Annotated in this window: 57 protein-coding genes, 1 tRNA gene and 1 other annotated feature (2 of these 59 cut by a window edge); of the genes, 22 read left to right on the forward strand and 36 right to left on the reverse strand. The window is 31.9% G+C overall.

Annotation, left to right across the window (positions count from 1 at the left end; translation table 11 throughout):
* The 7 genes from MY490_RS16640 to MY490_RS16670 all read right to left on the reverse strand — a co-directional run.
* On the reverse strand, nt 1-3,433 hold the 5' portion of the coding sequence (locus tag MY490_RS16640) for a S8 family serine peptidase (RefSeq protein WP_282439806.1). The gene continues 113 nt to the left of window position 1, outside the view; only the first 3,433 of its 3,546 coding nucleotides appear in the window; it begins with the start codon at nt 3,431-3,433; its stop codon lies beyond the left edge, outside the window.
* A 1,147-nt stretch (nt 3,434-4,580) separates the two neighbouring features.
* A tRNA-Val gene (locus MY490_RS16645) sits at nt 4,581-4,653 on the reverse strand.
* Nucleotides 4,654-4,787: 134 nt separating this feature from the next.
* Complete coding sequence (locus tag MY490_RS16650) at nt 4,788-4,982, reverse strand: hypothetical protein (RefSeq protein ID WP_248266678.1); 195 nt, start codon at nt 4,980-4,982, stop codon at nt 4,788-4,790.
* Between the two features lie 276 nt (nt 4,983-5,258).
* The gene (locus MY490_RS16655; protein WP_248266679.1) at nt 5,259-6,473 is read right to left on the reverse strand and encodes a DUF6944 family repetitive protein; all 1,215 of its coding nucleotides are present in this window, start codon (nt 6,471-6,473) and stop codon (nt 5,259-5,261) included.
* Between the two features lie 99 nt (nt 6,474-6,572).
* On the reverse strand, nt 6,573-7,229 hold the full coding sequence (locus MY490_RS16660; RefSeq protein WP_248266680.1) for a potassium channel family protein: 657 nt from the start codon (nt 7,227-7,229) through the stop codon (nt 6,573-6,575).
* 14 nt (nt 7,230-7,243) lie between these two features.
* Nucleotides 7,244-8,554 carry a TrkH family potassium uptake protein gene (locus MY490_RS16665; RefSeq protein ID WP_248266681.1) on the reverse strand — a complete coding sequence of 437 codons (1,311 nt, stop codon included), beginning with the start codon at nt 8,552-8,554 and terminating at the stop codon, nt 7,244-7,246.
* Nucleotides 8,555-8,714: 160 nt separating this feature from the next.
* Nucleotides 8,715-9,629, reverse strand: coding sequence for a DMT family transporter (locus MY490_RS16670; RefSeq protein WP_248266682.1), 915 nt, complete (start codon nt 9,627-9,629; stop codon nt 8,715-8,717).
* 117 nt (nt 9,630-9,746) lie between these two features.
* Between MY490_RS16670 and MY490_RS16675 the strand changes: the two genes are divergently transcribed.
* The 5 genes from MY490_RS16675 to MY490_RS16695 all read left to right on the forward strand — a co-directional run bounded on the left by MY490_RS16675 (nt 9,747) and on the right by MY490_RS16695 (nt 14,297).
* A complete protein-coding gene (locus tag MY490_RS16675) occupies nt 9,747-10,475 on the forward strand; it encodes an alpha/beta hydrolase (protein ID WP_248266683.1) in 729 nt (242 codons plus the stop codon).
* Nucleotides 10,476-10,588: 113 nt separating this feature from the next.
* Nucleotides 10,589-11,104, forward strand: coding sequence for a YjcG family protein (locus MY490_RS16680; protein ID WP_248266684.1), 516 nt, complete (start codon nt 10,589-10,591; stop codon nt 11,102-11,104).
* A complete protein-coding gene (locus MY490_RS16685) occupies nt 11,101-11,532 on the forward strand; it encodes a GNAT family N-acetyltransferase (RefSeq protein ID WP_248266685.1) in 432 nt (143 codons plus the stop codon). The genes MY490_RS16680 and MY490_RS16685 overlap by 4 nt, the downstream gene beginning before the upstream one ends.
* A gap of 190 nt (nt 11,533-11,722) precedes the next feature.
* Nucleotides 11,723-14,017: an ATP-dependent helicase gene (locus MY490_RS16690; protein WP_248266686.1), complete on the forward strand. Its 2,295-nt coding sequence runs from the start codon at nt 11,723-11,725 to the stop codon at nt 14,015-14,017.
* Between the two features lie 142 nt (nt 14,018-14,159).
* Nucleotides 14,160-14,297, forward strand: coding sequence for a hypothetical protein (locus MY490_RS16695; RefSeq protein WP_248266687.1), 138 nt, complete (start codon nt 14,160-14,162; stop codon nt 14,295-14,297).
* 54 nt (nt 14,298-14,351) lie between these two features.
* On the opposite strand, the gene MY490_RS16700 is transcribed toward MY490_RS16695, so the two are convergent.
* Entirely contained in the window at nt 14,352-14,702 is a 351-nt protein-coding gene (locus tag MY490_RS16700) for a DUF1360 domain-containing protein (RefSeq protein WP_248266688.1), read from the reverse strand.
* 288 nt (nt 14,703-14,990) lie between these two features.
* Between MY490_RS16700 and MY490_RS16705 the strand changes: the two genes are divergently transcribed.
* Nucleotides 14,991-15,527, forward strand: coding sequence for a CotY/CotZ family spore coat protein (locus MY490_RS16705; RefSeq protein ID WP_248266689.1), 537 nt, complete (start codon nt 14,991-14,993; stop codon nt 15,525-15,527).
* A 61-nt stretch (nt 15,528-15,588) separates the two neighbouring features.
* On the opposite strand, the gene MY490_RS16710 is transcribed toward MY490_RS16705, so the two are convergent.
* On the reverse strand, nt 15,589-16,131 hold the full coding sequence (locus tag MY490_RS16710) for a CotO family spore coat protein (RefSeq protein ID WP_248266690.1): 543 nt from the start codon (nt 16,129-16,131) through the stop codon (nt 15,589-15,591).
* Nucleotides 16,132-16,373: 242 nt separating this feature from the next.
* Between MY490_RS16710 and MY490_RS16715 the strand changes: the two genes are divergently transcribed.
* A complete protein-coding gene (locus MY490_RS16715) occupies nt 16,374-16,847 on the forward strand; it encodes a spore coat protein (RefSeq protein ID WP_248266691.1) in 474 nt (157 codons plus the stop codon).
* Between the two features lie 377 nt (nt 16,848-17,224).
* Nucleotides 17,225-17,890 (forward strand): DUF2642 domain-containing protein, encoded by a 666-nt coding sequence (locus MY490_RS16720; RefSeq protein ID WP_248266692.1) that lies wholly within the window; start codon nt 17,225-17,227, stop codon nt 17,888-17,890.
* 389 nt (nt 17,891-18,279) lie between these two features.
* Here MY490_RS16720 and fabI read toward each other — a convergent pair whose 3' ends face one another.
* Nucleotides 18,280-19,050, reverse strand: a complete 771-nt coding sequence (gene fabI, locus MY490_RS16725) for an enoyl-ACP reductase FabI (RefSeq protein WP_098844207.1) — start codon at nt 19,048-19,050, stop codon at nt 18,280-18,282.
* Between the two features lie 251 nt (nt 19,051-19,301).
* Between fabI and MY490_RS16730 the strand changes: the two genes are divergently transcribed.
* Both MY490_RS16730 and prpE read left to right on the forward strand, forming a co-directional pair.
* A complete protein-coding gene (locus MY490_RS16730; RefSeq protein WP_248266693.1) occupies nt 19,302-20,465 on the forward strand; it encodes an FtsW/RodA/SpoVE family cell cycle protein in 1,164 nt (387 codons plus the stop codon).
* Nucleotides 20,466-20,629: 164 nt separating this feature from the next.
* The gene (prpE, locus tag MY490_RS16735) at nt 20,630-21,388 is read left to right on the forward strand and encodes a bis(5'-nucleosyl)-tetraphosphatase PrpE (protein WP_248266694.1); all 759 of its coding nucleotides are present in this window, start codon (nt 20,630-20,632) and stop codon (nt 21,386-21,388) included.
* A 191-nt stretch (nt 21,389-21,579) separates the two neighbouring features.
* Here prpE and MY490_RS16740 read toward each other — a convergent pair whose 3' ends face one another.
* The 4 genes from MY490_RS16740 to MY490_RS16755 are packed head-to-tail and all read right to left on the reverse strand — an operon-like array spanning nt 21,580 to nt 24,307.
* Nucleotides 21,580-22,467 carry an RluA family pseudouridine synthase gene (locus MY490_RS16740; RefSeq protein WP_248266695.1) on the reverse strand — a complete coding sequence of 296 codons (888 nt, stop codon included), beginning with the start codon at nt 22,465-22,467 and terminating at the stop codon, nt 21,580-21,582.
* Between the two features lie 13 nt (nt 22,468-22,480).
* Nucleotides 22,481-23,272 (reverse strand): NAD kinase, encoded by a 792-nt coding sequence (locus tag MY490_RS16745; protein ID WP_069032994.1) that lies wholly within the window; start codon nt 23,270-23,272, stop codon nt 22,481-22,483.
* A 15-nt stretch (nt 23,273-23,287) separates the two neighbouring features.
* A complete protein-coding gene (locus tag MY490_RS16750) occupies nt 23,288-23,911 on the reverse strand; it encodes a GTP diphosphokinase (protein ID WP_248266696.1) in 624 nt (207 codons plus the stop codon).
* A 15-nt stretch (nt 23,912-23,926) separates the two neighbouring features.
* On the reverse strand, nt 23,927-24,307 hold the full coding sequence (locus MY490_RS16755; protein ID WP_248266697.1) for a UPF0738 family protein: 381 nt from the start codon (nt 24,305-24,307) through the stop codon (nt 23,927-23,929).
* A 135-nt stretch (nt 24,308-24,442) separates the two neighbouring features.
* Here MY490_RS16755 and MY490_RS16760 point away from each other — a divergent pair, with 135 nt between their 5' ends.
* The gene (locus tag MY490_RS16760) at nt 24,443-25,033 is read left to right on the forward strand and encodes a CYTH domain-containing protein (protein WP_248266698.1); all 591 of its coding nucleotides are present in this window, start codon (nt 24,443-24,445) and stop codon (nt 25,031-25,033) included.
* A gap of 575 nt (nt 25,034-25,608) precedes the next feature.
* Nucleotides 25,609-26,481, forward strand: coding sequence for a DsbA family protein (locus MY490_RS16765; RefSeq protein ID WP_248266699.1), 873 nt, complete (start codon nt 25,609-25,611; stop codon nt 26,479-26,481).
* A 275-nt stretch (nt 26,482-26,756) separates the two neighbouring features.
* On the opposite strand, the gene pepF is transcribed toward MY490_RS16765, so the two are convergent.
* From pepF to mecA, 4 genes are all read right to left on the reverse strand, one after another.
* Nucleotides 26,757-28,577 carry an oligoendopeptidase F gene (gene pepF / locus MY490_RS16770; protein WP_248266700.1) on the reverse strand — a complete coding sequence of 607 codons (1,821 nt, stop codon included), beginning with the start codon at nt 28,575-28,577 and terminating at the stop codon, nt 26,757-26,759.
* A 53-nt stretch (nt 28,578-28,630) separates the two neighbouring features.
* A complete protein-coding gene (locus tag MY490_RS16775; protein WP_248266701.1) occupies nt 28,631-29,836 on the reverse strand; it encodes a competence protein CoiA in 1,206 nt (401 codons plus the stop codon).
* Nucleotides 29,837-30,011: 175 nt separating this feature from the next.
* Nucleotides 30,012-31,559, reverse strand: a complete 1,548-nt coding sequence (gene cls / locus MY490_RS16780) for a cardiolipin synthase (protein ID WP_248266702.1) — start codon at nt 31,557-31,559, stop codon at nt 30,012-30,014.
* Between the two features lie 50 nt (nt 31,560-31,609).
* Nucleotides 31,610-32,281, reverse strand: coding sequence for an adaptor protein MecA (gene mecA, locus MY490_RS16785; protein ID WP_248266703.1), 672 nt, complete (start codon nt 32,279-32,281; stop codon nt 31,610-31,612).
* 320 nt (nt 32,282-32,601) lie between these two features.
* On the opposite strand from mecA, the gene MY490_RS16790 reads away from it, so the two are divergent.
* Nucleotides 32,602-33,273 (forward strand): TerC family protein, encoded by a 672-nt coding sequence (locus MY490_RS16790; RefSeq protein WP_348983800.1) that lies wholly within the window; start codon nt 32,602-32,604, stop codon nt 33,271-33,273.
* 136 nt (nt 33,274-33,409) lie between these two features.
* On the opposite strand, the gene spxA is transcribed toward MY490_RS16790, so the two are convergent.
* The gene (gene spxA, locus MY490_RS16795; protein ID WP_056473638.1) at nt 33,410-33,808 is read right to left on the reverse strand and encodes a transcriptional regulator SpxA; all 399 of its coding nucleotides are present in this window, start codon (nt 33,806-33,808) and stop codon (nt 33,410-33,412) included.
* A 463-nt stretch (nt 33,809-34,271) separates the two neighbouring features.
* Between spxA and MY490_RS16800 the strand changes: the two genes are divergently transcribed.
* Complete coding sequence (locus MY490_RS16800) at nt 34,272-34,475, forward strand: hypothetical protein (protein ID WP_069032985.1); 204 nt, start codon at nt 34,272-34,274, stop codon at nt 34,473-34,475.
* Nucleotides 34,476-35,005: 530 nt separating this feature from the next.
* Here the strand turns inward: MY490_RS16800 and MY490_RS16805 are convergent.
* Genes MY490_RS16805 through opp3b form a run of 4 tightly spaced genes read right to left on the reverse strand, consistent with a single transcriptional unit; the run spans nt 35,006 to nt 38,953 of the window.
* A complete protein-coding gene (locus MY490_RS16805; RefSeq protein WP_248266704.1) occupies nt 35,006-35,941 on the reverse strand; it encodes an ABC transporter ATP-binding protein in 936 nt (311 codons plus the stop codon).
* Complete coding sequence (locus MY490_RS16810) at nt 35,931-36,980, reverse strand: ABC transporter ATP-binding protein (RefSeq protein ID WP_248266705.1); 1,050 nt, start codon at nt 36,978-36,980, stop codon at nt 35,931-35,933. Before MY490_RS16810 ends, MY490_RS16805 begins: the two co-directional genes overlap by 11 nt.
* A gap of 20 nt (nt 36,981-37,000) precedes the next feature.
* Nucleotides 37,001-38,023 (reverse strand): oligopeptide ABC transporter permease, encoded by a 1,023-nt coding sequence (opp3C, locus tag MY490_RS16815; RefSeq protein WP_248266706.1) that lies wholly within the window; start codon nt 38,021-38,023, stop codon nt 37,001-37,003.
* Between the two features lie 3 nt (nt 38,024-38,026).
* Nucleotides 38,027-38,953, reverse strand: coding sequence for an oligopeptide ABC transporter permease (opp3b, locus tag MY490_RS16820; RefSeq protein WP_248266707.1), 927 nt, complete (start codon nt 38,951-38,953; stop codon nt 38,027-38,029).
* Nucleotides 38,954-39,778: 825 nt separating this feature from the next.
* On the opposite strand from opp3b, the gene MY490_RS16825 reads away from it, so the two are divergent.
* Both MY490_RS16825 and trpS read left to right on the forward strand, forming a co-directional pair.
* Nucleotides 39,779-40,153 carry a DUF3899 domain-containing protein gene (locus MY490_RS16825; protein WP_248266708.1) on the forward strand — a complete coding sequence of 125 codons (375 nt, stop codon included), beginning with the start codon at nt 39,779-39,781 and terminating at the stop codon, nt 40,151-40,153.
* Between the two features lie 58 nt (nt 40,154-40,211).
* Nucleotides 40,212-40,440 (forward strand) — a binding site (T-box leader).
* 60 nt (nt 40,441-40,500) lie between these two features.
* Nucleotides 40,501-41,499 (forward strand): tryptophan--tRNA ligase, encoded by a 999-nt coding sequence (gene trpS / locus MY490_RS16830; protein ID WP_248266709.1) that lies wholly within the window; start codon nt 40,501-40,503, stop codon nt 41,497-41,499.
* A 181-nt stretch (nt 41,500-41,680) separates the two neighbouring features.
* Here trpS and MY490_RS16835 read toward each other — a convergent pair whose 3' ends face one another.
* The 6 genes from MY490_RS16835 to MY490_RS16860 form a co-directional block, all read right to left on the reverse strand.
* Nucleotides 41,681-42,433, reverse strand: coding sequence for a YjbA family protein (locus MY490_RS16835; RefSeq protein ID WP_248266710.1), 753 nt, complete (start codon nt 42,431-42,433; stop codon nt 41,681-41,683).
* 213 nt (nt 42,434-42,646) lie between these two features.
* Entirely contained in the window at nt 42,647-43,426 is a 780-nt protein-coding gene (locus MY490_RS16840; RefSeq protein WP_248266711.1) for a DUF2268 domain-containing putative Zn-dependent protease, read from the reverse strand.
* 142 nt (nt 43,427-43,568) lie between these two features.
* Nucleotides 43,569-44,807: a beta-ketoacyl-ACP synthase II gene (fabF, locus tag MY490_RS16845; RefSeq protein ID WP_248266712.1), complete on the reverse strand. Its 1,239-nt coding sequence runs from the start codon at nt 44,805-44,807 to the stop codon at nt 43,569-43,571.
* Nucleotides 44,808-44,832: 25 nt separating this feature from the next.
* A complete protein-coding gene (locus MY490_RS16850; RefSeq protein ID WP_248266713.1) occupies nt 44,833-45,768 on the reverse strand; it encodes a beta-ketoacyl-ACP synthase III in 936 nt (311 codons plus the stop codon).
* A gap of 542 nt (nt 45,769-46,310) precedes the next feature.
* Entirely contained in the window at nt 46,311-47,117 is an 807-nt protein-coding gene (locus tag MY490_RS16855; protein WP_248266714.1) for a hypothetical protein, read from the reverse strand.
* 47 nt (nt 47,118-47,164) lie between these two features.
* Nucleotides 47,165-47,890 carry an alpha/beta hydrolase gene (locus tag MY490_RS16860; protein WP_248266715.1) on the reverse strand — a complete coding sequence of 242 codons (726 nt, stop codon included), beginning with the start codon at nt 47,888-47,890 and terminating at the stop codon, nt 47,165-47,167.
* A 162-nt stretch (nt 47,891-48,052) separates the two neighbouring features.
* On the opposite strand from MY490_RS16860, the gene MY490_RS16865 reads away from it, so the two are divergent.
* Nucleotides 48,053-48,241 carry a YjzD family protein gene (locus tag MY490_RS16865; RefSeq protein ID WP_069032973.1) on the forward strand — a complete coding sequence of 63 codons (189 nt, stop codon included), beginning with the start codon at nt 48,053-48,055 and terminating at the stop codon, nt 48,239-48,241.
* Nucleotides 48,242-48,470: 229 nt separating this feature from the next.
* On the opposite strand, the gene MY490_RS16870 is transcribed toward MY490_RS16865, so the two are convergent.
* Nucleotides 48,471-48,653 carry a YjzC family protein gene (locus MY490_RS16870; RefSeq protein WP_056473610.1) on the reverse strand — a complete coding sequence of 61 codons (183 nt, stop codon included), beginning with the start codon at nt 48,651-48,653 and terminating at the stop codon, nt 48,471-48,473.
* A gap of 152 nt (nt 48,654-48,805) precedes the next feature.
* On the opposite strand from MY490_RS16870, the gene MY490_RS16875 reads away from it, so the two are divergent.
* Together MY490_RS16875 and MY490_RS16880 are read left to right on the forward strand one after the other, a co-directional pair.
* The gene (locus MY490_RS16875) at nt 48,806-49,621 is read left to right on the forward strand and encodes a Cof-type HAD-IIB family hydrolase (protein WP_248266716.1); all 816 of its coding nucleotides are present in this window, start codon (nt 48,806-48,808) and stop codon (nt 49,619-49,621) included.
* Nucleotides 49,622-49,802: 181 nt separating this feature from the next.
* Nucleotides 49,803-49,946, forward strand: coding sequence for a hypothetical protein (locus MY490_RS16880; RefSeq protein ID WP_248266717.1), 144 nt, complete (start codon nt 49,803-49,805; stop codon nt 49,944-49,946).
* Between the two features lie 93 nt (nt 49,947-50,039).
* Here MY490_RS16880 and MY490_RS16885 read toward each other — a convergent pair whose 3' ends face one another.
* Nucleotides 50,040-50,558 (reverse strand): BsuPI-related putative proteinase inhibitor, encoded by a 519-nt coding sequence (locus MY490_RS16885; protein WP_248266718.1) that lies wholly within the window; start codon nt 50,556-50,558, stop codon nt 50,040-50,042.
* A gap of 244 nt (nt 50,559-50,802) precedes the next feature.
* Between MY490_RS16885 and MY490_RS16890 the strand changes: the two genes are divergently transcribed.
* A complete protein-coding gene (locus MY490_RS16890; protein WP_432707018.1) occupies nt 50,803-51,396 on the forward strand; it encodes a DUF421 domain-containing protein in 594 nt (197 codons plus the stop codon).
* Between the two features lie 42 nt (nt 51,397-51,438).
* Here MY490_RS16890 and MY490_RS16895 read toward each other — a convergent pair whose 3' ends face one another.
* Nucleotides 51,439-52,248 (reverse strand): YitT family protein, encoded by an 810-nt coding sequence (locus MY490_RS16895; RefSeq protein ID WP_248269409.1) that lies wholly within the window; start codon nt 52,246-52,248, stop codon nt 51,439-51,441.
* 205 nt (nt 52,249-52,453) lie between these two features.
* Here MY490_RS16895 and MY490_RS16900 point away from each other — a divergent pair, with 205 nt between their 5' ends.
* Complete coding sequence (locus MY490_RS16900; RefSeq protein ID WP_084006800.1) at nt 52,454-52,582, forward strand: DUF3941 domain-containing protein; 129 nt, start codon at nt 52,454-52,456, stop codon at nt 52,580-52,582.
* Nucleotides 52,583-52,794: 212 nt separating this feature from the next.
* Here MY490_RS16900 and MY490_RS16905 read toward each other — a convergent pair whose 3' ends face one another.
* Both MY490_RS16905 and MY490_RS16910 read right to left on the reverse strand, forming a co-directional pair.
* A complete protein-coding gene (locus MY490_RS16905; RefSeq protein ID WP_084006806.1) occupies nt 52,795-53,589 on the reverse strand; it encodes a YitT family protein in 795 nt (264 codons plus the stop codon).
* A 270-nt stretch (nt 53,590-53,859) separates the two neighbouring features.
* Nucleotides 53,860-54,735: a CvfB family protein gene (locus MY490_RS16910; protein WP_248266719.1), complete on the reverse strand. Its 876-nt coding sequence runs from the start codon at nt 54,733-54,735 to the stop codon at nt 53,860-53,862.
* Nucleotides 54,736-54,858: 123 nt separating this feature from the next.
* On the opposite strand from MY490_RS16910, the gene MY490_RS16915 reads away from it, so the two are divergent.
* Nucleotides 54,859-55,350: a YajQ family cyclic di-GMP-binding protein gene (locus MY490_RS16915; RefSeq protein ID WP_248266720.1), complete on the forward strand. Its 492-nt coding sequence runs from the start codon at nt 54,859-54,861 to the stop codon at nt 55,348-55,350.
* A 133-nt stretch (nt 55,351-55,483) separates the two neighbouring features.
* Here MY490_RS16915 and MY490_RS16920 read toward each other — a convergent pair whose 3' ends face one another.
* Nucleotides 55,484-56,527: a LacI family DNA-binding transcriptional regulator gene (locus tag MY490_RS16920; protein ID WP_248266721.1), complete on the reverse strand. Its 1,044-nt coding sequence runs from the start codon at nt 56,525-56,527 to the stop codon at nt 55,484-55,486.
* Between the two features lie 215 nt (nt 56,528-56,742).
* On the reverse strand, nt 56,743-57,671 hold the 3' portion of the coding sequence (locus tag MY490_RS16925; protein ID WP_248266722.1) for an alpha-amylase family glycosyl hydrolase. It continues 574 nt past the right edge of the window; the window shows 929 of its 1,503 coding nt (coding positions 575-1,503); the start codon falls outside the window, past its right edge — the gene reads right to left on this strand; the stop codon is at nt 56,743-56,745.

Here is a 57,671-nt window from a genome sequence, read left to right on the forward strand (position 1 = left end):
ATTTCATACGCAAAGTATGCTCATTTAATACTTCTTTTGTTTCAATTATGTTACCATTTGCATCTTTAACATAAATTTTCCAATCTACACGATTGTTTGCATAACCCGTTATTTGAGCAGGATTATTTTCGTTTACATTTGTTCCAGAAACGTAAAACCAACTAAGAACCATATTGTAATCAATATAGGATTGGTCACCCCAAACAGTATAGCTTTGATTGTATGCATAATCATAGGCCATTACTACGATTCCCTTTGGTTCAATTGGTACAATAAGCGATGTTTCTCCTTCGTTCGTTTCATAATACTCACCATTTACAAATACAATGGCACCGTTGTACCCACTACCACCAGCACTGTCAGCAGCATTAAATGATACTTCATATTTTCCATTTTTTGGTTTCACTTGAATATTTGAAACTTTTACAGCCTTTGAATCGACCTTTACGGGCAGTTTTACATATTGTGGTTTCGCAGTATTATAATCCAATGTTGATTTGATTACATAATTATAAGTACCATCAGAAACAAACTCACCCTTCTCATTTGTCTCGTTCCATGTATAATTAGGTACAGAAAAATAATCAAGCATATAGTAGAAATCACCATTAGCCATGTTATTTTTTGTGAATTTATATGGTGAACCATCCGGTGTAAATTCACTTAAGTTTCCTAACCATTTAACTTTTTTACCATTTTGATCTTCAATATACATTTCAGTTTCTTTTAAATTTCGTAGAACTTGAAACGACGGGTAAACACCTGGTGCGAACGTGTTTGGTGAAATCGTCATATGACCTAAATTAAAGCTATTTGTCATGCGATCATATCCTAATGGAGCCTCAGATACTTCATTCCAAAGTACAGTATATCCTACAAATACACCATCATTCCACGGAGCAGGATCAATATTTTTTGGTTTCGTCCAATCACCTAAATAGCCCATATATGGCATTGATAAAGGTACTGCCTTGTCTTTATTCGCACCAGTTGGTATAAGACGAACAAACCCTTCGATAAATTCATCTTTCTTTAAAGTTCTTGGAAGTCGTATCTCAATATTTAAGTTTTTTTCATGTCCTTGTTTAATCTTTAATCCAATTCCTTGTGAACCAGTTATTTTTTCACCGTTCACATAGACAGAAGCACCCTCTACTCGTTTACTTTGTAACGTTAAATATTCATTCGAATAATCCTTTTTCCCATCATTGTCGTAGTCGAATTCTTTCGTTTCTGTTCCATCTGTTAAAACGTCTACATACACAGAGTACTCTAAATCATCTTTTAGATTAAGGTTTTTAAATGCTTCCACATTTAAGTTAAAAATCGCTCGATCATTTGTAATTTCTTTTAACGCTACAGCTCCAGCTTGCTCAAGTGGTGCCCCTTTTCGTGTAATAATAGCCGGGGTTGTAATTGCATTTTGAATTTGCATTAAACCAGAACCTTGGATTCGTGGAGAATAAGGTAAAGTATTATTCGTACTAGGATCCATTATAATAGTTGAAGTATTCATTAAAGCAATTTTTGACTTTAATACAGTTTCCTCTGAATGACTTAGTCCTTTATTATATAATGACTGTAATAATAGTGCTGCTCCTCCTGCTACATGAGGTGTTGCCATTGATGTACCACTATAAACATCATATTGATTTCCCGGTACAGTTGAATAAATATTTCCGCCAGGAGCAGAAATTTCAGGTTTAAAATCTAAAGTATAAGGTGCACCATAAGACGAGAATGATGACATTTTATTTTTGTTTTCATTATCGACATATACTCCACTTGAAAGTTGCATACTTATATTTTGCCCTTTAGTTAATTTAGAGATTAAAGCATCACCTACAGCTTTAGAAGTCGTAACAGAAGTTAAGAAATACGGTGAAAAGTCTATATCAGGAAAGTCGGGCAAATCTGAAGGTGGCACTTGGATCAGTGCAATTGCCCCCCTTTTTGCTGCCTCTTGTTGAAATGTAACATTCCCTCTATAACCTGTTGAAGGAATTGGTTTCGTTACCACAATTTTACCTTCTACATTTTTCCCTGAGTAATCAGCAGCTCTTCCTTCACCAACGTAAACAAAGTCATAATTTTTCCCTTTTTCTAAAACATCAGTAAGTTTCTTACCAGCTTGATTTTTATATGGAAAACTTTCATCAGTAGTTGATTTCATAGAATCCATATGCATTTTTGAATTTTCAAAAGATGCCACTGATAAAGCAAAAGGACTGACACTTGGTGAGCCTACTGTTCCAATATCTGGGTTATCAGCAAATGGTTGAAAAGATCTTTCTAATAGATAATTTTTTGTGCTATAAGCAGCGTTTCCTCCTGCAACAACAACCAATGTGCCCTGTTCAGTTGCTTGACGAATGGCTTTTTGTACTGGGTCATCTTCTTCGCCTACCCATCCCGAATCACTACCTAAACTCATATTAATTACATCTGCGCCCATCGTTACTGCGTGCTGGATTCCTGCAATGAGGTCATCCTCATATGCTCCGCCACCATAATCAGAAAATACTTTTTCTGCTAACAATTGTACGCCAGGTGCAATCCCTTTTACTCCGTCCGTTGTTTCATCACCATTTGCACCGATTGTTCCTGATACATGTGTACCATGTGGGCTTCCATATTCTCCAGGAATAACATCTGTGTCATCATCCGCCCAGTCATATCCTGTTGGAACTTTGTCGCTATACCAAATTTCATTCACATTCGTTTCTGCAAATTTTTCTTGAATATTTTCTTTTGTCCACTTTTCTTGTTGCTTTCCTTTGTCAGTTAGCGTCAAATCCTTATGTGTCCAGTCAATACCTGAGTCAATTACTCCAACTACTAATCCTTCTCCTTGGTATCCATACGATTCCCAAACTTTTTGAGCCTGTACTAATTCTTTACTTGCAGCCATAGATGGTTGGAACACTTTAGCTATATGAATATTTTTTACACCTTGAATTGATTTGATTTCATTCACATTCTTGTATTCTGTTTCAGTACTAAAACCGTTAAATCCAGTAAAGAAACGATGTTTTACACGAATATTCCTTTTCGTTTTATTAAGATTATTAATGACTTTATCTTGTTTTATCTTAAACTCTTTCTCTTTCATTTTTTCAGACATGGCTGATGCATCAACTGGACTATCAACCTCAACTATTATTCTTACTTTCTCGTCTGGTTTAAATTTTTTAATTTGTTGTTTGTCTAAATCATATAAGTCTTTATCTCCAATATGATTCTTGTTACCTGATCGATTTTGATTTTGTTCAGATAATAATCCTTTTTTTATGTAATCGCTTATATTACGAGTTGTTTTTTCATTTGATGAATTATTACTAACCTCTTCAGCAAATACAGTTGTTGAAAATAGTAAAACTGAAAGACCAACTGAAGAAATTACCTTGTAAGGAAATACTTTTCTTTTTTTCAAACTCTCCACCCTTTCGAACTATTAAATTATAAGTGAGTAGTCTTAACAAGAAAATTAGAGGATTAAATTGATGGAATACTTCTAAATTTAGTTGAAGATTACAGCGAGAGAGACAAACCCATTTAACTAGTCAATTGAGACTACGATCTTTTTTAGATCTTGAACAAGATTTCTTCACTTTAATTTTGTAAGGCAAAAATAACGATCTAAAATAAAAATCTAAGACCTTCTTTAAATAAACAATAATATGTAAAACATCATTTCTACTTCCTTATATTTTGTTAAAAAATCTCCCCTTTCAAATTTCATATCCCCATTTCCATAAAGGAACTTAATAGATATTAAATCCGTCAAAAATTTTCAACAATACAAATCTAATATTCTATCGATTTACAACGGGAACTTTATTCATATTGTATTTGTACATACATTCACTGTAAATTGGGGGAATTATTTATTACTTCGTTACAGGAATAGACAATTTCCCCTTTAACAAATAGCGAAATTTGAAGAATAAGATAGGTTTATACGAATTAATCTTTAAGTTTTTATTAAAATAAGTAAATTAGGTTGCTAGAGATTGGGGTAAACAGTCATTAAGACCTATAACATATTCGCATTGTTTTAATAAAATGGATTATTTAAATATGAACTTAGTCAATAGATTCTGAGTATATAATTTTAGAAATAATCCCCTTTGCAGGAATTTTTACAAAGTATTTTTTTATTTACTTCTATCAAGGGAATTTAGACATCGGCTAGTGATTTAGAGGTTTCAGCGATTGGACTAGGTCTGACGGGAATGTCCCCAGGAATTTATGGTACGATAAATGATGAAGAATCAATTAAAACCTACCCCCATCGATCATACGTTTCCGCCAAATCTAGTGATCATATCAACCTGAAAATTGTTAGCGAGAGCTATTCAAGAGGTGAAACAACAATTGGCATCTACTCCCAATCAAATTAAGAAAAGCTGAAAAATACAGCTAATTGAATAGATTAAAAATTCTTAAATTAGTATGCATATAATTTTCTGTGCAGTATTTATACAATAAATACAATTCATTTCAAAAAATGAATATAACCGAAAAACAAAAAAAAGCCCAAACCCTTGATATACTTAGGTTTGAGCTTCTTAATCGTATGATCCCAACTGGACTTGAACCAGCGACCCCTACCCTGTCAAGGTAGTGCTCTCCCAGCTGAGCTATGGAATCGTAATATAATAGGGAGAAATCCTTCTCTCTTATTAATTCTATTATACTGTTTTGTATAATACTCTTCAACCATATTTAACAAAAAATTTTGAATAAAAGCCCACTAGAATGGAGTCTTCAATCTTGAAAAATGCTCATCGATTCGACTTTGCTTCTATTTCGTTTATTGTATGCATTAAATCTTTCCATCTCATGTCTTTGTCTCTGGGTATATTGCTTAATAGAATACTACCAACCACAATTGTTAAGAACAATAGTAAAACACCTACACCAAATACAAATGTCTGAACTTTATAGTTTTTAACGATTTTAAACAGTTTACTTTTCATAGGCGATCTCTCCAATAGTTAAATAATAATATTCCTTAACCAAAAATGGTGAAGGTACACTCTCTTTATTATTAATATTTTCCTATTTGCCTATTATGTAATCAAAAATTCCAAAATCGTATTTATTTAATATTTTGTTGCATTTGTAAATATTCAAGCACTGCAAAAATCTTGTATTCTTTCTATTTCTACATGTTCATTTTATGTAACTTTAATGAATGGCTTATTCTATGATCTATGTATCTAGAACTAACATCCATACTATAGCTATTTTTGTTAGCTCTTTTTCTTTATCTCTGTATAATCCAAAGTTTTGCTTTTCACATGATTTGATTCAACCTTATTTTCCACCGATTTTTTCTTTTTATTTCTTCTTCTATGGTTTTTGTTCTCTTCTAGTTCTTGTTTTTCTTGCTCTTTTTGTTCAGCATTTGTCTTAAATAACTCTTTTTGTTCAGAGTAAACAGATATTATTGATCCACCAGCTTGAATCCAACTTCCACTATATTTTAAGAGTAATGCTAATTCTTCGTATTCCTTCACTAATGGATTTGTTTCAGTTTCTTCTGCATATTGTTGGAGTACATCAAAAATAACCCCATCTGACAGATCACTCGGCCCGCCTTGCTCGCTAGAAATTGATTCATCTTGTTGACGTGAAATCAGTTCATCATGTGTTTCAATTGGTTCGTAATCTGGTATTCTACCAAATAGATATTCTATTTCATTCAATATTTCTTCATTAGAAGATTCGCTTGATAGTTCTGATATTTTTCCATTATGAACTTCAATTTTATTTTTAAGTTCAACGGTATCTTCTTCTGGCAATCTTCCAGTATATTCTTGTACTTCATCAAAAATAATTCCATCTGATAGTTCACTAGACTCAGACACTGGCGCACTGCCATGATATTCTTGAAGTACATCAAATATGACTCCATCTGATAAATCGCTAGGTACTTCCACTTGCCCAGTTTCTTCTAAATAGTCTTTTAAATCCTCTATTTCTAGCTCTACAAAACCAGCTAATACTTGTAATGTATTTCCAATCGCTTGTAAAAAGTTCCCCATAAAACCTGATACATCAAAATCATCTGAACTAACTTCTTCAAGGGCTGCGATTAATCCTCCAAAAGCTTGTTGGGCATTCCCAGTGATATTTAACTTTATCGCTCGATCTGCATCTTTTGCTACTTCTTCTTTTTCTTCCTCTGCCTCTGCAGCTAATAAACTAAATAATACAGTGACATTACCTGAGGCTTGGATAATTTCACCTGCATCTTCTAATACACTAGGTTCGCCTAAAAAAGCTTCTATTATATTACCGATCGCTTGAAAGGTATTTCCACCAAAATCTAGTTGAAAACTTAAATCCTCCCATCTTTTTCGGTTTTCTCCTTTTAATCCTCTCATGGGTGTACTACTAATTGCTGAACTGATTGTTCCAATCGCATTCACCCATGCCCCAATAACCTCCATTACTTGGCTCATTATAAAACACCAATCCTTGATTAGTCATTTAGGGTAGTATATTCAACTATGACGTTTAAACGTTCCAAATCAGTAATTGTAATTGAGCCCTAATTATATTTATCCAACTTTTTTCTTAAACAATTCTATTTTTGATTTTTCTCCTACAATAAAAATTAAATCCCCACTTTTAAAAACTACATCTCCAATTTGAGATACCATCGGCTCACCATCACGTATGATTAGGACAACAGTTATGCCATATTTCATTGAAAAACTCATATCTCTTAGTGTTTTACCAACCAATTTTTCAGGAATGACCGTTTCAACACCTGCAACGTTCTTTGTTATTTCAATGTATTCGATAATGCCACTCATCGCTTCCATTCTTGCCGCTTTATGTCCAGCTTCCTCTTCAGGATAAATAACTAAATCCGCTCCAATGCTTTCTAAAATCCCACCAACTTCACGATTATTCGCCTTACAAATAATTCTTTTAACTTTTCTCTCTTTCAATCTTCTCGTAATTAAAATAGAGGCTAAAGAATCCGTTCCAATCGCTACAAATACTGCATCAAATTGACTAACACTTAAATCCTCTAGAATAGATTCTTCACGCAAATCGCCAATTACAGCATATTCTGTGTACTCCTCTAATTGCTCCAATGTCTTTTTATCTTTATCGCAAACAACAACTTCATGACCTAACCGATCAAATTCTTTTACAATTCCTCTTCCAAAACGTCCAGCACCTATTACCAAATATTGCTTTGGCATATAAAAACTCCTCCTTACCCAACTGCTAAATCTTTTTCAACATATTTTAATTTTTCATTATCGATCCTAAATACGAAATAAATCAGTGTGAAAATCCCAATTCTTCCGATAAACATTAGTAAAATTAATATTATTTTTGACACACTATGAATATTTGTTGTAATCCCTAAAGATAATCCAGTATTTGTAATTGCTGAAATGGCCTCTAGTAAAATTAAATCTAATTGAAATGGCTCAAAAATCGAAATCATGATCGTTGCAACTGTGATTAATATGATAAAGCTCATTGCAATTACAAATGCACGGTCAACAACCTCTTTCTTTACGCTTGTTCTAAAAATAATTGTATCGTCCTGTGATTTAATGACTGAAAACATTTTTGCAGCTAACACTGAAACAGTTGTTAAACGAATTCCTCCTGCTGCACTCGACGAAGCCCCACCTATATACATCAGCACTAAAAGTACTAAGATTGCAGGCAATGTTAGTTCTGCAATATCAAGAGGTGCATAACCACCATTTCGACTCGTGACAGATAAAAAAAATGAATTTGTTACTTGATCAAATCTATTTAAATGTTTAAACGCGTGACCTCTTTCTAAAAGCCAAAATAAAATTGTTCCAAGAATCATAAACGAGAAATGCAGACGCATATTAATCCTTGTAAATAAGGATTTTTTCTTGTTGTATTTATAGATGTACTCCATAATAGTCGGATATCCTAATCCACCTATAAAAATTAACGCTGCTGTTACGATTAAAACTAAATTATTTTTTTGAAATGAAATTAAACTATTTCCAAATAAATCAAAACCTGTATTTGTAAAACTTGCAATTGAATGGAAAGCAGTAACCAATAAAGTTTCTAATGTAGTGTCATATTTCCCTCTAAATTGACTATAAAAAAAGAGTCCACCGATAAATTGAAAAAATAATGATGTATATAAAACTGATAAACTTAATCTTTTTATTGATTTTATGCTACTTTGATTTTGATCCTTCGATACGACTAGTAAATTTGAAATCGTAATCCGAATACCGAGTATCATAAAACCATAACTAATAAATACAACAATTCCGATTGCACCAATTTCCATTTGGATCATTAATAGTATTTTTCCCCACACATTAAAAGTCTCAACTAAGTTTACTGTTGTTAACCCAGTCACACTAATCGCACTAGTTGAAACAAATAAACTATCTATATAACTTATATTCGAAATTCGCGTAAATGGGAGATAGTATAAGAATGAAAATAAAAATGTAATGATGATATAAGAAATAAATATGTAATGGAGAGGATTTTTGGCTTTTTTCTTCTTCATATGTAGCTCTTTTCTCCTTTAATTGCTGAATTAAAGTTTATGGAATATTATTCGAATAGCTATTATCTATTCTACCTATTTTTAGTTAAAAAACAAAAAACTTTCAAACCATATGAAAGATTTGAAAGCCTTTTGTAATTTTTTAAATTAATTAGTTGAGCTATGCTGATGAAGAATTATCTGTTTTGACTTGTATTGATGTAACTTCTTTTTGTTGTTGGTATAAATACAAGAATACACTCACAATTACGATAGTACCGCCGATTAACTGAAATGATGATAACATTTCGTGAAGAAGGAAAACGGCTAAAATAGATGCACCAACTGGTTCCCCGAGTATACTCATTGATATTGTCGTAGCATTTACGTAATTTAATAAATAGTTATTTATAATATGTGCTAATGAAGGAATAATGGCAGATGCAATAAAGATGATCCAGTCTTTTGATTGATAATCAAAGAAATTATCCATCGTTACGATATTATAAATTGTTAAAAATGCAGCTGAAAATGCGAATACCCAAAAACTATACACCCAATGAGATGTATTTTTTACGGTTGTTTGTCCAACCATTAAATAGAGAACTGCAGCAATGACACTTAAAAATGAAAGAATATCACCTTTAAACGCTGACATACTTAAGCCGATATCACCGAATCCTATTAGACATACACCAATAATCGCGATAATCATACATATTTTAGATTGCATAGACGTTCGCTCTTTAAATACAAAGAATCCAAGAATCATTGCAACTAATGGCTGAAGCGCTAATATAATAGTTGAGCTCGCCACTGAAGTGAAAACTAATGAACCATACCATAAAATAAAATGGACAGCTAACATTAATCCACCTAAAGCAAATGATTTATAATGCGATTTTTTTAAAGCTTTTAATTCATTTTTTCGTTTCAATACAAATGGTAGCATCCATATACATGTAAACCAGAGGCGATACATGCTTAAAACAGATGGAGAAGCTTTCGTCCATTTAGCTAATATAGCTGAAGTTGAAATCGCAATAATGGACAAAATTAATAGTGACATCATTGCATTAGGTTGTTTTTTACTCATGTTTCACCTCTTTTAGACTTATTTTTGTAAGCGTTTAATACATTTTACTTTTCTAAATTTTTTGTATGAAGTAACATCTAATTATATCATCCTAGGGAAAAGAAGAGGAGACATTTTATGATTCAAACAAATTGTACGAGAGAAGAACATACACTATATAGTGAACACATTAAAAAAGAAATTACATTTACAATATACTATTCAAGCATGTACACCCCGTTAATAAAACATCACTTATTAATTGCTCAAGATGGACAAGACTATTTTAATTTAGGTAAAGTTCATCGAGTAATTGAAAAATTAACAAAAGAAGGTTCAATTCAACCTACAATCATTGTAGGAATTCCATATTCTTCACCAGAGGAGCGCTTTAAGCTATACCACCCTTCTCAAGTGGGACAAAAAAATTATATTCGTTTTTTAGCTGAAGAATTACTTCCATATTTAGATGATCATTTACCTTTACTTGGATTAGCCCATAGCAGAACATTAATCGGCGATTCTTTAGGTGGTACTGTTTCATTACAAGCTGCATTTACATATCCTAATACATTTGGACAAGTCATTATGCAATCTCCATTTGTGAACGATGATGTAATACAATTTTTAGAGAATACAAAATTAAATTCGATTCTTTCTATTGTTCAAACTGTTGGAAAACAAGAAGAAAATGTTTTTACACCAAGTAAGCAGTGGGTTAATTTTGTCGAAGGTGGACTACAATTAAAAGATATTTTAGCTAACTTCCCTGTTGAATTACATTATGCAGAATATGAAGGCGACCATACTTGGACAAACTGGGAAAAGCAACTTGAAGAGGTATTAAAAATTAGTTTAGCAAAATAATTCGTGAAACTTAGCGATTTTCAAAAAATTTGGTATAATTAAAATTAGTTATTTTTCTTTCGTTAATTTTTTCAAATTAAAATATAAAGTATTGTAAACAGGAGGTAATTTTTATGAAATGTGGCGTTGTTATTTTCCCATCTAATTTAGTTCAAGATAAGGCTAATGAGTATAGAAAACGTTTTGATCCCGCTTATACGTTAATCTCTCCTCATGTAACAGTAAGAAGTGGATTCGAATTAAGTGAAGATCAACTTCCAAATATTATTTCACAATTAAATGAAATTGCGAGTCAAATTGAACCATTTGAATTGGAAATTAATAAAGTAAGTTCTTTTGCACCAGTTAATAATGTCATTTATTTAAAAGTTACACCTGTTGAAGCATTAAAAGAGCTTCATGAAAAAATGCACACTGGCGCTTTCCCAGAAATAAAAGATTATGCATTCGTTCCGCATATTACAATTGGTCAGCAATTACAAGATGCTGAATTTGCTGATATTCTAGGCCAGTTACGCATGATTCAATTTAGTTACAGTGAAGTAGTAGATAACTTTAAATTAGTTTACCAATTAGAAAACGGTGCTTGGGAAGTGTATGAAACATTTAAATTAGGAGCAAAAAAATGAGCATTCGCACAATAGTAGCAGCAACAGAGGAAGAAATAAAAGACGCTCTTAACGTTCGAGTAGAAGTTTTTGTAGAAGAACAACAAATTTCAAGAGATTTGGAGTTTGATGGCCTTGATGAAGAGTGTATCCATTTTGTTTCATACGATGGAGAACAACCGATTGCTGCAGGTCGACTTAGATTAATCGAATCGACTGGAAAGGTTCAGCGAATCTGTGTGTTAAGTAGCTATCGAGGAAAAAAAATTGGGAATGAAATTATGTACTTAATTCATAAAACTGCTAAGGAAAAAGGTTTAGATCAATTAATCTTACACGCACAAGAATCTGCAATTCCTTTTTATGAAAAATTAGGTTATGTAATCTCTTCCGAAATATTCTTTGAAGCTGGTATTCCTCATGCAGAAATGAAACTAAAATTAAATTAAACACACTTAAAACTATGATTCAATTGAATCATAGTTTTTTCATCTGGCTATATGTAACAAACAACAGTCTTACTAATGTATTTAGTTCGATACATATAAAAGAAACTATTTTCCCAATAAAATTCACTTTTCGTACACAAATCTTTTTGGTAACATAGATGAGTCTGCTTTAATTTTAAGGGGGAAAATAATGAAAATTGCAAACTATCAAAATCAATCAATCTATTTACCAGAATTCCCTCGTTCAAGATATGAGGAAATATATCAAGCCAGTATTCGCGGGGAAGTTAAATGTGTTACTTGCCATCAAAAATTAAGTTTCACTTTAACTATTTATGATATTCCTCATTTTTATCATATAAACAAAGATCAAAATCTAACATGTTTGAATCATAATATAGAGTTAGAGCAAGAAATTGTTGCTAGATTAAAAAATAATCATTCTACTAACGAAAATACTAACGATCGTATGATTAAACTACCTACTAAGCGTTCGATCTCAAATACAGCTACGATCGAAAAAACAGATGAAAATCAATTTATTAACAGACTACCTTTTTACAATATCCCACCTTATAAAAAGAATGAACATAAAACGGATGAATTTGTGATCAATCAAATTTCATTAGATTCACAACAATGGAACGCTGTTACACATATCGGTTCACCTTTACTTGTACTTGCTGGAGCCGGAAGTGGTAAAACACGAGTCATAACAACACGAGCAATGCATTTAATGAATAACGGTATACTTCCTCATGAAATGATGCTCGTAACATTCACGTCAAAAGCATCTGCAGAAATGAAAGAACGAATGAAAGGTCTTGGTTACCCTATTCAACAAATGGAAATTGGTACCTTTCATAGTATTTTCTATAAAATGCTTTTACGATTTGACCGTACCAAATGGGATTCAAGCCGTTTAATTAAATCGGATTTTCAAAAGGAGATCATGTTAAAGCAAATTGGTCGACGACTTGAAATTGATGAAAAATCATTTGCATATGACCAGGCTATTCAACAAATCGGTTTATGGAAAAACTCTTGTATTTATCCACATGAGATTAGATCAAAAGATGCTTGGGAAGAACAGGTCGCTTCTCTTTATGAAGGCTATGAATCTTTAAAAAAGCAAAATGGTCAATTTGATTTTGACGATATGTTACTCGGTTGCTTTGAAATGTTAAATGAAAATAATGAATTACTTTTACATTATCAAAATCGATTTAAATGTTTATTAGTGGATGAGTTTCAAGATATTAATAAAATCCAATTTAATATTCTAAAAATCCTTTTTCAACATACAGAAAATATTACGGCTGTTGGTGATGATGACCAGTCAATTTATGCGTTTAGAGGAAGTGACCCCAGGTTTATCTTAGACTTTAAAGAACATTTCCAAGGATCTACAATATATCATTTAAGTGAAAATTATCGTTCCACTCACGGGATTGTTTCATTGGCAAACGAAGTCATTAAGCCTAATAAAAACCGTTTTGTAAAATCAATGCATGCTCAATATGACTATGATCAAGTACCTTCTTTCTTCTTTCCATACGATGAAGAAGAAGAAGCAACGATGATTATTAATGATATGAAAGAAAAAATTAATAACGGTGCAAACCCAGGACAATTTGCAATTTTATATCGCACTAATACTGCATCAAGGGCTGTTTTTGAGCGATTAATTGGAACAAGCTTACCTTTTACAATCGATCAAGATGGTGACTCATTTTATGATCGACCTATTATTCGAAAAATGATCTCTTTCTTACTATTAATAGGAGATGAAGACCACCAAGCAGCATTGAAAGAAATATTACCTGTTTTCTTCCTTAAACAACAAGCATTTCAAGATGCAAAAATGAATAGTGTTATGCAAAATCTATCTTTCTTAGAAGCATTCACCACTATTAAAAGTGCAGCACCATTTCAAATTAAAAAAATTGAAAACCTGATCAAGATTTTGCGTTATTTAAAACACGCATCTCCTTTAGAAGCAATTGAGCGAATTGAAGAAAGTCCAGCATTTATGGACTATATTAAAAAGCGTGGAAATGAGTCTAATAAAATCGAACGACCTTCTGATGATTTGAGAGATTTAAAGGTCGTAAGCAAAAATTTCAAATCAATTCGAGAGTTTATTGAACACGCATTTCATATTTCTGCTAAATTTAAAGAATATAAGCAGAAAAAAAATCAGTCATCACAAGGTAATATTTCGCTTTTAACAGCTCACCGTTCAAAAGGATTAGAGTATGATTTTGTCTATATTCTAGGTGTTGTAGACGGAGGATTCCCTCATGATTATGCTTTAGAATCTTTAAAAAATGGTAACTTAGATCAACTAGAAGAAGAACGTCGTCTTCTATATGTGGCATGCACAAGAGCTAGAAAGCTATTATACTTATCGGTTCTTCAAAAAAGAAGAGGGAAAAAAGCTAATTCATCAAGATTAATTCGACGTTTCATTAATAAAAAATAAGATTGAACAACTAACTAAATTTTGTTCAAAAAATAAGGGTGAGCAAATATGCTCACCTTTTTTATGATTTATCGTCTAGTTGTTCTACTTCCACAGCCACAACCTGATTTTTTCACATAGCCGGCCGGAGCGCCTTGATAATATGGGTTATAGTTCGCTTGATTCATTTGTTGCTGCATTTGTTGTTGTTGCATTTGGTACTGCTGTTGTTGTTGGAGTTGTTGCCATTGAAAAGGAGTCATTTGACCCTGACCTTGATTATACATATCTTCCCTCCTAAATAAGTCTATTCACAATAGTATATGAAAGGAATTTTCAATCGTTCTACCTAAAATTACGAATTCAGTCTATTAACAATCGTTTCTATTACGCCAGCTGCCCCTGCAATAGCTAACAAAATGATGATGAACTCTCCCACATGTGGAAAGAACACATATATTAATAGTAAAAACGCTGTACACCAAATCCCGCTACACCAAGTACAACTTAGTAACTCACCAAAAAAGTATTGGATTCCACTACCTTTTATCTTTGTATAAGTAACTGGCACCCCATTCTCTTCAAGCGTTATTTCATCAATAAAAGGTCTTCTTAGAAAAGCTGTTATTTTATCGTGAACAACTAAACGAGTCAATCGAAAGCTTGCCAAAATTAAGATAAATAGCAACAACCAACTTATATCCATGTTAAGTATGGGGACAAGGGATATGGATGCAAGGGGTAAATATTCTAACTTAGTTACCCTATATTTATGCTCCTCTAATCCCTTCCAACCCTTCTCCTCCCCTTTTCTTTTTTACTCACCCTATTCCTTATTCAGATCTAAGCTCTTCTTTGTCTTTCTTGCTTAAACTGTACTATTTTGCTCCTAAGCCCATTTATCTAAAAAAGCAAAAATCTTCAGTAACCGTTTTTCGCCTGCTTAATATCATAGTAATGTAATATCCATCTAAAGTGATAAGGAGTGAAAATGATGAGTTGCAAAGACAACCACGACAAAAAAAGAAACCATTGTGTATGTGACGTTGTAAAATTCATAAACGATCTACAAGATTGCGCAACAAACACTTGCCCAACAGGTTGTGACGTTCCATTCTTAGGTGCTAACCCTAATGTACCACTTGCAAATACTCGCCCTTTCCTATTGTATTTAGCAAACGGTGAATTATTTAGAGTACCAGCATTTAATAATAATATGATGGCAGTTATGTCTCAACAAGCTAATCAAGACGGCAATCAAAACCAAAACAAAAACGCTCAAATCAACAATTGCCAAGATACAGTTGTTTTCCGTGTTGAAAGTGTAGATGATGATTGCTGTGCAGTGTTAAGAGCATTAGTTCCAGTAAACAACAAAGACAACAAAGACAACAAAAACAACAACCAAAATACTTTCTGCGAATTAGTAGAAGCTGACATGTTTGTTGCTTCAAACACTTGTGTAACTGTTGACTTAGATTGCTTCTGTGCAATCCAATGCTTACGTGACGTACACGTTTCAAATCTGTAAGTTTAATGTAAACTAAAAAACTATGGGTGGTAGATCATGTATCTACCACCTTTTTAACGCCTTAAATTCCTACCATTTGTATACTTACAATACTTTGAATATCCAATTCAATATCATTAATTTTTGAGGAAACCTTAATTGAAACCTTTCCTTCGTTGTAACCCATAATATAGCCAATATATAAATCTTTATCTGTTCGAATTCGGCACTCAACTTTTGGAATATAATGAGGCTTATTTATCATAAATAATACTTTTTCTTTATTCGTCATAGCTTTAAATGGTTTTTTCATCCAAGTATTGTCGGCTTCAACTTGTTCTTCTTCTGATTTTTCTTCTTGTTCATCTAAATTCACAGCATCTTCTAATTCATCTAGTTCTTCTAGTTCTTCTAGTTCTTCTAGTTCTTCTAGTTCTTCAAGTTCTTCAAGTTCTTCAACTTCTACGTATTTAGAAGCTACATATTCTTTATCTTTTTGTTTTTGATCCTGATTATTTACTTTGACCACATATGAGTGTTGTACGTTCAACTTGGCTTCTTGAAAATCTGGCTGCGCAATATATAATAATGGCTTTACACCCTCTTTAGACTCTTTTCTTGCCATTGTTGTTCCTCCCTCGTAAGTGTGCTCTCATAAATTATATGAACGGACAATATTTATCATGTTACTTTTTTCTCAATCAAGTAACCTACAAATTTAATCTAAAAACGAAACATTTGCCTATCAACACTTGACCAATTTTATACATATTCATCTAAATTGGACAAATATCCTAGTACAAACAATTGACAGGGCACATATAAATACATTGTAACCGCACAGAAAAAACAAGGAGCGATGAAAAAGTGAATAAAGAGTTATTCTCAGTATTCGTAGGTAAAGGAGTTAGAATTGGTCGAGGAGGTCATGAATCTAAAGAAGGTTTATTAATTGGTGCATTTGGAACACATATTGCTCTTTTTACAGAGGCTGAAGGTGTAATTTACTTCCCTTATACTCATATTAAAAGCGTAACTTCATTTGCAAAAGGTAAATTATCTTATGATGAAATGTACAATACGATTGAATTATTACCAAACGAGAGTTTTGTAGACTTATTAAACTCTCAAGTTAGACAATGGGTAAAAATTAATCGCGGTGGCCACGACAAAGTTGAAGGCATTCTTCTTGATGCAAACCATGATTATGTAGAAATTTCTTTTAACGATGAACTAGTGTATATTGCTACTTATCATGTAAAAAGTGTAAGTTTTGGAGAAAAATTTGAAGTTTACGAAAGAAGTAATACGACAAGCCAAACATTAAGAAGAAGAAAATAATGTTTAGAAAGGTCGTTTTATGAAATAAAACGACCCTTTTTTTATAAACCTTTGACCCTCGATGCCATTCTAATTATGTAAACCCATTATAAAGTAATTTGAAACTATACTTAATTTTGAGTGGTAATCAAAAATCATTGGAAGTATGCTGTTATGAACAAACTGATCCAACTATAAAAATTTCAAACATAATAATCTTTTTTCATTCATATAAGACAGGCACTATCTACCATGCCAACCTTTATATGAAATGATTGATTTTATTTAGACAAACTATCATCCTAATGGATATGCCCATTAATAAAATTAAAAATCCTTTTCAGAAATGAACATGTCTGAATAATAAATGATTTATCTTTTTAAGAAAGGAGAAAATCATGGCAAGTTTCAAAAATTTTCTCAACAAACAAGTTACAATTGAAATTTCCGGTAACAGTAATGTTGATGGAATCTTAATTGAAGTTGGAAATGATTTATTAGTTGTTTTCAATGGTGAAAATTTCCTTTATATTCCACTACTTCATATTCATAACCTTAGTGAGAGTACAACTGAAGAATCCTATGGTGTTGTTCCGTCATTGCAAGAATTGGAACACGAAAAAGATGAGTTATCTTTACGTAAAGTATTAACTGCAGCCAAAGGAATTTTTGTTGAAATTAATCTTTCAAATAATCGTTCTTTTCATGGCTTTATTACAACCATCATGAATAATTACTTTGTATTCTATTCACCGATCTATAAAATCATGTATATATCCCTCCAGCATTTAAAGTGGTTAACCCCGTATCTCACAGAAAAAACCCCTTATATGTTAAGTAATAATTTATTACCTGTTAATCCTTCTAATATCCCTCTAGCGCGCACGTTAGACGTTCAATTAAATAAGTTGATTGGTGAATTAGTCGTAATGAACAGTGGAGAAAATTACGAATATATAGGTAAGTTGAGTTCGATTGACTCAAACTTCATAGAGTTGACTACATCTAGAGGAGAAAGCAAATTAGTAGGTCTTCGTCACTTGAAATCAATTTTTATTCCGTAAGAATTAATAAAATTAAAATGCCACATTTACAATAAAAAAGTGCCTATTTATGATCATCGTAAGAAGGTACTTTTTTTATTTGATGAATGTCAGGTTGATTTCCCTAACAGAATGTTTACCCATATAAAGAAGAACGCCTATTTCCTCTGTATTATGTTCACTTTTCATAGGGTTAGGGGCATGAGCCTGAGATTCCGTTTCCAGCGGGATGTTTAGCCTAGTAAGTCAATCGAGAATGAACATCACTTTATAAACTAATTATTTAAATCTACATCAATAATGATTCACTTAATTCTGTTTTCCCTATAGCTTACTCATGAACCTTTATGATTGTTAGATTCAACAAAAAAAAATAGAAGCCATTTAGACTTCTATTGTTCTTACTCTTCTTATCCCATTATATGGTATCCTGAATCAACATGAATGTTTTCTCCAGTAATACCTCTTGCTAAGTCACTAAATAAGAATAAAGCAGAATCTCCTACTTCTTCTTGTGTTACGTTTCTACGTAACGGTGCTTTTTCTTCGATCTCTTTTAAGATTGTATTAAAGTCGCCTACTCCTTTTGCAGAAAGCGTTCGGATTGGTCCTGCAGAGATTGAGTTAACGCGAATATTGTATTTCCCTAAATCGTTCGCTAAATAGCGTACAGAAGCTTCTAGAGCTGCTTTAGATACTCCCATTAGGTTATAATTTTGCATTACACGCTCTCCACCTAAGTAAGTTAGAGTAACAATGCTTCCGCCTTCAACCATTAATGGTTTTGCTTCACGAGCTACACCTACTAAAGAGTAAGCACTAATGTTTTGTGATAATAAGTATCCATCACGGCTTGTATCTACAAACTCACCTTTTAAGTCCTCTTTATTAGCAAAAGCGATACAGTGTGCTACACCATGAATTGTGCCTACTTGCTCTTTAATTGAAGCAAAGCATTTTGCTAAATCTTCATCACTAGTTACATCACATTGAACTAAAAGATTGTTAGGATTTTCTAGTGAGTCAGCTAATTCACGAACACCTTTTTCTAATCTTTCATTTGCGTATGTAAAAATTAAATTTGCTCCCGCGCTATGTAATGATTGTGCAATACCCCAAGCGATACTACGGAAGTTTGCAACACCCATAACAACAAAAGTTTTTCCTTGCAATGATATCATATTCTTCATCTCCTTTATTATTAGTTATTAGTACTAGATACTAAAATAGTAGCACAAATACGATGAATTGGAAATAGTAAAGTTATTTATAGCTTTATCCACAAAAAATATAAATATAATAGTTTATTTAAAAAGAGTTTATAGTTTTGAATTCCTTTAAGGACAAAAATAAATTATAATGATGATTGTCGTACATTAAATGTGCCTATTTAAAAGCATACTAATAAAACTTATTATAGAGAGGTGAGGACATGAAGGAAGACCGTACATCTCCCTTTCAAATTGATTTCAAATTACTTTTTATCCTTTTTTGTATTGCCACTGTAAGTTATCTTGCAATTACTAGTGCAATGCCAAGCCTTCCTGCAAATCTAAGAAACATCAATTTCGCGGGACAACAAGTTAAATGGTATATCATTGGACTTGTTGGTATTGCCTTTATTATGATTATTGATTTTGATCGATATAAAAATGTTATTTGGTATATGTATGGTTTTGGACTACTCCTACTACTTGGATTAGAACTGCATATTCCAGGTGCTAAAACCATCAAAGGTGCAACGGCATGGTACACATTACCTGGTATTGGTAACTTCCAACCATCTGAATTAATGAAAATTTTTATGATTATTATTTTAGGAACGATTATTTCAAGACATAATGAAATGTACGCTGTTCGTGGAAAGAGAGAAGATATTTTACTTTTAGGTAAAATATTCGGTATTTCATTGCCTCCTCTACTACTGATTGCGAAAGAGCCTGACTTAGGTAATACAATGGTTATGTGTGCAATTATCGCAACAATGATCTTAATTTCTGGAATTCGTTGGCGCTATATTCTTGGACTAGTTTTATTAACGATTGGCCTTGGTGCTTTCATGGTTTATCTATACTTTTATCATTTTGAATTTTTCACATCACATGTGCTTGAGGAATACCAGTTAAATCGTTTTTACGGTTGGTTAGCACCGTATGAATACCCTTCACAAGGTTATCAGCTTACACAGGCATTAATGGCAGCTGGTTCTGGTTTGCTTACAGGTAAAGGGTTTCATAACGGTGAAGCATACTTCCCTGAGCCGCATACAGATTTTATTTTCACAGTAATCTGCGAACAATACGGGTTCATAGGAGCAAGTGTAGTCATTTCATTATTCTTCTTATTAATTTATCGAATGATTCATATCGCTTTAGAAAGTAACGACAAATTTGGAAGCTATCTTTGTGCTGGTGTAGTCGGTATGTTTACTTTCCAGATTTTCCAAAATATTGGTATGACGATTGGTCTACTACCAATTACAGGGATTACTCTACCATTCGTTAGTTACGGAGGAAGTTCACTTGCAACTAATCTTCTAGCAATTGGATTCATTCTTAATGTAAGATCTAGAACAAATAAGTATATGTTTGACTAATAGAGTAGAAATACAAAAAACAGGGGTAAAAGATCTAATCAAGATCTTTGCCCCTTCTTTTTTTATATTAGCAATACTCTTTTTGGAAGGTTCTTTTAGGCTGCTTTTTTGGGGCATACTACGATTATTACTAGTTGAAATAACAAACTAAAAGGATTGATAGGATGAAATACGATATTATAGGCGATATTCATGGTTGTTATAATGAATTTGTTGAATTAACTAAAAAACTTGGTTATTCGTGGGAGAATAATATTCCTGTTCACCCTGAAAATCGAAAGTTAGTTTTTGTTGGTGATTTAACGGATCGTGGACCTAATTCGCTTGCAGTTATAAAAGTAGTCTATGAACTTGTGATGAAGCATAAGAAAGCACATTATTCACCAGGGAATCATTGTAATAAACTTTATCGCTATTTTCTTGGTCGCAATGTAAAAATTCAACATGGACTTGAAACAACAGTTGCTGAATTAGAATCAGTAAGCGGGAAAGAAAGGAGCCATTATCAAGCATCGTTTAAAAAACTTTATGAAGGCTCCCCGCTTTATAATGTTTTAGATAATGGAAAATTAGTTGTTAGTCATGCTGGTATACGTGAGGACATGATTGGTAAGCATTCAAATAATGTTAAAACATTCGTTTTATATGGAGACATAAATGGAGAAGTGCTTCCAAATGGTATGCCTGTAAGAAAAGATTGGGCAAAAGATTACAAAGGTAAAGCATTAATTGTTTATGGTCATACTCCAATTAAAGAACCAAGAGAATTAAATAATACAATTAATATTGATACTGGTGCTGTCTTCGGTGGTAAACTAACAGCATTTTCGTATCCGGAACAAAAATATACCCATGTAGAATCATCCATGCCATACATTGAAGAAAAATTTAGTTTTTACGAAGAAAAAGAGAGCAGAGTATAGGAAAATAGATATAAAAAAAGTAGGTTTCTGATCGGAACCTACTTTTTGCTGATAATGTAAGCGCTCACTTATCAGCTTAATATATTAGTCTCTTCCATCCCCATGGAGAAACACTACATACTAAAAATAAGCTATTATTCATATATTGTCAATAAATTATACAAAATTTAGACAAATATATTACTTGACATTCACCAATCCAATAACCTCTCTAAATCAGCAGGTAAAGCGATTTCAAAGTTTTTTTCCGTTTCATCAATTGGATGAACAAATGACAATTGATAACTATGCAAGGCCTGTCTTTTTAATCGATCAGTATTACCACCATATAAGTCATCCCCGATTAGTGGATGTCCAATGGAAGACATATGGACACGGATTTGATGTGTTCTACCTGTTTCTAATTCTAATTCAACAACTGAGTAGTCCCTATTTACTAAAAGGACTTTATAATATGTGATTGCTTCTTGTCCCTCTTCAGAAACAATTCTCTCGATAATACTATCACTTTTCCTAGCAATTTTTGCTCTTATTACACCTTCTGTATCATTCATTTGCCCATGAACAATAGCTAAATACTTTCTTTGTACATTTTTTAATTCATTTTTCGAAAACAAATAATGTATATAACGATTTTTGGCAACTAACATTAAACCCGAAGTATCTTTGTCTAATCGAGTTACAATATGGATGGTCGATTGGAGCCCAATTGTTTGATAATAAAATAATAATCCATTTGCAACTGTACCATTCGGATGCTCTCTAGAAGGTATACTTGGTATTCCAAAAGGTTTATTTATGACCAAAACAGCATCATCTTCATAAACAATTTCAAAAGGAATATCTTCAGCTATTAGATCCTCACTTGGTTTCTCGATTGGAAAATAGATTTGTACTAGATCTAATTCTTGTAATATCGTACGGACAGTTTTTTCTACACCGTTTACTGTAATTTTTCCACCTTGAAATTTTATATCTGTGAGAGCACGTTTAGAGAGCTCCTTTAATTTAAGAAACTCTCTAAGTAAAATTCCATTATGTTCTTTTTTTACTTCCCATGATAAACTAAATTGCTTCATATTCTTCACCATTTTATTTAACAAAAGAATCAACGACACGCTTCCAAAATGGAAATGGTCTAAAACGTGCAAAACGTACTTTTTCATGCGCTACTCGACATTGAATCGATTTAACATCTTGATGTACGATTGTTTTATGATCTAATGTAATTTGAAAATTTGCGTTTCTTACAGGTTTAAGTAAGCAAGTATGATGTTTAGGTAAAACAAGTGGTGAACCAATAGTACGAAAAACCCGATTATTAATTGAAGCCATCTCAGCAATTTGAATCGCTTCAATTGATGGATGAATAATTGCTCCACCAAGTGCTTTATTATACGCTGTACTACCTGAAGGTGTTGAAATACAAAGACCGTCACCTCTAAATGTCTCAAAATGCTGACCTTTTATTTCAACATCAATCACTAATGTACCTTCAAGACCTTTGATCGTACATTCATTTAAAGCTAATGTTTGCATTTCTTTTCTTCCATCCTTATAACGGATGATTACTTCCAATAAAGGATATTCAACTACTTGAAATGGAGTCTTGGCAATTGCAATAACAAGCTTTTCTACCTCACTTGGTACCCAATCAGCATAAAACCCTAAATGCCCAGTATGAACCCCTACGAAAGATACTTTATCGAGAAGATGAGTGTAATTATGAAAAGCATGAAGTAAGGTCCCGTCACCACCTACAGATATGACAATTTCAGGCTCTTCCTCATCAAATTTAAAATTAAAACTCTCTAAATAATCTCTCATTCGTTTCGTCAGTTCATTGGACTCTTGATCGCCCTTAGACATAATTACGAATTTCATTTTCTCGCCCTTTCCTTATTGGTCGTTTTTTTTCGAAAACTCTGCTTGCGCCTCTTGAATCTCTCCTCTAATAAGGGACATTTCTTCATCTAATAGAAACGCTGCTTCAGCCGCTCTTTGTAATCGTTCATGAATATTTTCGGGATATTTCCCTTTATACTTATAATTTAAAGAATGCTCTATTGTTGCCCAAAAATTCATCGCAAGAGTTCTTATTTGAATTTCAACTAAAACTTTTCGTTCACCTTCAATTGTTTGAACTGGATATTCAACAACTACGTGATAAGAACGATATCCGCTATTCTTTTTATTTGTAATATAATCTCGCTCTTCGACAATAGTAAAATCTTTACGTTTACGAAGAAACTCCACTACATTTTTAATATCCTCTACAAATTGGCACATCATTCTAAGACCGGCAATATCCTGTAATTCAGTTTCTAAATTCGCTAAAGGTATTCCTTTTCTTATTGTCTTATTAACAATGCTGTGAATAGGCTTAACTCTCCCAGTTACAAACTCAATTGGGGAATGCTGATTAGTTTCTTCAAACTGTTTTCTAATCCCTTTTAACTTTACTTTCAATTCATTTACTGCTTGTTCATAAGGTGCTAAAAAACTTTCCCATTGACCATTCATCCAATCACCACCAACTTACTTCTCTTCTAAAAATGCACTTTGAACTTGCTTAACAAATTCTTCTCCATAGTTAAAATTACCTTCAACATTTTGGATTAAATAAGTTAACTCTTCATTCCAATTATTTAGTGACAGACTCTTTTCACCGACCTTTAAAAATACATTTAAATTTTGATCATTTGCTTTTTTCAAGTCCGACCAATACTCATAAGGAACTGTAACATATACAAATTCTTCATTTTCTTCTAATATATACAATAGTGAACCTTGGTCTGAGTCAGCAATCATTGTTCCTACTTCATGACACTGTTCTAAATTTATTTTTGTATCGTCGATTAACAAAAATAAACCATCTTCATTTATATTTATTCTATTTATTTCAAGCATTTTTCTCATCACTAAAACCTCAACCTTTTTAATGTATGTATTTTATTTAAATTTGACCATTTCTATTGTAACATATCAAATAGAAAATAGACGAAGACTAGCACATTCAATAACAAAAATAATACTAAAAATAAGGAGTTATTTATGGCTAAAGAAATTGAAATTGAATTTAAAAACTTATTAACAAAAGAGGAATTTGAAAAGCTTAAATCGTATTTCCAAGTTAACGAGTCAAGTTTCCAATCACAAACTAATTATTATTTTGAGACTCCTAATTTTACAATTAAAGAACATGGTGGAGCTTTAAGAATCCGAAAAAAGTCATTAACTTCATATACTTTAACGTTAAAAATAAAACAAGCAGTCGGACATTTAGAAATTAATCAAAAAATTAGTGAAACTGAAGCATCAACTATGCTAAAAACATATGTTCTTCCAGATGGAGAAGTAAAAGATTATATCAACGACGTACAATTAAACTTAAATGCCCTAGAATTAATAGGTGACTTAACAACAAACAGAGTAGAATTTCCATATGAAAGTGGACTCTTAGTTTTAGACCATAGTACATATTTAAATCACGAGGATTTTGAGTTAGAATTCGAAGTTTCAGACGAAAACATTGGTAAACAACAGTTCATCGATCTATTAGAGGATCTTCAAATTCCTCAACGTAAAACATTAAATAAAATAAGACGCTTTTTTAATGTTAAGCAAGGTAATCAAGGTAAGTGAAATATAAGCAGCATTTAATTTAAACGCCGGAGAAACCTAAAGGGTATAATTCGGCGTTTTTTAATAGATAGCCGATTTTATCAATCTTTTTATTGAAAAATAGAAGATTTTACTAAACTTTTTAAACGATTAACGATCATTAAAGTCGTTTTACTAGTTTGCCATAAGAAAATAACTACTTTTGTCCACTTTATGCCTTAACCAGTATTGGTATTAATTTCTCTTATTTGCAATTCCTAAGGCTTTAATTGAAGTTTTGCGATTTTGGAATTTCATTTGAAGATCATCCTTTATTTGCACAGATAGAATCCTTATTCGCATACCAGACCTTTTTCCTCGCTTCCGTTTCCAATATTATTTTGCAATCCGCTTTGACTTCTCAGACACCCTTTTTATCACCATACTCTAATGAATTAAGGAAATATTAATAGATTAATGAAAAATAGTGCATCATATTTGAAATATTAACTTTCCGTTGCTACAATACCATTAGAGAAGAAACGTGTTATATCTTACAAATTAATTTTCAAGTCTGTTATAGTACGGACGTATGAATTGCATTAAGGGTGAAATATATGAATGACAAACAATATAAAAATGAATCAATCACGCTTCCCGAGCAGAATTGTACAAAAAAATCGATTGAATTGTATGTATTCATAGATCCACTTTGTAGAAATTGTTGGGATTTTAGTACAATCTTAAAAAAGTTTCACTTAGAATATGGCCAATATTTTTCATCTACTTATATTCCAGTTAATCGATATTACACAACTAAAAAACTATTAGAAAAACGATCTTCTCAGCTTGCATTTGTATGGGAGAAGACGGCTAGCAGATCTGATATCCTTTGCGACGATCACTTATGGATTGATAATAAAGAACTTTACCCATACTACTCTGCAATTGCATTAAAAGCAGCTGAGCTTCAAGGTAGAGTAGCTGGCGTTAACTATTTAAAGAAGTTACAAGAATATTATTTCTTGAAAGATTTAGACATTACAGATCAAGATGTTCTTATCGAATGTGCTAAAGATATAAATATTGATGTAAAAGAGTTTATGGAAGATTTACACAGTACCCACTCTATTAAAGCTTTGCAATGTGATATTAAAGTTACGAAAGAAATGCATGTAACTGAAATTCCAAGCGTTGTATTTTTTAATGAAAATATTGAAGAAGAAGGTTTGAAAGTTTCTGGTTTTGAAAGCTATCAGACTTATGTAAAAATATTAGAACTTATGACGAACACAAAATTAGAAAAACGAGAACTACCTGATTTAGCCGAATTTATTAAATTCCAACCATTTGTTACGATTAAAGAATTATGTATGATTTACGAACAATCTACTCAATGTATGGAGTTAGAATTAAAAAAATTAATCCTACGTAGAAAAGTTAAGAAAATTGTTCAAAAAGATCAAATTTATTATCAGTATGTTGTTTAAGAAATAAAAAAAGACCTAGCTTTCGCTAGGTCTCTTTTTTGATGTAATATTTTACATCAAGGGGATGGGAGAAATTTTCACGTTCAACAAAGGGGTATTTGTGTTTGTGAAGTAATTCACACCCTTATAATACAATTTATTTTAGAGTTTGGCAACCATTTGAGAAATATTTCACATTTTAGACACAAAATAGTAGGTATAAAGATATAGAAAAAGTCCGGGTAAAAAAACAAACACATATAGTTATGATGATGCTACATGTGTCTGTTTAAAATTTATTCGTTAAATAAAAGCTCTTCCATTTCGTTTAACATTTCTTCAAATACTTTCAATGCTTCTACGATTGGTTGTGAAGAGGTCATATCAACGCCAGCTTTTTTCAATACTTCAATAGGATAATCAGAGCTTCCTGCTTTTAAGAATCCTAAGTATCTTTCAACTGCTGGTTCGCCTTCTTCTAAAATTTGCTTTGAAAGTGCTGTTGCTGCACTGAAACCTGTTGCATATTGGTAAACATAGTAATTGTAATAGAAATGCGGAATTCTACTCCATTCTAAACCAATTAACTCGTCGATTACGATCTCGTCGCCAAAATATTTCTTGTTAAGCTCGTAATATGTCTTCGTTAATAAATCTGGCGTTAATGCTTCACCATTTTGAGCTAATACGTGAATCTGATGTTCAAACTCCGCAAACATCGTTTGACGGAATACCGTTCCTCTAAATGTCTCTAAATAGTGATTTAGTAAATATAGTCTTTGCTTAGGATCTTCAGTATTTTTTAGTAAATAATCATTTAAAATCGCTTCATTACAAGTAGAAGCAACTTCAGCTACGAAGATTGAATAATCTCCATAAACATAAGGTTGATTTTTACGAGTATGATAACTATGCACTGAATGACCAAATTCATGTGCTAAAGTAAATAAGTTATTTACATTGTCCTGCCAGTTCATTAGGATATATGGATTAGTACCATACGCACCAGAAGAGTATGCCCCGCTACGTTTTCCTTTGTTTTCTACAACATCTACCCAACGGCTTTCATATGCCTCTTTTAGAATTTCAACATACTCATCACCTAATGGTTTTAATGCTTTTAATAAAATTTCTTTTGCTTCTTCATACTTAACTTCCATTTTTACTTCTTCTACTAGTGGAGTAAATAAGTCATACATATGAATTTCATCAAGCTTTAACGCTTTTTTACGAATAGCAATATAACGATGTAATAAATTTAAATTATCATTTACAGTAGAAACTAATTGATCATAAACAATTTCAGGAATTTCGTTATTACTTAATGCTGCATGACGAGCATTATCATACTTTCTTACTTTTGCTTTGAAATTATCTTTCTTTACAGCACCACTTAATGTACTTGCAAAAGTGTTTTTATACGCATCATACGTATGATAAACTGCTTCAAAAGCATCTTTTCGAACCCGACGATCTGCACTTTCTAAATAATGAATATAACGACCATGTGTGATTTCTACTTCTTCACCATTCTCGTCTTCAATCGTCGGAAATTTTAAATCCGCATTATTTAACATTCCAAACGTATTACTAGAAGAAGATAACACTTCAGAAGCTTGTGCCATAATTTCCTCTTCAGCTGCTGAAAGAACATGTGGTTTTTGCTTTAAAATTTCTTCTAAAGAGTGCTCGTACAATTTTAGTTCATTATTTTCTTCAATAAATTTTTTCAATGTTTCTTCTGAAATTGTTAATAATTCAGGCACGAAGTATGACATTGCACTTCCAGCCTTCGTGTATAGATTTTTCGCACGATCATCTAAAGCCTGATATGTAGAATTTGTTGTATCTTGATCGTAACGCATATGAGAGTATGTATACAATTTACCTAATAAAAACGAAATTTCATCTTGTTTTTTCAACGCATTTAAAAGTGATTGAGATGACTCACCTAATTTACCTTTAAACGCTGAAAAAGATGGGATTAATTCAAGTACTTTTTTATACTCTGCTTCCCATTTTGCATCTGATTCATAAATATCTTCCAACTTCCAAGTTAATTCTTCTTGAACTTCACTTCTAGTTGGTAATTTTTTAACAGCTTTTTGTTCTAGCATGTCTGATCCCCCTAAAATTATTATTAGTATTAATAACATTCCAGTGTCTGATATTAATAATCATTTGAATCAGTTCTTGCATTAAACAACAAATCAAATGCTGTATTAGCGCTCAGACAGTCTTCATCCAATGCTTGTTGGAATGATGATGGAATAATAGCATTAGCTATCTTCATTATTTTACCATTTTTAACACGTTTTACGATTTTAATTTTTACTAAAAAGTCAATATACTTTTCTACACATTTCTCCAAATTATCAATTTCATTATTTTGAAATTGATTAACTCTCCATTTACCATTCTGTACTTCCATTTTTACAGACTGATTTATTTTATCGATAAAGATAAGTTGTCCTATTTCTGCCTCATGAAAAAATTTAAAATAGATTAGCCCCTGCCAAACGATACAATGTTCTTTAATTATGCAGTTACTTTCTAAAGGAACTCCAATTACTGCCGGAAAATAATTAATATTTTCATTGTATAAATACTGTTTAAAAACCTTTAAATTCCCTTTAGTATGCAAATGTTGATATAGTCTAAAATCCTTTTTTAAACGATTCCATTTCGATACAAATACCTTTTTATCAATTCTATTTGGAGATAAAAATTCCTTAAGACTGAAATTATTTATTGGGAATACGTCCTTTTGACCAATATATTGGACTGGAGAAAATGCTATTAATGAGGAAAGCACTGTAAAAGATTGTAATGTAGGATTATAGAAAAGAAGTGAAAAAACGTTAATTTTAACAAGTGAATAAATAGAAATCGAATTAATATAGAAAGATGACCATCTTTTTTGATTTAACAGTTTATCATTTAGGATCCACAAAACTTTCATTCCATTATCCTTAAAAGAGTTTGTCCTCCTTATCATTATTTCTAAAGGAATAACCGAACATTGATATTCAACACACATTTCAAGAGTATTGAATTTAATAAATAAATCAGGTCTTTGATTTAATTCAGGTATAAATTTTTCAACCTCAACATTTACATTAAACTTTTTAAAAAATTGATACAATGCAAACTTTCCTTTATAATGGTCAACGCTCTCTTTTTTCTCATTTTCACATTCAGTTAAATCTATATGTGCAAAATGAGTGACCCTCTTTACTCCAATTTTGAGCCTCACTTTTTTTTTGCAAATTGGGCAAAAGTATGGTCCGTTTTGCTTTAATCTTAATAAATCCTCTGTCGTTTTAACTTCAAATAAATTAATAGTATGCCTTTTTGTATTTAATGCGACGATCATTTACCACTACCTCCTTTCCAAATTACTTCACTATCCTTTTCGTATTTTCCTTCAAAAAAATTAAAAACGATTTTTCAAATAAAAAACCTACCAAATTAAACTTTCTATTTGGTAGGTGACTATATGAAATATGATAAAAAATGTTCTTTCAATGTTCTATCAATAAGTTAGCTCATTACAAAAGTGGTGCCATTAATCTTGATAATGATTCAAATATCCTTTTGTATATAGGTCTCTTTTTAAAATCATTAAAAATAATTGCTTCAGAATCACGGATATCATTATTAAAATCATTAACTAGGTGATTAATACTTTCCTCTAAATATAAAAATGCAGTGACCTCGAAGTTTAAACGGAAACTTCTCATATCCATATTTGCCGTTCCAACAGATGCGATTTCATCATCTACAATCAATATTTTACTGTGTAAGAATCCTTGTCTATATTCATAGATTTCGACCCCTGCTTCTAATAACTCTGGAAAATATGAACGCGAGGCATAAAATACGATTTTCTTATCGGGACGATCAGGCATTAGAATTTTTACTTTGACCCCACCATTTGCTGCAACTTTAAGAGCAGTTAAAATATCTTCATCCGGAACAAAATATGGTGAAGCAATGTATATACTTTTCCTTGCACTTGTAATCATCGCAAAAAATAACTCTTTTATGACTTCATGCTTTCGGTCTGGTCCACCAGAAACAAGTTGAATTGCTCCTTTGGAAGAATAACTACTAGCATTAATGTCAAAATACTCTTTTTCATCAATTAACTCATTCGTCATATAATACCAATCTTGCAAGAATATGAATTGTAGTGTCCGAACACCTTCTCCATTAAGGTATAGATGGGTATCTCTCCACTTTCCAAAATAATGGTCTTTCCCTAAATACTCATCTCCAATATTTAAGCCGCCAACAAATCCTACATTCGAATCTATTACGATAATTTTCCGATGGTTTCGGTAATTTATCGTATCGTTTAATACTGGAATTTTAACTGGAGAAAATGGCAGTATTTCTACACCAGCTTTTTGTAAGTCTTTTACAAAATTTCTTGATAATTTCCAACTACCTACAGCGTCGTAGAGAAATCGAACGTTTACACCATTCTGTGCCTTTTCAATTAGAATATCTTTTAATTGATTACCAATCTCATCATTTCTTACGATATAGAATTCGATATGAATATGGTGCTTTGCTTTTTTTAGTTCTTCAATTATTTTTGGAAATGTTTCACTTCCATTTGTCAAAACTTTTGTAAAAGTATTCATCGTGACTGGTGTATTACTCTGCTTAGCTGCGATATTTATTAGATACTCTAATCTTTGATTTTGCGCAATAAATTCTTTCACTTCTACATCTTCTGATCCACTTATTAATCCATTTGCATTTTGATCATTAATTGCCTTTTTTCGATAGACCATTTTCTTTTTGTAATTTTGTCCAAAAATTAGATAAAAAACAAAACCGAATAACGGGAAAATAGCCAATAGAATAATCCAAGTTAAAGTTCTAGCAGGATTTCTATTTTCTAAGAAAATAATAATCGATACACCTATAGCCGTTATCGAAAACATTATGCTTATTAATCTAAAAATAGTAGATTTTTCAAAGAATGCAAAATTCATTAACCAAATGAATTTAATTGTTGGAGAAGCAAAATATAAAATGCATACAACAATTGATAAAAATATTAAAATCTTTAATCGAAATTGCATCAATATTCTCCTTTATAAAGAAAAGAAACCGATCCCTAAGGCATCGGCTATTACAATAATGGAAAAATTGATTTAAAATGAGGTAATGCTGTTTTTTCATAAATCAATTTTCCGTATTCTTCTAAAACGTGTATAGTTACTTTTGAACGATGACCATATTCAAGTAACATAGATGATAAGTAATCGACTTGAACTTCATCAAGCAATTCTTCTTCAAATTTAACATAAAGATAGTAATAATCTTGGAAGGAATAAAGTGTAGTTTCAAATGATTCTTGATTCACAGCATGTGATAATGAAATAATGTCTTCAAGATTTTTAAAGGATAGAATAAGTTCAGTTTCCTCTTCATCCATCGATTCAAAAATATCGTCATCATCATCTTCATCTGAATCATCTTCATCATCTACAGAGATAAATGGAATTTCTAAATTCTTTTCTCCTTCACCTAAATTCACTTCTACTTTTTTGCCGTCTTTAGAAATCACAGCTTTAGTTACAACAACTTCCAAACCCTTGTCTAGTGCCTGTACCTGAATCCATAGGGGGCCACCAGCAATGAATTCCTCAGTCAAATGCGCTTCATCAATTAATTCCCAGAAAAGCTCTTCACTTCTTTCTCGATCTAACCATACTTCATCTTTAGAGAAACCTCTCTCCTCGATGTCTAAGTAGGATATGGAGAACTTAAACGTATTTTCATTAATTCTTTCTATTTCCATTTGTTTTCCCCCTCCTTTAATGAACAACAAGTAATTGCGTTAGACGAAATAGAATAAATAAAGTAAAAGAAATTTATGTTAAATATAAAATTCTGAAATAGTAAATTAGAAAAATACTCTAAAAAAATTTAGCTATAATTAGTAAATTTTTATCTATCTTACCATGAAAATTTATTAAATGCGAATAGTAACTACAATTATATTTTATGATACTATATAAAATTTTGGAAATAAAATTCACCTATTTTTTAAAAATCATCATATACCTATTAATAATAGGACAATCATTTAAAGCTTTTAATAAGAGAGGTGAATTCATGATAGATCTTCATTATATATGGTCCTTTTTAATGATTGTAATTATAGACATTGTTTTAGGTGGAGATAATGCTATTGTCATTGCATTAGCATGCAGAAAATTACCATATAAGCAACGTAACATAGCGATAATTTTCGGTAGTATTACCGCAATTGTTTTACGCATTATCCTAACAATATGTGCAATTTACGTCCTTAAAGTCCCATTCTTGCATTTAATTGGCGGAATATTACTTTTGTACATAGCTTGCAAATTAATTATTCAGGAGGATGACAACCCTTCGATAAAGGAGAACTACACAGTTTTCCACGCAATTCGTACAATTGTGTTTGCTGATTTAGTTATGGGGATTGATAACGTATTAGCAATAGCTGGGGCATCAAACGGAAAGCCTTCATTAGTCATTTTAGGTCTTTCCATCTCAATTCCAATTATTATTTGGGGAAGTAAAATCGTTTTATGGTTTTTAGAAAGATATCCTATATTGAGTTTTGTAGGGGCTTCTGTTCTTTCAATAACAGCTAGCAAAATGTTAATAGACGAGCCATTTATCAGTCAATATATAAACGGGCGGAACGATATGGAATTAATTGTCGGTTCATCTTGTATGATCTTCACCATTGTTATAGGTTATTATTTTAATCATATTCGATACCGTAAGCGAACATCCTAATTGTTTAAAAAAAAGCTGTAAAAAGTATGCATTTAACTTTTTACAGCTTTTTATATAATATGAATAAGTATTTGTTCAATATGATTGAGAATCTTAATCAAGAATTGTATTTTTTTTCACAATTCAAAACGTAGATTTACTCATTAACTAAACGTTGCGCTTCACGTAATTGATATGTGCGAACTGAACGTGGTAAAAATCTTCTAATTTCATCTTCATTATAACCAACTTGTAAACGTTTCTCATCAATAATAATCGGTCTTCTAAGTAAACCAGGATATTTCTGGATGATTTCATATAAGTCTTGTAAAGGAAGACTTTCTAAGTCTACATTTAATTCTTGGAAAATTTTTGATCTTGTTGATATAATTTCATCAGTACCACTTTCAGTCATACGTAAAATTTGTTTAATCTCATTAATTGATAATGGTTCTGAAAAAATATTTCTTTCTTTATAAGGAATATTATTATCTTCTAGCCACATTTTTGCTTTTCGACAAGACGTACAACTTGGTGAATTATACAAAATTACCATTTTGCTCTCCCCCTAACTACTCTTTTAAATAAAAGTAATATAGTTATGTGTATTAATTTATAAGAATTGGTTAATTATAATTAGTTTAATCTACCACCATATGTTCACATTATACAGTATTGTGCAAAATAAATATATACAAATTTGTAAAAAAATTTTAAAAAACCTATACAAAAGGTGTACAATTTTCAGTAAATTTATAAGTAAAATATAGGCTAATTTCTTTGATACATTTTTCGTATATGAAGAGCACTTTTCACACTATAAACCTGACTTTTCCCCAAAGTAGTCAAGTACTCCTTTCGTTTCACACAACTTTAGCCCTAAAAGTGCAATACAAAAAAACCAGATTGATTTATAAAAACCCCAAAATAATTATTCAAAAAAGCTTATTTATTCTTTCTATTTCACCATATTTTTAATACAATAATAGTAACGCTTACATTTCTAGGAGGCTAATCTTATGGCAGCTTACATAACTGATTTATTGATTGTTGCAGTGTTAGTAATTGGAATTACTGCACTTAATGGTGTGTTTACAAACGCGATTGGCGAAAAAATATTTGGTAGAAGTAAAAAAAGTCAATTTGTTGATATGTCTGACAGAATGTCTGCAAACTTCAAACAAGTTGGTGGCCAAGGCAAGTTCCGTAAAAAAACTTATTAACAACCGTATTTAAGAAAATTACGATTTAAAAAAGGGCAAATGCCCTTTCTTTTTTTGCCTTGATTAGGTTTAGTGTATAACGATTGTAGAATTGATTATGGTCACTAGTTCCTCCTACTGTACAGTACTTTGAAATATTAAATTCAGGGGCTTTGAGTTTTAAAAATTTGTTATCATTGTAGACACTGGATTAATGTTCTTTTAAGCTTGTCCTACCATTATGACACCTAGCCTTATCTACACTTTTTATCATAAAACCTCTACCTTAATTTTCCCTTAACTTGTATGAATCCAAAATGGGTAAGAAAAGTTCGGCTTCTTCTTTTTTTACTTTCCCTTGTACTTTTTTCGAGCTTACTCATAGAACTCTCATGAGGAACCTAATACCATCTTTTTGCTTTTTTACTTCCTCATGAACACCTCAGAGAGTAACCATATTCCAGCTTTTTGCCTTTCTACTTACTCATGAACCCTACATATCTACATTATCGAAAAAAAATCCTAGCGATAAACTCACTAGGATTGATTTATTATTTATACATTTGTTGATAATTTTTAAATTCTGCTTCAGAGCAAAGTACGAAATGTCCAGGACGAACTTCACGTAATTTTGGTTGTTCGTTTGAATAATCGTGTTGTTTTGGATCATAAACGATACGTTTACGATTGCGCTCATAATCAGGATCTGGAAGCGGAATTGCTGATAATAATGATTTTGTGTATGGATGCATTGGGTAATCATATAATTCATTACTATCTGCAAGCTCAACAATTTTACCGTGGTACATTACACCGATACGGTCACTAATGTACTTAACCATTGATAAGTCATGGGCGATAAATAGATATGTTAAACCTTTTTCCTTTTGAAGCTTTCTCATTAAGTTTACAACCTGAGCTTGAATTGAAACGTCAAGAGCTGAGATTGGCTCATCGGCGATAATAAATTCTGGTTGTACAGCAAGTGCTCTTGCAATACCGATACGTTGACGTTGTCCACCTGAGAATTCATGTGGGAAACGGTTAGCGTGTTCTTTATTTAACCCTACTGTTTCAAGTAAGTCATAAACCATTTTCATTCGCTCTTCTTTGTTACGAGCTAATCCATGGATATCAATACCTTCTGCAATGATATCTGCAACTTTCATACGCGGGTTTAATGAAGCGTATGGATCTTGGAAAATCATTTGCATACGACGGTTAAACTTCTTTAGTTCTTTACGACTTTTCTTACCATGTACATCTTCACCATCGAAAATTACTTGTCCATCAGTCGCATCATATAATCGAATGATTGAACGTCCAGTTGTAGATTTACCAGAACCTGATTCACCTACTAAACCGAAAGTTTCTCCACGGAAGATGTCAAATGTAACATCATCGATTGCTTTAACTGTTGTTTTACCTGTATTAAAGTATTGTTTTAAATTTTTAACTTCTACTAATTTTTCTGCTTTACTTGACATTTACTTCACCTTCCTTCATTCGTTGAATACGCTTCTTAACGGCTTCAGGTGGTTCAACTTTTGGAGCATCCTCATGTAATAGCCATGTTGCAGCGTAGTGTGTGTCAGACACTTTAAACATAGGAGGTTCCATTTCATAGTCAATTTTTAAAGCATTTGGATTACGTGGTGCAAACGCATCACCTTTTGGAGGATTTAATAGATCCGGTGGTGTACCAGGAATTGCTACTAATTCTGCTCCTTGTTCATTATCTAAGTCAGGCATTGAAGCTAAAAGTCCCCAAGTGTAAGGATGTTTTGGATTGTAGAAAATATCGTCCACAGTTCCCATTTCAACTACTCTACCTGCATACATAACTGCAACTTTATCTGCAACATTCGCAACTACACCTAAATCATGTGTAATAAAGATAATTGCTGAATCAGTTTTTCTTTGAATTTCTTTCATTAACTCAAGAATCTGAGCTTGAATTGTAACGTCAAGAGCTGTTGTTGGCTCATCGGCGATTAATAATTTTGGATTACATGCTAACGCCATTGCAATAACAACACGTTGTCTCATACCGCCTGAGAACTGGTGTGGATATTGTTTATATCGAGCTTCACCATTTGGAATTCCAACAAGATTTATTAATTCTAAAGCAATTTTCTTTGCCTCAGTTTTACTCATTTTTTGATGCTTAATTAGACCTTCTGTTATTTGATATCCAATCGTTAATACTGGATTTAAAGAAGTCATAGGATCTTGGAAAATCATTGAGATTTCTTTTCCACGAATATTTTGCATTTCTTTTTCTGATAATTTAGCTAAATCTTTTCCATCGAATAAGATTTCACCGCTCTTAATTTTACCTGGAGGGTTTGGAATTAACCCCATTAATGCTTTAGATGTTACTGATTTACCTGAACCAGATTCACCTACAATTGCTAATGTCTCACCTTTTTTAAGATCAAATGAAACTCCGCGTACTGCTTGAACTTCACCAGCATGAGTATAAAAGGAGACACACAGATCTTTTACTTCTAATAATTTACTCATAGTTCATTCTCCCTTCAAAATTACTTACTCATTTTTGGATCTAAAGCATCGCGTAATCCGTCAGCAATTAAGTTGAAACTTAAAATTAATAAACTGATCACAACCGCTGGAATAATCATCATATGAGGGAAAGTTTGTAATGATTTGAAGCCATCACTTACTAACGAACCTAATGATGCTTTTGGTGGTGCAATACCTAAACCGATGAAGCTTAAGAACGCTTCAGAGAAAATTGCACTTGGAATCGTGAACATCATCATTACGATGATTGGACCCATAATATTTGGAATTAAGTGTTTTGCAATTAATTGAGTATTTGTTGCACCTAAAGTTCTTGATGCTAATACGAATTCTTGATTTTTTAATTTTAGCATTTGACCACGTACGATACGGGACATACCTACCCAACCAGTAATTACCATCGCTAAAGCGATTGAAAGAATACCTGGGTTTTTAAATACTAAGATGAATAAGATTACAACGATTAGATATGGTACACCCATTAGGACTTCCGCAATACGCTGCATGATATTATCTGTTCGGCCACCAAAGAATCCTGAAATACCACCGAAAGCTACACCAATTACCATATCAATTACTGCTGCTAATAAACCGATTAAGATTGAAACTCGAGCACCAGCCCATGTTCTTGTGAAAAGGTCACGACCTAAATCGTCCGTACCAAACCAATAGTTTTCTTTAATATTTTTGTTTTTATATACATCGTTTCCATATTGATCATATCCGTCAAATGGTAAGAATTTTACATTTTCTAATACACCAATTTTAGGTGGTAATTTTGATCTTTTTAAGTCTTGGTCTTTATATGAGTGTCCACTCATCATTGGACCAAACAATGTAAAGAATAATAAGATACCAAGGATAATAAATCCTAACATTGCACCTTTATTTTTTCTGAAACGTCTTCTTGCATCTTTCCAAAAAGAATCCGAAGGTCTTGAAATTTTATCTGCATTATTCAAATCTACGTTTGCAGGTTGGAATAAATCAGATGAAATTTTTTGAGCTGTGTTGTTGTTCATTATTTATTTACCTCCTGCTAAACGGATACGTGGATCAATTACACCGTATAAAATATCTACAAAGAAGATTACGATTAGTAATAATGCACTATAGAAAATTGTTGTGCCCATAATTACTGAGTAGTCATTTGTTACAATTGAGTTAACGAATTGAGAACCTAGTCCAGGTACAGCAAACATATTTTCAATAACTAATGTACCAGTCATTAAGTTTACAGCCATTGGACCTAAAATTGTAACTACTGGGATTAATGCATTTCGTAGTGCATGTTTAATGATTACGCCTACTTGAGAGATCCCTTTTGCTTTTGCTGTTACGATATACTCTGAGTTCATAACTTCGATTAACTCTGTTCTTGAGAAACGAGCTACAGTTGCTGTTACGAATACTGACAATGCAATTGTCGGTAGAATTGTGTATTTAAAGCTTTCCCAATATGCTACCGGGAATAAATGTAATTTTACTGCTAAGTAGTACTGTAAGATTGCCCCGAATACGAATGACGGGATGGAAATTCCTAGAACTGCTAGAACAGTAGAACCATAGTCAAATATTGTATTATTCTTTAGTGCTGCTACGATACCGAAGATTAATCCGATAAATGTTCCTAATAATAGTGCTTGAGCACCTAATTGAGCTGATGGACCAATACGAGTTGAGATCATATCAGTTACTTTACGGTTATCGTATTTATATGAATCTCCTAAATCACCTTTAGCAAGATTTTTCATGTAATTTGCATATTGCACAGGAACTGGCTTGTCTAACCCATATTTAGCAAAAATAATTTGTTTTTGTTCAGGTGTTAATTTCTCTGGGTTTTTTAATGGAGAACCTGGTAACAACTTCATTAAGAAAAATGTAACTGTACAAATCAAAAATAGTGTGACAAACATGTAAATAAATCTCTGTAGCACGTAACGTCCCACAACTGCACCCCCCTATTAATTTAAAAAATATTTTATTTTTTTTATTTTTTGATAATTTTTTTGTAAAAATGAGAGCATTTGGACCTTTCACCTATTTGGATCTATTCCACATACTCTTTAGTACCAATTATAATTCTGTAATTTTGTCGATCGATTTAACTTCTTGTCCATATTATTCTCAAACATAGGATTAATCATTTAATCCTTTTTTTTCATTTGATGTAAAATGGTGTAAATTTTTGCTTAAGCTTTTTTCCCAACAATGTAAGCGTATTCGCAATGACGCTTTTGGTCAATATTTTTTTACTGGAAAATTCTAAATTATTATTCTAAACAGATTATTCCTTACAATTTCTCCCTGATAAATTAAGCTGGGATCCTTATAAAAAATAACTTATATAGATATTTATTCATAAATTTGGTAAAAAAATGAATGCTTATTCAAAAATTCATATTGCAATTTCAGTATAGCAAATTTATTTATCGTGACATATCTCGCAATCCATGATGTATACCCCCTAAGATGCTAGTACAAAAGGTTAAAATACAGAAAGTTAATATACAATTCTGAATTTTTATAGTAGAATTTTCGATAAGTATCGATTTTTTTCTACAAATTTTATTATACATTTTTATGAGAGTTTTACAACAATTTTGACAAATAAAATTAAATAATTTGTTAAAATAAAGAGAATTATCTTAAAAATGCTAACAATTTAAAAATATTTTGTAACGTTTAGTTGAAACTGTTTACATTATTATTATAGTATAGCATTATTAAGTCTACAATATATAATTCTTTCCAACAGGAGGATCACAAATTAAATGTCGAAACACTATATTATTGTCGTATTATCTGCGATAGTACTGGCAGCAATCTTTTCACTTACCCAAGGAACACTAAACTTTTTCCTTCATTTCACGAACACAGTATTCTATATTGGACTAACATTATTTGTTATTGGTGGTTTTTTATTAATCGTTCAAAGTGGATTTTTTAATATTACTCGCTTTGGAATGCGTAAAGTATTCGGAACGAGAGACCAACAGATGGCAGAAATGACAGGTGATGAATCACTTACTGTTAAAAAGGATATAATCTACAGAAGATATAGATTTTCAATTACAAAACCATTACTGATGGCTTCAATTACTTTAGTTATTCTTTCTTTTTTATTCAGTTTTATCATTATTTACTAAATGATGTATCAACATCTTGAAAGTTGAATATAATTAAGATATTATCTATAGAAAGTATATATAAGCTATGAAGAAGAGTAGTACACAGATTTAGCATGTTAAGAGAGCTTGTGGATGGTGAAAACAAGTCATGCTCCCTGTCGAATGGACTTCTGAGCTTCGAACCGAACATATAGTATAAGTAGGCTTCGACGTAACTCAAACGATAGATGAGAGCATGATTTCATGCATGAGTGATTCCTTATTTGGAATAACTAGAGTGGTACCGCGGTTTAATCGTCTCTATTGTAATAGAGAGATTACGCCGCTTTTTTATTTTATTTAGCTTTATTTAGGAGGATTTTAAGATGCAAACTATTTTTAGTGGAATTCAACCAACATCATCTGGAGGTATTACTTTAGGTAACTATTTAGGTGCGGTTAAACAATTCATTGAATTACAAAATGATTATAACTGTTATTTCTGTATTGTTGATCAACATGCAATAACAGTACCACAAGACAGACTCGCTTTACGTAAAAACATTCAAAGTCTATCTGCAATCTATGTTGCTGCTGGACTAGACCCAGAAAAATCAACTATTTTTATTCAATCTGAAGTACCTGCGCACGCTCAAGCAGGATGGATGATGCAATGTATATCATATATCGGTGAATTAGAGCGAATGACACAGTTTAAAGATAAATCATCTGGTAAAGATGGTGTATCTGCTGCTTTATTAACTTACCCACCTTTAATGGCCGCGGATATACTTTTATACGGTACTCACTTAGTTCCAGTTGGAGATGACCAAAAGCAACATTTAGAGCTTACTCGTGACTTAGCAGAGCGTTTTAATAAGAAATATAATGATATCTTTACGATCCCTGAAGTAAGAATTAGTAAAGACGCAGCTAGAATTATGAGTTTAGCTGATCCAACTAAAAAAATGAGTAAATCCGATGAAAATCAAAAAGCTACAATTTTTGTTTTAGATGATCCTAAAGTAATTGAAAAGAAAATTAAAAGTGCTGTAACTGACTCTGAAGGCATTGTTAAGTATGATAAAGAAAATAAGCCTGGTATTTCGAATTTATTAAGCATTTACTCGGCATTTACTGGTGAAACAATTCAGGAATTGGAAAATAAATACGTTGGTAAAAATTATGGAGAATTCAAACAAGATGTTGCAGATGTAGTAGTAAACGGTTTACGTCCATTACAAGAACGCTATGAAGAAATTATTTCCTCGACTGAATTAGATGATATTTTAGATGCAGGAGCTGCAAAAGCAAATACCGTTGCAAATAAAATGATTAAAAAAATGGAAAATGCTATGGGATTAGGTCGCAAGAGAAAAAAATAATCCTCTTATACGTAAAATTTAAAATAGTAAAGGGTGTCTTAAAAGTCAAAGTACTTTAGAGACTCCTTTTTCTTTACTATCGGAAAAGGAATAAAAAACAAGAAATCAATAAAAAAAACCCACAAGGTACTTTATCCCTTGTAGGTCTTTTTGATTTTGAGGCCCTTATAAATAACCTCTTTTAGTTTACTTTTTGTTCGTGTTCCATTTCCCATAGTTTTTCAAAGAAAGGTTGACCTTTAACGATTCTTCCACATAATTGCTCATGTCGCTCTGACCAACCACTCTTAATTTCATCATATAATTGAGACCAAATGTCCTCAAATGACAGATCCTGAATTTGTTGATACGATCTTGGATTCCACTCGGTGTACCAATATCGAATCTCCGAAGGATTTTTTGATGAATGGAGTTGATCTAGCGCCATAAATAGTAATTGCTTTAGTTGTCTTTCTTTTCTTGTTAGTCCGCTCATAATAATTGGCGACGGCGATAGTATATGATGTTCTTTTGTTTCATCATTTACTGAATTTTGAAGATTATAGTGACTTTCTTCAATCTCGGCTGTCATATCATACACCATTTGTTCTTGCCTTGGTATTAAACGGCTTTTTCGAATTGGAATATTATACCCAATTGTGTCAACCGCAATAATACCATTACCGTCAGTTACTACAAAGCAATAATCTAGCTGAATACGCTCATGATTCTTTCTTACATAAGACTTTTGGAACACTTCAGTTAATAGACCGGAAGGAAGCTCTAATAGTTCATTTTCAATATAATGATATAACTCTGGAGTAACTTTAATGACTGGAACTTGGTCTAATAATTCAACACTATCATCTTTTCTCCATTCAAAAAAATGACAGACATTGTAACCATTTTCTTCACCTTCAAACCAATTGACCCATACATCATGTAAATACAACATTTACTACCCCTCACTTCACAACTGTATGTAACTTTCAGTATGGTCAGTGATTCACTAATTTATTCCATTTTCCACTGAATTACAAAAAGTGTTTAACAAACTGAATGAAAAATAGTCAATAAATCATTAAAATATCATAGATTAAAACTTCTCTGATACATTAATACTGCAATACATCATTTAAGCTCTGATATGCTCTGGAATCGTTTGCATTCAAATCGAAAGATAATGTATTGCATTTTCCTTAATCTTTTTACTTGGCGTTCGTAAAAGGATATCAGTTGACCATTCTGTCTGCTCTGTACAACTTTTAACAATGTCATATCCAACACTGTAACCCAATAATTTTGGAATTCCATTCCCACCATACAAGTATTTTGAAAAATTATCATCATTACTTGTTATCTCAAGTTTATCTATTAAAAATTTATTATAATATAATTCACATTGCTTGGAAGAATACTGATTTGTCCATGGTGCCTGAACTGCTTCTCCATACTTTTCTAAAACTGCAGTTTCGGCTAACCCTTCTAAAATCATTGCATCAAGTAATGTGACCTTTTTGTTTTTATATAACTTTGTCAATCTTACAATATGATGATACTCATGTAATAATACTGCTTTATGTTGTAAAATTCCTTCTAAAGGGGACAAAAATAAACAAATACAATTTTTATGTGCAATTCCCCCCCTTTGATAAGTCGTATTTTTAAACAAATTTCCCGTTCTATGACAAGGTAAAATAAATATAGGTAGGTCAGGTCCATTAAGTTCTCTTTTTAACTTCTCAAACTCTTCAGAAAGGCTTTTCCATATACTTTTTTCATCTAGTAGTTTCAGATCATCTTTACTCAAAGTTGACAGCCTCGATAAACCGTGGGAAAGAAGATATTTATATAAACTCTCCTCATTATATTTCGGAAAATATGGTAAAAGTTTTTTCATTACCATTTGTTTATCTTCAATAAAATCAACCCATTTATAAGTTGGCATTATCCCAAGTTAATCACCACCTCAATTTACTATTAAAGTATGATAATTAACTAGTGAAAGTTACTTTTTTTTACACTGGGATTTCTAATAAAAAAAAGCTTAGGTAAAGACCTAAGCTTTCATGTCCAAACATTATCTATACTTATTTAGTGAATTCTTTAAATGCTAAAGTTACATTATGTCCACCAAATCCTAATGAATTAGAAATTGCTGCTTTTACATTAAAAGGTCTAGCAACATTCGGTACATAATCTAAATCACATTCGCTATCAGTTTCTTGGTGATTAATCGTTGGAGCAATTACTTTATTATGGATTGTTAATGCTGTAATAATTGCTTCAATTCCACCAGCTGCTCCTAGCATATGACCAGTCATAGATTTTGTTGAACTAATTGGTACATTGTATGCATGTTCACCAAATACTTCTTTAATTGCCATCGTTTCAAATTTATCGTTTAATTCAGTACTTGTTCCATGTGCATTAATGTAATGAATGTCTTCAACAGATAAACCAGCATCATCAAGTGCCATTCTCATTGCACGTGCGCCACCTTCTCCTCCTGGAGCTGGTGCTGTAATATGGTGTGCATCACCAGTTGTTCCATATCCAACAATTTCAGCATAAATCTTCGCTCCACGAGCTAATGCGTGTTCTAATTCCTCAAGGAATACGATTCCAGCCCCTTCACCAATGATAAAGCCATCACGAGCATTATCAAATGGACGACAAGCTTTTTCTGGATCTGGATTTAATGATAAAGCTCTTGCAGCACAAAAACCAGCAAGTCCCATATCAGTAATCGGTGCTTCTGCACCACCTGTAATCATTGCAACTGCATCACCACGTTGAATAATTTTGAAAGCATCACCAATCGAACTTGCACCGGAAGCACAAGCTGTAACTGTACAGCCATTTGGACCTTTAGCACCTGTTAAGATCGAAACTTGTCCAGATGCCATATCAGGGATTAACATCGGAATAAAGAATGGGCTTACACGACGTGCACCTTTTGTTTGGAAAGTATTAAACTGTTCTTCATATGTTTCCATACCACCGATACCAGAACCAATCCATACACCAACTTTTGGAGCAATTTCTTCATCAATTGTAAAGTTTGCATCTTCTAAAGCCATTTTTGATGCTGCAATTGCATAGTGAGTAAAGCGGTCCATGCGTTTTACTTCTTTTTTATCAATATATTTTTCAGGATCAAAGTCTTTTACTTCTCCTGCAACTTTAACAGGGAAATTATCAGGATTTTTTCGAGTTAGAACACCAATTCCACTCTTTCCATTCATTAAACTTTCCCATACAGTATTTATATCATTACCAATAGGTGATACTGCACCTAAGCCTGTAATTACAACTCGTTTTTTCATTTCAAAAAATCCTCCTTCAATTAGATTATCTTCCGAATCGAAGTGCAATTGCACCCCAAGTCAATCCGCCGCCAAATCCAACTAATACTAATACATCATCTTCTTTAACATTTCCTTTTTTATATTCTTCAACTAATGCAATTGGAATTGAAGATGAAGATGTATTACCATGACGATCAATAATTACACTCATTTTTTCTTTAGGAAGCTGTAATCTTTCTCTTGCTGCGTCCATTATACGAGTATTCGCTTGGTGTGGAATTAAGAAATCCACTTCTTCTTTTGTTAATCCTGCTAACTTTAATACAGTTTCACAAGAATCTCCCATTTGACGAACTGCAAATTTAAACACTTCTCGACCATTCATAACTAAGTGATCTCCACCTTTATAAAGATGTTTACCACCTGTACCGTCCGCTCCTAATTCATAAGAAAGAATTCCTCTACCTTCACTTACTGGACCGATAACCGCAGCACCTGCACCGTCACCAAATAAAACTGCAGTATTTCGATCTTCCCAGTTAACAATTTTAGTTAACTTTTCAGCTCCGATTACTAGAACTCTACTGTATGTACCAGTTTTTACGAACTGAGCTGCAGTAACAACTCCGTAGATAAATCCAGCACAAGCAGCACTAATATCCATTGCAGCTGCATTTTTAGCTCCAAGTCTTTCTTGAATTACACATGCAACTGATGGGAACGACTTATCTGGAGTAACAGTACCAACTAGAATTAAGTCAAGTTCTTCCGCTTTTACATCTGCATCTTTTAAAGCTTCTATTGCAGCTTCATATGCTAAATCAGATGTGTCTTGTTCGTCGCTAGCAATTCTTCTTTCTTTAATACCAGTACGACTAACAATCCACTCATCTGAAGTATCCATCATTTGTTCTAAATCATAATTAGTTAACTTTTTTTCGGGTACGTATGAGCCAATACCTAAAATTCCAGCATTCATTAATATCCCCGCCTTACTTTATTATTTTTATGTCTTCTTATTATTACCTGGTACTAATTTTATGAAATAATATGTACTTTGTCTACATTTTTATCTTTTAAAATTTAGGCTATGTAAAAAAGAAGAATCACTTCTTAAAAAGAATACCACCCAAATTGACAAACCTCAAAGCCAATGCGAAATTATAAACGAATAGTATTCTACTACAAAAAAGGAAATAGTTCAAAATGAACCATTTCCTTTACGCTTATGAAAAACAATCTTTCAATTTTTACCTATGTTTTCTCGTAAAGGAGCCCACGTAAGGTTGATTTCTGTTACAGGATGCTTGCTTTCTGAGGCGAGACCTAAGCCTCCTCGTCACGTACTTTCCTGTGAGGTCTCAAACTTCCTGCAGGAGTCGAGCATCCCTTTCTTTCTAATCAACTTATACATCAAAAAAGATTACGGTTAAAACCTATATTAATATATAATTCTAAAAGATATATTTTCTACTTGGCGCCTTTTTAATTACTCATGAAGCTTAAATGAGGAATAGATCATTAGTAAAGATGAAAATGCTGTTGAATTTGCTGTTTTTGTTTTTGTATACCGTCCTCAAATGAAGTTGTATTAATAATAACAAAAGGAGTTGCATCTATATAGTTTCTCATTTGAGCAAACTTTATTCCGTCGATCATATTTTGTAATCCGGTGAAATTTCCGTCCTCTGGTAAGTACATACATTGTTTAGCTGTAATGATATATTTATGTTCTTTTAATTCTTTCTCAGAAATGATTCGAATTGCTTTACCTACATCTTCTACAAATAAAATTTCATTAGAACCGTATACATTTTTTATGGAAACTTTCCTCTGTCCTAGCTCTTGAACAATCAATTCATGTACTAAGCCTGCGGATGGCTCCCAAGGTCCATATAATGATGGAATTTCAATATAAGTAATATTGCAATCTATATTTTTACTCAATTCATTAACAGTTCTTTCTAAATCTGCTAATTCTTTTTTTGTAGACAATAAAAAGATAATGTCCTTACTTTTGCCAATGATTTTGTTAAATAATTTTTCTGTAAACTCTATACTATTAATTGAGCCTTTTAACTTTAGTTCGTCATAAAAATGACAAATAAAGATAGTATCATATTCCTCATTCTCTAAAAAAAATTGCTCTTCATCTAAAAAGACGACCCTTGCATTTCTTCCGATTGAAAAGATTTTTTCTTCACTTATTAAATCACTTTCATTTCCTTTTTCCATCACAACGGCTGAAACATCATTATATTCCATTAGTTGGCAAACCAACTCATATCCTATAAATCCACTGGATCCAATAACAGCACACTTTTTCATTATTAACCTCCTTCATTTAGGAAATTTATTCAAAAAAAATATAGAGACTATAAAACATCCTGATATTTTTTTAAAAACCTTATTAAGTTTTTTCCACAGTCATATTTTTTCTCTTCTAATGAAATCAAAAGCGAAATCGGTAGATTATTTTTATGTCGCTCTTCTTCTAAAAGTCTAATATCACTTTTCCATTTATAATGATTTCTTGTTGTAGTGTAAATTTTAATTGGTGAGATTGTTTCATAAAAAAAACATTCTCTATCTATAACCATATATATATCCGATGCTTTATATGCTTTCAAAATTTCATGAACAGTTCTTTTATAGAACAATTTATTTTCTCTTTCTAAATCTAATTCATTTTTTAAATTTAATGAAGGATTTAATAATGAAATACTTCTGACTTTTCCCTTTAAGAGGCCAAGTAATTTACAAACGACTAATGCACCAGTACCTTCCCCAATTATATGAATTGATGGATTCAAAATTTCTTTTCTCATAACAGAATGATATAAGCTTTCTGCTAAATCGACAGCGTCATCAGAACCCCAATTTTTCCCATACAAGTTTGAAGTGAATACTGTGTATCCTTCATCTGTTAAAGTTGATAATAGCTTTCTTTTATCAAAATGTTGCAATAAGCAACTATGTGCATTATCTACGTAATGAGTATTCCCACCGACATAGAGTACTCCGAAACCATTCGGTCTAATAGGTAGATGAATAACTGCATATTGATCCTCTTGTTTAAAAAACCTCTCAGTTACAGGCATTCCTATCACCTTATTATTAATGTAGTATTTTTGGGGAATTATAAAATAGATAAAAATATTCTTAAGTTACTTTTTTTAATTAAAACTTTTTAATTATAACTTCAATTATCAAATTTCTAGGTATATAATATGATAAGAACTAACTAGATAGGAGTGATTAGAGTGCGTTTTATTATGACATTGTTCTGGAGCTTTGTTTTATGCCAAATGGGAGCTTACGTTTTAAGTTCAATGACTGGCGGAGAGTATAACTTCACAACTGCTTCAGTTATGGCTGTAGTATTATCTTTAGCTATTTCAGTTCTTAGCGAAGCAATAATTCCTAACGAACCTGTTGCAAAACACCACTAAAATCTATATATAACATATGTTGTAGAACCCAAAAACGTTCAACTTGGTATATACATATGTCATCAATTATAGATTTAGATAATTTATAAAATACTAAAATTTTGATAATTACATTCAATATTTTGTATATTGTAAACGCATAAAAGAGCGCCCTCGATCAATTAATCGAAAGCGCTTTTTTTATACCCCTTTTAAGTTCTAATGTTGGTTACTTTTCTAAGATCCACAATTATTTAAATTTGGATTTATATGTCCATTTTCTATTATGGTTTTGTGTATCTGGAAAAACCTCTCCAGCCTGAAGTTTAATTTGTTTTGGGCGAGTTACGTTACTTCCTGTTTCACCGATTTCCACGTATACCCCATTATTTGGTGCTTTGTCGCCTGGTCGAAATTGATGTGCTTGACCCATAATCCATTCCTCCTTCTTTTTAGATTCTTATTGTTCCTCTAAAAAGAAAGTTATTTCTTTTAAAAAGATGGTATTATTAGTAATTATTGGCTTTTTATCCAATAATATTTTTTCTTAAAAAGATTAACATTAAAAAATAAAAGGTGATGAATATGAAAACAAAACACTTAATTGCTCTAGATTTAGACGGCACCTTATTAACGGATGAAAAAACAATATCCGAACGTACTTTAAAAGTGATCCAACAGTTAAAGAATCAGGGTCACGAAGTATGCATTTCAACCGGTAGACCTTTTAGAGCTAGTAAAATGTATTATGACCAATTAAAACTTACAACTCCCATTGTAAACTTTAATGGTGCTTATGTTCATCACCCTCTAGATGATTCATGGGGAGTTTATCACGAATCATTACCTTTAGAAGTTGCAAAAGAGGTAATTAGTTCTTGTAGAGAGTATGAATTAAAAAATATGTATGCTGAAGTAATGGATGATGTATACGCAGATAAACACGAAGAGGAGATTCTCCCACTTTTCCACTATTTAAAAGAAGATATAATCCACGGAGATTTAGTGATAAATCTTACTCAAGCGCCAACATGTCTTTTAATCGATAGTGAAGAGTCTCATGTTGCAAATATTCGTGAGCACCTATCAAATGTCCACGCTGAAGTAATTGATCACCGTCGCTGGGCAGCACCTCATCATATAATCGAAATTGTTAAAGCAGGTATGAATAAGGCAATAGGTCTACAAAAAGTAGCATCTTTCTATAATATTCCTCGAAAAAACATTATAGCTTTTGGGGATGAGGACAATGATTTGGAAATGATTGAATATGCTGGTCATGGTGTTGCTATGGATAACGCAATTCTTCAATTAAAGAATATTGCAAACCACACAACATTATCTAATCAAGATGATGGAATCGCGATTTTTCTAGAAGATTTTTTCAACTTAAAATTATAATTCTTCTTTGTCATTAATTTCAAAGATAACTAATAATAACCACTTATAACAATTTGCTAAATGAGCATTCTATTAAGGACTTCACCAAGGGGATTATCCACTTTTTGATATTGATCAATTACTATTGGAAATTCTTACGAAGTCAAAAACAAAAAGCTTTCCTATTTAGGAGGGAATCATAATGGGCAAAAGTAATAAGTCTAAGCGCTTTATTCAACAAAGTTCTGATTCTGTTACAAAGTACTCTGAAAAATTCCCTTATCACTTTACATTAGCTGAAGCAGAAGAGCGAAAAGCTAATAATAGACAAAGCTTTAATGCTTAATTTAAAGCATTAAAAACCAAAAACAACCATCGGAATACTCCTTTGGTTGTTTTTATTTTATAAAATTCTCGGGTTTCTTCGTTAAATCTTTATTTACTGAAGAAGTTTCTGGTAAGAAATTATTTGGGTAACTGGTTTTATTTCCCCATTAAGATCCTTCTCATTAACCTTTGTTGCAACGATATTTGCTGTTATTTCATAATCCCCATTTGGAAGGTTTTTATTTACAAAATTAACTTGCTCTTCCCAAACTTGTGCTTTTCCGCTTGGAACCACAACATTTGTAATGACTTGTGCATATGCCATTTCACGAGATGATTGATAAACTACTTGTCCACTTCCATCTTTAATTGTAAAATCAACTGTTTGTGATGAAGGAAAAGTAAAATTTGCAGAGATTTTATTCTCATTACGTAATGAATATTTCGTCTTTACAAGCCCGTTAGCTTCTGTAATTTGAAGAGTTGGTGAAAGCTTTTTAACGTCAATTTCATTACTTTCACCTACAGTTTGTTTTGTACTTGGAGTTGATTTTATTTCCTTGTCACCCTTTGCACCACAACCGGAAAGAAGTAGTGAACAAGCTAGTAAGAGAATCGATCTCTTTTTCAAAATAATCTCCACCTTTTTAGTATCCTTATCCTAAATTATACCAAAAAGCTGAGAAATTATTTTAAAATTCAAGTAAATATTTTAATTAGCCAGCATTGATGATACAAAAACAAATGCATAAATCTTAAAATTAAAAGAAAAATTAATTAAGTATTTATCTAATCGTTAAAATTGTCTATAAAAAATATTAGAGCTTTATCAAAGTAATATGTCCACTTTACCCATATTTGAAAGGGGAATTTACATGATACATACTATTTTTCATTCATTCATACTAATTTTAGCTGGCATTTTACTATTAAGAATAGCTGGAAGAAAATCTATTTCACAAATGACATTGCCCCAAACGATTGTTATGATTTCGATTGGTACAATTATTGTTACTCCCATTATTGAAAAAAGCTTAACTAAAACAATTGTTGCTGCCTCTGTATTTGTATTAACTCTACTTGTATTAGAATATTTGCAGGTGAAATCGAATACTCTTGAAAAATTTTTTACAGGAAAATCAAAAATTGTAGTAGAAGACGGAAAGTTGAATGTTAAAAATTTAAAAAAGTTACGTTTAACGGTTGATCAATTAGAAATGCGTATTCGAAATGAAGGTATTCATAAATTTGATGATATTAAGTTTGCTACAATTGAACCAAATGGCTTATTAGGATTCGAATTAGCAGAGGATGCCAAGCCATTAACAATTAGAGAGTTTAAAACACTAATGGAGTCGTACGGATTTCCACTAAATAAAAATAGTTTAAGCGAGAATACTCAAAGGTCTGCTTCAATTTTTAATGAAATAAAAGGAAAACAAAAACCCGAAAATCCTGAATTGAAATAAAAAAAGACTAGCAAATCTAATCATTTTGCTAGTCTTTTTCTTTTAAATCTTTCTAAATTCACCTAAAACATCAACAGTTTGTACGACATTCGTAAAAGCTTTCGGATCTACCCTTTTTATAATTCTTTCCAAATCATATAATTCATAACGAGATAAAACAATCATTAAAATATCTTTATCTTGTTTAGTAAATGCTCCAGTAGCATTCATTTGAGTAATTCCCCGGACAAGTTTCGCATGAATTTCTTTTCTAAGCTCTTCACCTTTTGTAGTGACAATCATTGCCGTTAGCTTAACATGACTTGTATGAACACTATCAATCACACGAGTAGTAACATATAAATTGATTAAAGTATAAAGAGCTTTTTCCATTCCATATAGCTGGCCAGCTGTAACGATGATAATTGCATTAAACAAAAAGAAATAGGTTCCAACCGGTTTCCCTTTTGATTTTGAAAGAACTAAGGCGATTATATCCAACCCACCTGTAGATCCACCAAATTTTAAAGTCATTCCAATTCCGATCGCAGCTATTAAACCACCAAAAACTGCATTAAGAAGAATATCATCAGAAAAAATCGGTTTAACAGGTAAGATTTCCAAAAATAATGTCATGATTCCTACACTAAAGAAACTAAAAAACGTAAAGGAACGTCCAACTTTTTTCCATGCCAAGACGATAACAGGAATATTTAATAACGCTAAAAGAATCCCCGTCGTTGCAGTAAACGGAGTGTAGTCAGTAATAATATTTGAAAGTAACTGCGCTAGACCTGCAAAACCACTGGAGTAAACATTAGCAGGGATTAAAAAACAATTCATTGCAAACGCATTTAAGAAACCACCAATCATTACTACAACCAGCTTAAATAAAAGCTCTTTATTTCTTTCCACCAACTCTGATCCTCCTCAAAACTTCTCTCTATATTAAAAAATTTGCCTCTGTAGAACATCATAGTTGTTTAACAAAAGCCAAAATGTAAAAACGAACACACATACATAATTAAGGTGATAAAGGCAAACCTAATATTATCATTTCTTATAAAGGAGCTTAAATATGCCTACTAGTGATAATGACAAAAAAGCAAAAGATAATAACGCTATAAGAGAAAAGAAAAATGCACAAGAAAGAAAAAATGCACAAGCTGGTAAGAAATCTTTTTCTAAAAGTGTCGATCATCTTTAATATTTTAAAAACGTTTTAAACAATTCAAAACATGTAGAATTTCATCCAATAGTTTAAGTATATTTAAATCTTTCTGAAAGACAATAAGAACTTTCTAAACTTGAAAAAGCCTTATTATTAATAAGATTCAAAAAATAAAACTGTTCAACTTTTCCATTATTTTTGGTAAAGGTTGAACAGTTTTTCATGATATTTTTAATAAAATTCCACTCTTAAAACTTCCTAAATTCTCCAAATACATCAATTGTTTGGACGATATTTGTAAACGCCTTTTCATCAACTGATTTAATGACTTTCGATAGATGATATAGCTCATAACGGGATAGTACCATCATTAAAATTTGTTTATCTTGGTTCGTAAAAGCACCTTTTGCATTGATTGCAGTAATTCCTCGCACTAGTTTTGAATGGATTTCTTTACGCAACTCGTCACCTTTTGTTGTTACAATAAAAGCAGTTACTTTAATATGACTAGTATGAATTGCATCAATGAATCTAGACGTTACATATAGGTTTATTAGTGTATAAAGTGCTTTCTCCATTCCATAAATATAGCCCGCTGTTAAAATAATCAGCGCATTAAACAGGAAGAAGTATGTACCAACAGGTTTACCTTTCGAACGTGATAATACGAGTGCAACAATATCTAATCCACCTGTTGAAGCACCAAACTTTAATGTATACCCAATACCAACGGCAACAATTAATCCACCAAATACTGCATTTAGTAAAATATCTTTTGAGAATAGAGGCGTCACTGGGATTACTTCTAAAAATAACGTCGTGATTCCAACGCTTAAAATCGTAAAATAAGTAAAGGATCGACCTATTTTTTTCCATGCTAAAATGATGACAGGTATATTTAATATTGCAAGTAAAATACCAGTAGAAGCCGAAAAAGGTGTAAAATCATTTAATAAATTCGTAAGTAACTGAGCTAAACCAGAAAAACCACTTGAATAAACACTGACAGGGATTAAAAAACAATTCATCGCAAATGCATTCATTAATGCACCAAATATTACTACAAGAATTTTTATTAACAATTCTTTTTTGTCATTCACCTACAAGCCTCCTAAACATTCATATGTTTAGTATGCCTGTAAATTGTAAAAAAATAGCAAAAAACCACTAGATGTGGTTTTATAGATAGTAAAAATAATATTGCCAGTTAATTACCAAATTTTCGTAAAAGGGTTGAGTGTGGTTGATTTCCATTACAAGATGCTCGCTTATAAAAAAACCACTTCATTCAATGAAGTGGTTTCAAAACCCAATTATTGCTCTTTCTTCTCAAACAGTTCTTTTGCGTATGTCCAACCGTCTTCTTGATAGATTTTATTTTCCTTTAATAATCTACCCATCGCTCGTTTAAATGAAGCCTTACTAATTTTAAATCTTACTTTAATATCTTCTGCGTCACTCTTATCCCAGTAAGGCATTGCCCCACCACGACTCATCATATATTCATAAATCTCATTTGCTTCTTGATCTAATCCTTCATGCACCCTTGGTAAAAGTGATACGTTAATACTCCCATCATCTTTAACATCAATAATGCGCCCACTTACTCTTTCACCGATGCGAGGTTCAGTTCTTCTCTGTGATTCATGGATAAATCCTATGAATCGTTCATCGGTTAAAATATAAGAACCCACTCTTAAAGTACGATAAATGATTCCTGTAACATTTTTATTAAGCATACTAGGTTCAGCCGGTACAGAGAACTCTTTCATGACTGGTTCAGTAGCAATTTTAATTAATAGTCTACCTTTGTTTGTTTGCTTTAATGTACAAAAAATTTCATCGCCTTCTTCAGGCCAAACTTCTTGAAGAGGTGGAAGATCACCTTTTTCTAAAAGAATATCCTTTGAAATGCCGATGTTAACAAAAACACCGACTCCATCAAGTTTATCGACTACTTTTGCAAATCCATATCCTTCAGTTGTAATGAACGGCATTTCCATCGTTGCAGAAAGTCTACCTTTAGAATCATGATATAAAAATACAGTTACTTCTTGATCTATTTCAATTTCACCTGATGCCTCATTTTTATGTAAAAATACTTCTTCTTGATCTTGGACAAGCATATACCCAATATCCGTTTCTCGACTGCAAACTAAAGTTACAATCTCTCCTGCTTGTAAACTCATTTTTTGTTACATCCTCTCTTAACTTTCAAACTAAAAATTATTATATCATGCATAATGAAAGTTTGTTACTTCGTCTATCATACACTATAATACAAGTATTAACGAATTGGAGGGATTCTATCTATGTCAAAAGAAAGTTCATTTGATATTGTTTCAAAAGTAGATTTACCAGAAGTCTCGAATGCGATTCAACTTGCTACAAAAGAAATCGCAACTCGTTATGACTTTAAAGGAAGCAAGAGCTCAATTACATTAGAAAAAGAGGAACTAGTTTTAGTTTCTGATGACGATTATAAGTTAGAGCAATTAAAAGACGTATTAATTAATAAATTAATTAAACGCAATGTTCCAATTAAAAATCTAGACTACAGTAAAGTTGAAGGTGCTTCGGGTGGTACTGTAAGACAAAGAGCTAAATTAGTTCAAGGTATTGATAAAGATAATGCAAAAAAGATCAATACAATCATTAAAAATAGTGGATTAAAAGTAAAATCACAAATTCAAGATGATCAAATCCGTGTGACTGCAAAAAGTAGGGATGATTTACAAGCAATTATCGCAGCTGTAAAAGGTGCAGATTTATCAATTGATATTCAATTTTTGAATTACCGATAAATATATACATAAATAAAAGAGGATGAAATTAATCATCCTCTTTTTTAACTTTATTGACTTAATTATCAAATTTTCGTAAAAGGAGTTTAGTATGGTTGATTTCCACTACAACTATTATCTTATATATATGAAATTAGCTACTAACTAAAGTTAATCTCTCCTTTTTTACACATGTACCACGGACTATTATTTTATATGGAACGATAATACTTTTTTCAGTACCATCTGGTTCCTCAATTTTTGAAATAATATTTTTTGCTGCTTCATTGCCTAATTGATAAATATTAATATCTACAGATGTTAATGGTGGATTTGCTAATTCTGCAAAAATTGCATTATTAAAGCTAATAATTGAAATATTATTTGGGACTGAAATGTTATGTTCACTTAATACACTTATAATTCCTAATGCTAATACATCATCAGTTACAACAATTGCAGTCGGAAATTCCTTTAGTTCTAGCAGTTGATTTACTGCTTTTCTTCCACCGTCTCTTGTAAAAGATGTAAATATAATTTCTTCTTCATTTACAGAAAGTCCGTTTAATTGCATTGTATCTTGGAAACCTCGTAAACGGTTTTGAGTTACTAAAAGACTACTTTCTCCTCCAACAAACGCAATTTGGTGATGTCCATAATCAATTAAATAATTCGTAACATCTCTAGCAGCTGCATAATTATCGTTATCAACATATGTTATATCATCAATTGAATGATATGGTTTCCCTACTAATACAAAAGGAAAGTTATTTTCATTCAAATAATCAATAATCTTATCATTTTCCTTAGAGTAAAGTAGGATAATTCCATCGACCCTTCTACCTCTAATTGTTTTAATTACAGTTTGCTCAACTTCATCTTCGTTGTTTCCTGTAATAAAATATAGAGAGTAATCTTTTTGATTTGAATACGCTGTTACACCTCTAATTACTTCTGCAAAAAAAGGATTATGAAATGATGTATCTAATGCTGGTGGCAAAACTAATCCAATTGATTTCGTAGATCGATTAGCCAGTGACCTTGCATTTAAATTTGGATGATAATTTAGTTCATCCATTACTTTTCTAACTTTTCTTTTTGTTTTTTCACTAATTCTTGGGTTGTTTGAGATAACTCGAGACACCGTTGAAGGCGCTACATTCGCTTTCTTCGCAACATCCTTAATTGTAATAGTCATTTTAATTCCCCTTATTTACGAATGAATGTAAACGTTATCATTTCTTCTTTAGATGTAGAATTTATTTTAAAAGATTATTGATTCTATTACAATCCACATCTTCCTCACAAGTCGATGTCCCTGGAATCTAGTGGATATAATCTTTTACTAAATTACTTAGAGTACTACAAAAGACAGGAATGTTTTCAAGTACTCTAAGCTCAACTAACTAGTATTTATTTCTCTTCATTATTACGTCTTCTTGCAAACAATAAAAAGATGATAAACGCCACAAAAATAGATGGAATTGCAATAATCACTCCAATGTTTAAACTAGTTTTAGGTGCAACTGCATAAACATTTGAAGATTCTCTTTTAAGGACTATATCAAATCCTTTTTTATTCGGACGAACCAAATCATCACTTAACATCCCTCTTAATTCATTAGATTTTTTAACGACATCAAAATCTAAATGAACCTTTTGATCAAGAGAAGTATTATTTATTGCAACGATCGTAGTTTCATCATGATAATGTCTCTTAATTAAAGTCATACCTTTAGAATCATCATAAAGTACTTCAAAATCACCATCAGAAAGTGACGGTAAAGTTCTTCTTAATTCAGTCAGTTTTTTTATATATTTTGAAAAATCTTCATCAGTACGGAAATCCATTCCTTTTCGATTATCAGGGATATTCCCACCATTTAGTGCAATTTCTGTCCCGTAATACGTCAACGGAATCCCTGGTGTTGAAAATAAATATGCAAGTGCCAACTTTAATCTTGAAGGTGGATACTGCCCTTTTGATAAAGCTTCTGAAACAAAGCGCTTAGTCATTTCATCATCTAAATAGTTAATCATTAATGTCGAACCTAACTGCTTACTTAAATCCGCTTGTTGCTTCATTATGTCAGTTAATGATTGATTTTGTGAAGAAAACGTATTTGCTAAATCAGCAACTGAATCAACATTATAAATTCCATTAAAACCTAAATTCTTATATTTATTTATCTCTATATCACTTGAAGCATTTAAATCAGCAAATAAAATGACATTTGGATTTTTCTTTTTTATTTCTTTGTTAAATGATTCCCAAAATGAAACAGGTACATTATTTACTTCTTGTAAATTATAACCGTCAAAATTAGCTTGATCCATCCAAT

Source organism: Gottfriedia acidiceleris, from assembly GCF_023115465.1.
Taxonomy (GTDB): Bacteria; Bacillota; Bacilli; order Bacillales; family Bacillaceae_G; genus Gottfriedia; species Gottfriedia acidiceleris_B.

Coding starts and splice junctions, on each gene's coding strand:
- MY490_RS16650 (WP_248266678.1), bottom strand. CDS start 4,982: ATGAAAAGTAAACTGTTTAAAATCGTTAAAAACTATAAAGTTCAGACA.
- MY490_RS16655 (WP_248266679.1), bottom strand. CDS start 6,473: ATGAGCCAAGTAATGGAGGTTATTGGGGCATGGGTGAATGCGATTGGA.
- MY490_RS16660 (WP_248266680.1), bottom strand. CDS start 7,229: ATGCCAAAGCAATATTTGGTAATAGGTGCTGGACGTTTTGGAAGAGGA.
- MY490_RS16665 (WP_248266681.1), bottom strand. CDS start 8,554: ATGAAGAAGAAAAAAGCCAAAAATCCTCTCCATTACATATTTATTTCT.
- MY490_RS16670 (WP_248266682.1), bottom strand. CDS start 9,629: ATGAGTAAAAAACAACCTAATGCAATGATGTCACTATTAATTTTGTCC.
- MY490_RS16675 (WP_248266683.1), top strand. CDS start 9,747: ATGATTCAAACAAATTGTACGAGAGAAGAACATACACTATATAGTGAA.
- MY490_RS16680 (WP_248266684.1), top strand. CDS start 10,589: ATGAAATGTGGCGTTGTTATTTTCCCATCTAATTTAGTTCAAGATAAG.
- MY490_RS16685 (WP_248266685.1), top strand. CDS start 11,101: ATGAGCATTCGCACAATAGTAGCAGCAACAGAGGAAGAAATAAAAGAC.
- MY490_RS16690 (WP_248266686.1), top strand. CDS start 11,723: ATGAAAATTGCAAACTATCAAAATCAATCAATCTATTTACCAGAATTC.
- MY490_RS16695 (WP_248266687.1), top strand. CDS start 14,160: ATGGGTTATAGTTCGCTTGATTCATTTGTTGCTGCATTTGTTGTTGTT.
- MY490_RS16700 (WP_248266688.1), bottom strand. CDS start 14,702: ATGGATATAAGTTGGTTGTTGCTATTTATCTTAATTTTGGCAAGCTTT.
- MY490_RS16705 (WP_248266689.1), top strand. CDS start 14,991: ATGAGTTGCAAAGACAACCACGACAAAAAAAGAAACCATTGTGTATGT.
- MY490_RS16710 (WP_248266690.1), bottom strand. CDS start 16,131: ATGGCAAGAAAAGAGTCTAAAGAGGGTGTAAAGCCATTATTATATATT.
- MY490_RS16720 (WP_248266692.1), top strand. CDS start 17,225: ATGGCAAGTTTCAAAAATTTTCTCAACAAACAAGTTACAATTGAAATT.
- fabI (WP_098844207.1), bottom strand. CDS start 19,050: ATGATATCATTGCAAGGAAAAACTTTTGTTGTTATGGGTGTTGCAAAC.
- MY490_RS16730 (WP_248266693.1), top strand. CDS start 19,302: ATGAAGGAAGACCGTACATCTCCCTTTCAAATTGATTTCAAATTACTT.
- prpE (WP_248266694.1), top strand. CDS start 20,630: ATGAAATACGATATTATAGGCGATATTCATGGTTGTTATAATGAATTT.
- MY490_RS16740 (WP_248266695.1), bottom strand. CDS start 22,467: ATGAAGCAATTTAGTTTATCATGGGAAGTAAAAAAAGAACATAATGGA.
- MY490_RS16745 (WP_069032994.1), bottom strand. CDS start 23,272: ATGAAATTCGTAATTATGTCTAAGGGCGATCAAGAGTCCAATGAACTG.
- MY490_RS16750 (WP_248266696.1), bottom strand. CDS start 23,911: ATGAATGGTCAATGGGAAAGTTTTTTAGCACCTTATGAACAAGCAGTA.
- MY490_RS16755 (WP_248266697.1), bottom strand. CDS start 24,307: ATGAGAAAAATGCTTGAAATAAATAGAATAAATATAAATGAAGATGGT.
- MY490_RS16760 (WP_248266698.1), top strand. CDS start 24,443: ATGGCTAAAGAAATTGAAATTGAATTTAAAAACTTATTAACAAAAGAG.
- MY490_RS16765 (WP_248266699.1), top strand. CDS start 25,609: ATGAATGACAAACAATATAAAAATGAATCAATCACGCTTCCCGAGCAG.
- pepF (WP_248266700.1), bottom strand. CDS start 28,577: ATGCTAGAACAAAAAGCTGTTAAAAAATTACCAACTAGAAGTGAAGTT.
- MY490_RS16775 (WP_248266701.1), bottom strand. CDS start 29,836: ATGATCGTCGCATTAAATACAAAAAGGCATACTATTAATTTATTTGAA.
- cls (WP_248266702.1), bottom strand. CDS start 31,559: ATGCAATTTCGATTAAAGATTTTAATATTTTTATCAATTGTTGTATGC.
- mecA (WP_248266703.1), bottom strand. CDS start 32,281: ATGGAAATAGAAAGAATTAATGAAAATACGTTTAAGTTCTCCATATCC.
- spxA (WP_056473638.1), bottom strand. CDS start 33,808: ATGGTAATTTTGTATAATTCACCAAGTTGTACGTCTTGTCGAAAAGCA.
- MY490_RS16800 (WP_069032985.1), top strand. CDS start 34,272: ATGGCAGCTTACATAACTGATTTATTGATTGTTGCAGTGTTAGTAATT.
- MY490_RS16805 (WP_248266704.1), bottom strand. CDS start 35,941: ATGTCAAGTAAAGCAGAAAAATTAGTAGAAGTTAAAAATTTAAAACAA.
- MY490_RS16810 (WP_248266705.1), bottom strand. CDS start 36,980: ATGAGTAAATTATTAGAAGTAAAAGATCTGTGTGTCTCCTTTTATACT.
- opp3C (WP_248266706.1), bottom strand. CDS start 38,023: ATGAACAACAACACAGCTCAAAAAATTTCATCTGATTTATTCCAACCT.
- MY490_RS16825 (WP_248266708.1), top strand. CDS start 39,779: ATGTCGAAACACTATATTATTGTCGTATTATCTGCGATAGTACTGGCA.
- trpS (WP_248266709.1), top strand. CDS start 40,501: ATGCAAACTATTTTTAGTGGAATTCAACCAACATCATCTGGAGGTATT.
- MY490_RS16835 (WP_248266710.1), bottom strand. CDS start 42,433: ATGTTGTATTTACATGATGTATGGGTCAATTGGTTTGAAGGTGAAGAA.
- MY490_RS16840 (WP_248266711.1), bottom strand. CDS start 43,426: ATGCCAACTTATAAATGGGTTGATTTTATTGAAGATAAACAAATGGTA.
- fabF (WP_248266712.1), bottom strand. CDS start 44,807: ATGAAAAAACGAGTTGTAATTACAGGCTTAGGTGCAGTATCACCTATT.
- MY490_RS16850 (WP_248266713.1), bottom strand. CDS start 45,768: ATGAATGCTGGAATTTTAGGTATTGGCTCATACGTACCCGAAAAAAAG.
- MY490_RS16855 (WP_248266714.1), bottom strand. CDS start 47,117: ATGAAAAAGTGTGCTGTTATTGGATCCAGTGGATTTATAGGATATGAG.
- MY490_RS16860 (WP_248266715.1), bottom strand. CDS start 47,890: ATGCCTGTAACTGAGAGGTTTTTTAAACAAGAGGATCAATATGCAGTT.
- MY490_RS16870 (WP_056473610.1), bottom strand. CDS start 48,653: ATGGGTCAAGCACATCAATTTCGACCAGGCGACAAAGCACCAAATAAT.
- MY490_RS16875 (WP_248266716.1), top strand. CDS start 48,806: ATGAAAACAAAACACTTAATTGCTCTAGATTTAGACGGCACCTTATTA.
- MY490_RS16880 (WP_248266717.1), top strand. CDS start 49,803: ATGGGCAAAAGTAATAAGTCTAAGCGCTTTATTCAACAAAGTTCTGAT.
- MY490_RS16890 (WP_432707018.1), top strand. CDS start 50,803: ATGATACATACTATTTTTCATTCATTCATACTAATTTTAGCTGGCATT.
- MY490_RS16895 (WP_248269409.1), bottom strand. CDS start 52,248: ATGATTGGTGGTTTCTTAAATGCGTTTGCAATGAATTGTTTTTTAATC.
- MY490_RS16900 (WP_084006800.1), top strand. CDS start 52,454: ATGCCTACTAGTGATAATGACAAAAAAGCAAAAGATAATAACGCTATA.
- MY490_RS16905 (WP_084006806.1), bottom strand. CDS start 53,589: ATGAATGCATTTGCGATGAATTGTTTTTTAATCCCTGTCAGTGTTTAT.
- MY490_RS16910 (WP_248266719.1), bottom strand. CDS start 54,735: ATGAGTTTACAAGCAGGAGAGATTGTAACTTTAGTTTGCAGTCGAGAA.
- MY490_RS16915 (WP_248266720.1), top strand. CDS start 54,859: ATGTCAAAAGAAAGTTCATTTGATATTGTTTCAAAAGTAGATTTACCA.
- MY490_RS16920 (WP_248266721.1), bottom strand. CDS start 56,527: ATGACTATTACAATTAAGGATGTTGCGAAGAAAGCGAATGTAGCGCCT.